The sequence below is a fragment of the Lutibacter sp. Hel_I_33_5 genome (genome assembly GCF_007827455.1).
In the GTDB taxonomy this organism is placed as follows: Bacteria; Bacteroidota; Bacteroidia; order Flavobacteriales; family Flavobacteriaceae; genus Polaribacter.
Window position 1 is genome coordinate 2,291,615 of sequence record NZ_VISM01000001.1, and the last position, 57,671, is coordinate 2,349,285.

The following is a 57,671-nucleotide window of genomic DNA, read 5'->3' on the forward strand; positions in this document are numbered from 1 at the left end:
AATGTAAATAAACCACCCTAAGGCAAAAGTTAAAGCAATCTTATTTCTTTGCAAAGAAATTTTAACTCCAATAAAAATGATAGCAAAGAAATAAATGCTCATTACAATCATAGTTATGGTTGATAGCCAAAAAGTTGGTAAGAAAAACAATGCAAAATTTAATAACAAAAAAGAAATGGATAAAAATTGTAGAATTTTATACCCTTTTACATAATTTTCTTTTGTTTCTAGTAAATCTCTTGTAAAAAGTAAAATATAAAAGGCAGCAAAAAACATAGATATATAAAACAGGTAATAACTAACATGTATTGAATTAGAAAAAAAATAATATTGAGGAAAGCCTATTAAGAATAAATGTGTAAAAAGAGTAAAAATACCTGCACCAATATAATTGAGATAAACATTATTTTTCTGCTTAATGTAAATAGAAATTGCACCAATTATAAAAACTATTAAAGCTCCAAAAATAATTCCTGCATTTAAACTTATGTTAATGAAAGAGTTTTCAGTTTGCTTTTTTGATAGTAATGATACAGAGATATCTAATGATACTCTACTCTTAATTTTAGCATAAATAGTATTGCTGTAATTATTGTTTAACGGTATTAAAGGTAAAATATGTAATTGTGGTTTTTTAACACCAGGAATTAACATGCCAGTTTGTAACTCTTTAAAAATGTTGTTTTCTTTTATATAAACTGTTATACTATCTGTTAGAGGGTTTCCAATTTTTAAAAAATAATTTTCCAATTTTTTTTCAGGCAATTTTATTTTTAAAAATAAAGCCTCCGTCCACAATCCATAATTTACTTCTAAACTTTTACTATTCTGATAAGGTAACAGCGGATTATTATTTTCTACAATAGTATCTTTTGTAGTTTTCCATATGCTAAGTTCAATTTTTTTATCTGAGATAGGTTTGTTGCAGCTTGTAAAAAATAAAATAAAAACTAAGAGACATAATAATTGTGTAAAAATTTTTAGGGAAGAAAAAGTTACTTTAATCATTATAATAAATCAATATTAGATAGATATCTACATTTTTTTTAAAAATACGAAAATAGTTTTAAGTCGATATTTAAGGCATAAGCCTCATTTCACAGCACATAAAGTATAGTTAATTTTGATAGTATATAACTAAACAAGTATAAACTAATTTAAATAAAAGAATCAATTCTTTATAATAGTCGGTTTATATAATAACTAAAAATATAAAATCTTTATTATGAAAAAAGCACTAACTATTACAGTATTACTTTTAATTAACTCATTTTTTATTGTACATGCAAACTCAACGTTAAAAAAGAGTTTCTCTTATCAAAAACCAAATAAAAAGCAAAATCGAAATACTTTAAAATCTGGAGAAAATTTACATCAAAATGAGTTTTTACAATCTAAAAATGGTTTGTATAAATTAATATTACATCAAGATGGAAATCTTGTAGTTCATTATTTTACAGGAAAACATATTTGGTCTAGCAACTCTAAAAATAAAGGAGGTGTAAGGCTTTTAATGAGAGATGATGGTATTTTAACAATTTATAAAAAAAACAAATCGCATGCATGGTCATCTAGCAAAAAGAAAAATAAGGGCAAGCCATTTTTAATAATGCAAAATGATGGAAATGCTGTAGTATATATTAATAAAAACTCTAAAAAGAAAGCAGTATGGTCTTCAGGTTCTTTTAAAGGTAGAAAAAAATATTCTCCACAATGGATGCAGAACAGTTTAGATATTATAGGTGATAAAAAAATTAGTGAAATTACTATTGTAGGTTCTCATGATTCTGGGGCAAATACAAGAAATGGCGGAACCTCTTTGTCTAATGATTGTAATACTAACACACAGTCTAAAAATATTTTTGATCAATTAAGTTTTGGTGCTAGATATTTTGATATAAGACCTGTAATTAGTAATGGGAAATTTTATACAGGGCATTACGGAAAATTAAACTTTAATGTTGGGGAAGAAATCACAAGTATTCAAAATAAAGCATTTAATACAATAAAAAAAGGAATTGAGTTTTCTTTTGATTTGATACCTGGGGGTAAAGACTGGGTTAAAAAAGAATTAAAAAATAAATTTAAATTTAAAACACCATCAACAAATTCATGGCAAGGTGCTAATGGTCAAAAAATTACAGAAATAGTAAAGGATATAAATAGATTTACAGAAGTAAATAGTGAACTTATAATTCTAAATTTATCTCACTCAGGAAATACTGATGTTGGTAATGCTGATTACAGAAAGTTTAATAAAGGTGAATGGGATAATTTATTTAAGGAACTTTCCAATATAAAACATTTATACATTGCAAGTAATAAATTTAAAGACATAAACTCTTTGATAATCAATGATTTAATAAGAGGGAAATCAACCGTAATTATTATTATGGATAAAGAGAATATGATCCCAAAAAAGTATTTAAACAAAGGCTTTTTTAATAAAAGTTCATTTAAAGTAATAGATAAATATTCTAATTCAAATAACTTGAATAATATGTTTAAAGATCAGAGAGAAAAAATGAACAAAAACATAGATGGTTATTTTTTGCTCTCATGGACATTAACACAAGATAAAAATCAAATTGTTAAATGTTTATTGGATAATAAAATTAGAATACCATACATAGATGTTAAAGAAGTTTATAAAAAGGTTAAAAAATCTACAGAAGAATTAATTAAGGAATTTGGAGCGAATATTGCTAATCTTGCAGAAGGGAAAAAATGGAAAAAAATTAAAACAGGGACGAAAAAAATTAAAAAACACAAAGATATAACTCTGTTTAAAAGAAAAAGCATCATAGATTTAGCAAACGAAGCAAATAAAAATCTAAATAAAATTGAAAATTATATTACTCAAAATATTAAACCAAATATTATTTATGTAGATAATATAACGGATAATAAAGCCGCTAAACTAGCTAATAAAATAAACCAATCTGTTAAATACTATACTAAAAAAGGTAGCTCTTTAAGTTCAAATAAAGAATTGAAAAAAGGAGAATTTATAGTTTCTCCTGATGGATCCTTTAAATTAATTATGCAAGATGATGGTAATTTAGTTATTTATAATATGTTTAAAAAAGCTACTTGGAGCTCCAAAACAAGTAGAAAGTCTGGAGTTAAACTTAGAATGAGAGATGATGGTATTTTAACTGTTTATAAAAAAGATAATTCGCATGCATGGTCTTCAGGTAAGAAAAAAGATGCAAAACCTAAAGGAAAATATGTGCTTAAAATGCAAGATGATGGAAATGCAGTTGTTTATGATAAAAAAAATAAGGCTATATGGTCTAGTAAAACAAATCTAAAATTTTAAAGATGAAAAATAAAATATTTAAAAATAGCATTAGAGTTAGTTTCTTATTAATATTTGCACATTTATTTTTGAACTGTGTTTCTAGTAAAAATTTACAGCATAATAATTTAGTACATGATAGAGAAGGTATAGATATTGCAGCAACTAGTCCAGACTCAAGATTGTCTTTTTTTATAAAAAAGACAGCAAATGAGGGTTATTGTTTAGCACCACCACCAGATGCTTTGCTTAACGCTAGTAATGATATTTCTGGTTCAATAAAAACACTAGATAATTCAGATAAGTTTAGTGATAGCAATAGTATTGGTGCTACATTGTTGTCAGGTAGAACACCTTCTGTTTTGATAATTAGAGAATTATTATACAGGGCATGTGAACTTAGTGTTAATCATAGCCTATCAAAGAGTGAGGTAACAAATATTTATAAAACCTTTTTAGAGATGGCAGAAAAAATAACTAAAAACATGCAAAAATCAAATATTTTGCCTACAGATGATAATACAAATAATGATTAACGGAATTATTAATTTAGGTGATTGAGCTATTTCTATTATCTAAATTTAATAATTTTTTTCTGTGTTAAAAGTTAAATTATAACTCATAAAAGGCATTTAAATTTTCCATTAAAAAAAAACTATATACTTTTGCAGGCTCAATACACTATAATATATATGGTGTAAAATTGATAACAGATATCATTTATGGCAAAGAATTTAGTAATAGTTGAATCACCCGCAAAAGCAAAAACAATAGAGAAATTTCTTGGAAAAGATTTTCAAGTAGAGTCTAGTTTTGGTCATATTGCAGATTTACCGTCTAAAGAATTAGGAATAGATGTGGATGGCGATTTTAGCGCAAAATATATTATTTCTGATGATAAAAAACCGGTAGTAAAGAAGTTAAAAGCGCTGGCTAAAAAAGCAGAAATTGTTTGGTTGGCAAGTGATGAGGATCGAGAAGGAGAAGCGATAGCTTGGCATTTAAAAGAACAATTAGGCTTAACGGATGAGAATACTAAACGAATTGTTTTTCATGAAATTACTAAAAACGCAATTTTAAAAGCTGTAGATAATCCAAGAGATATAGATTATAACATGGTAAACGCACAACAAGCACGTAGAGTTTTAGACAGGCTTGTTGGGTACGAATTATCGCCTGTATTATGGCGTAAAGTAAAAGGAGGTTTATCCGCAGGTAGAGTACAATCTGTTGCAGTCCGTTTAATTGTAGAGAAGGAAAGAAGTATTATAGGATTTAATGCAGAAACACATTATAAAGTAGTTGCAGAATTTTCTAATAGCGAAGGGAAAAAATTTAAAGCAACTATTCCAAAAAATTTCGATTCTAAAAAGTCTGCAGAAGATTTTTTAGAATCGTGCTCTAATGCTGATTTTTCAATTGCAGATTTAACAAAAAAACCAGCAAAAAAATCACCAGCTGCTCCGTTTACAACATCAACTTTACAACAAGAAGCATCAAGAAAATTAGGTTTCCCTGTAGGTAAAACTATGCAGGTGGCACAACGTTTATATGAAGCGGGTCTAATTACTTATATGAGAACAGATAGTGTTAATTTATCTGTGGATGCTAGGAATGCTGCCGAAGAAGAAATTACAAGTTATTACGGAGAAGAATATAGTAAACAACGTGTTTTTAAATCGAAGGCAAAAGGTGCTCAAGAAGCGCATGAAGCTATTAGGCCTACAAATATGAAAATGCATTCTATTTCATCTGAATATGATCAAAATAGATTGTACGACTTAATTTGGAAAAGAACATTGGCTTCTCAAATGAGTGATGCGCAATTAGAACGTACAAATGTAAAAATTGATAATTCTGAAAACGAAAAAATCTTCACCGCAAACGGAGAAATGATAAAGTTTGATGGTTTCTTAAAAGTGTATTTAGAAGGAAATGACAATGAAGATGAAGAGCAAGCAGGAATGTTGCCTAATTTAAAAATTGGTCAAAATTTAGATTATAATTTTATCAATGCAACGCAAAGATTTACAAGTCCACCGTATCGTTTTACAGAAGCTTCATTGGTAAAGCAATTAGAAGAGTTAGGTATTGGACGACCATCTACGTATGCACCAACAATTTCTACTGTACAAAGAAGAGGTTATGTAGAAAAAGGTACAAATGAAGGTTTAGAAAGAGAGTATCAACAAATGATATTATCAAATGGAACTGTTAAAAGTCAAATGTTGACAGAGAAAACAGGTTCAGATAAAAATAAATTAATTCCAACTGATATTGGAAATATTGTAAACGACTTTTTAGTTGCTAACTTTTCTAATATTTTGGATTTCGGATTTACTGCTAAAGTGGAAAATTCTTTTGATGATATTTCTGAAGGTAGTGAAGATTGGACAGAAATGATAAAAGGGTTTTATACTAATTTTCATAAAACTGTTGAAGATGTAAAAGAAAATGCAGAAAGAGAAAGTGGAGAGCGAATTTTAGGAAAACACCCAGAATCTGGAAAAACAGTTTTAGTAAGACTTGGTAAATTTGGGCCAATTGCACAAATTGGAGCGCCAGAAGATGAAGATAAGTCTTTTGCAAGTTTAAATAAAGACCAGAATTTAGGAACTATTACTATGAAAGAAGCCTTAGAGCTTTTCTTACTTCCTAAAACTTTAGGTGTTTATGAAGGTGAAGAAGTTATAGTATCTAATGGACGTTTTGGACCGTATATTCGTTTCGGAACCATGTTTGTTTCTCTTGATAGAGGTGAAAACCCTATGGAGGTAGATTTGCCAAGGGCAGAAGAATTAATTGTTGCAAAACAAAAGGCAGATGCACCAATTTATCACTACGAAGAATTACCAGTTCAAAAAGGAGTTGGGCGTTTTGGGCCTTTTATAAAATGGAATTCAATGTTTATCAACGTAAATAAAAAATACGATTTTGATAACCTTTCTGATGACGATATTATTGAATTAATTGAAGTAAAAAAGCAGAAAGAAATAGATAAGGTTATCCATAATTGGGAAGACGTTGGTATTCGTGTAGAAAAGGCACGTTGGGGACGTTTTAACGTTATCAAAGGAAAAATAAAAGTTGAGCTTCCTAAAACAACAAAAATTGAAAAAATGAAGAAAGAAGAAGCTGTGAAATTGATAGAAGCAAAAACACCAAAAAAGAAAACAACAAGAAAAAAAACAGTCAAAAAGAAATAGTTTACTATATTGCATTGTCTGATTTAATAAATTAATGGACTTCCAATTTTTAACCCCTATAAAAGATTCGGTTGTTGCACATTTAGTGCTGCATCCTTCTCATGCGCTTGGTAGTAGCATGAGTCTTCATACTTTACAAGACGGTTTTCCAGATTTAGATACTATTTCCATAGCCATTTTTGGGATAGAAGAAGATAGAAACGCAATCGATAATATGGGTTGTGGAGAAGATTTACATTTAATTCGTAAACAATTATATCAATTATTTCCTGGAAATTGGAAAACAAGCATAGCTGATTTAGGAAATATAGTTAAAGGAAATATGATTGAGGATACTTATTTTGCTGCTAAAAATGTAATTGAAGCACTTTTAAAGAAAAATATAATTCCTGTAATTATTGGAGGTGGGCAAGACTTTACCTATTCAAATTACAAGGCGTATGATGCGTTAGAGCAAACCGTAAATTTGGTTTGTGTAGATAGTCGTTTTGATTTAGGATCATTAGAGGATGAAGTTAATTCTAAATCCTATTTGAGTAAAATTATTATGCAACAGCCTAATAATTTATTTAACTATAGCAATATTGGATATCAAACCTATTTTAATTCTCAAGAAGAAATAGCGTTATTAGAAAATTTATATTTTGATAGCTTTCGATTAGGTGAGGCTAAAAACCTAGAAACAGTTGAGCCAATTTTAAGAGATGCAGACATTGTTAGTATTGATATTGGTGCAGTAAGACAAAGTGAAGCGCCAGCAAATAATAATGCTTCGCCAAACGGATTTTATGGTGAAGAGATTTGTGCTATTGCAAGATATGCTGGGATTAGTGATAAAGTAACATCATTTGGTATTTATGAATACAATGCCAAGCATGATAACAATTACCAAACAGCACATTTAATAGCGCAAATGATTTGGTACTTTATAGAGGGAGTAAATTATAGAGCAAAAGATTATCCTTTTAGTACCAAAGAAAACTATCAAAAATTTACGGTGGTTTTAGAAAATGACGACCCAATAAATTTTTATAAGAGCCATAAAACAGGAAGATGGTGGATAGAGATAAATTTACTAACGGATAATAAATATAAAAGACATGCGTTAATACCATGTACATATAAAGATTACAAAGATGCAGTTGAGCAAGTTATACCAGAAAGATGGTATAAAGGCATGAAAAAAATGATTTAAAACAAGGATTAAATTAGCGTTAAAAAGTGGAAAACTGATTGTTTTTTAATAAAAAAAATGATACGTTTACAGACTTTTTTAGGAAAGATTAGATAATAAATGAAGATAAGAATAATATTATTAGCACTTATTTTAGCAGGTTTTTACAGTTGTGGATCTAATGATAGAGGTGAACTTGTAGGGATAAAAACTAAAGCTAAATGGTTTAAAGAAAAACCATTAGGAATGGTATTAATTCCTGGAGGATCTTTTACAATGGGTAAGCAAGATGAAGATTTAATGGGAACATTAAGTTCTTCCGCTAGAACTGTAACTGTACGTCCTTTTTATATGGATGAAACAGAGATTACCAACAATGAGTATAAAATGTTTGTCCATTGGGTACGAGATTCTATAGTTAGAACAAAGTTAGCGTATCAAGCAGAATTTGCAGAATTAAGTGCTGATGTTGATCCAACAACAGGAGAACCAATTAATAATGGCGGAATACAAGATTACGCATTTTCAACAGCAAAAGATACTACAAGTGCTTACAATAAATATATGCTTGAGAACTATTACGGATTTGGTTCTGGATTAGATTCTTTAAAGCCTTTAGATTGGTCAAACGAAATTATTTGGGATAAACAAGACTATCCAGATGTAGATTATGTAGAGGTAATGGATTCTTTATATGTTAAAAAAGATGAAGCAACTGATGGTATTAGAGTTTTTGATCCTAAACACTTAAATTATAGATACTCTTGGTTTGATGGTAATGCAGCTGTTAAAAAAGGGGGTAATAGAAAAGATTTCTTAAAAGTAGAAATGGTTAATGTATATCCGGATACAACAGTTTGGGTAAAAGATTTTAACTATTCTTATAATGACCCAATGCATCAAGATTATTTTTACCATCAAGCTTATGGAGATTATCCTGTAGTAGGTATTGATTGGCATCAAGCAAAAGCATTTTGTAATTGGAGAACTAAGTATAAAAACGATAAAAATAGAGGTAAGAAAGGTTTTGTTGCTATACCTAAATTTAGATTACCTACAGAAGCAGAATGGGAATATGCTGCTCGTGGAGGTTTAAATTATGCAAAATACCCTTGGGGTGGACCTGGTACAACAAGTGATAGAGGTTGTTTCTTAGCTAACTTTAAACCCGTAAGAGGAGATTATGCTGCAGATGGTGCTTTATATACGGTAGAAAGTAAATCATTTAATGCAAATGACTATGGTTTGTATAATATGGCTGGTAATGTCTCTGAATGGACAAATACAGCATATAATATGGCTTCTTATTTAATGGGATCTACAATGAATCCAAATGTAGAAGATATTAATAATAAAAGAAAAATAATTAGAGGAGGCTCTTGGAAAGATGTTGCATATTTCTTGGAAGTGAGCTCTAGAGATTACGAATATTCAGATACAGCAAGAAGCTATATTGGCTTTAGAACTGTACAAAATTCATTAGGAAAATTTAATCAATAATAATCAAACCCCCAAAAAATTAAAAAATTATGGCACAATCACAAGGAAAAAAGAAAATGATGAATATGGTCTACGGACTAGGAGCAGCAATTGTAATTATTGGAGCTTTATTTAAAATTCAGCATATCTCTATAGGTCCTTTAACAGGAGGATTAATGTTAACAATAGGTTTATTAGTAGAAGCAGCTGTATTTGCTTTTTCAGCATTCGATACTCCAGAAGAAGATTTAGACTGGACAAAAGTATACCCAGAATTAGGAGATAGTAATGAAGAAGCTAGCGGTCCTTCTGGAATGTTATCAAAAAAATTAGATAACTTATTAAAAGAAGCAAATGTAGATAATGAGTTAATGTCTAATTTAGGTAAGAGTATTAATAATTTTACTACCGCAGCAGAAGGATTAAACGTAGCGTCAGAAACTATCTCTGTAACTAATAAGTATAATGATCAAGTTTCTTTAGCAGCTGTACAAATGGAATCTTTAAATGGATTGTATAAAGTACAAATGGAAAACGCAAATAAACAATCTGAATTAAATAGTTCTATGGTAGAGAATTCAGAAAAATTAAAAGAACAAATGGAATCGTTAGCTTCTAGCTTATCTTCTTTAAATGGAGTCTACGGTGGTATGCTTTCAGCAATGTCAAAAAATTAATTAGTTCAATAATAAATAATCTAAAAACTAATTAAATTATGGCATCAGGTAAAGAATCTGCTAGGCAGAAAATGATAAATCTAATGTATCTTGTTTTTATTGCAATGCTTGCAATGAATATGAGTAAGGAAGTACTTTCTGCATTTGGATTTATGAACGAAAGGTTGACAGAGAATAATGCGTCAACAACAGAGAAAAATAATTCAGCATACGATAATTTAGCAACAAAAGCTTCTGAACAAGCAGCTAAGTTTGGTCCTTTAAAAGAACAAGCGGACAAAATTAAAACGTATTCTGCTGACTTTTATTCGTATTTAGAAGACTTAAAAGCAAAAATGACTGCTAAAGTTGAAGATAAGACTGCATATGAATCTATGGATAAAACCGATTTTTTAGATGAATACTTCTTTAAAGGAGATGGTTTTACTCCAGAAGGATCAGAGTTTTTAAATAAAATAAATAGTTATAGAACAAATGTTTCTTCAGTATTAGGAGCAGATAATAAGTTTACACCAATCGTTGCAAAACGTTTTAATACAGATGATATTAATAGAGGAGGAAAGAAAACTCAGAAATGGTTAAAAGCTAGATATGAAGGATTTCCTTTAGTGGCTTCTTTAACTAATTTAACCCAAATGCAAGCAGATATCAAAAACACAGAGAGTGATATTGTTTCAGACTTGTTAGGAGGTAAATTAGAAGAAGCATTATCATTAAGTAACTATCAAGGTATTGTACAGTTAGATAAAACAGCTTATTTTTCTGGAGACAGAGTACAAGGTAAAGTTGTTTTAGGACGTTACGATGCAACTATGGTTCCAGATAAAGTAACGTTAAACGGAAGAAACTATACAAATATAAAAGCAGGTCAAGTAATTATTGATATGCCTGCAGGTAATGTTGGAAATAAAAAGATTAAAGGATCTATTACTTTTACCCAAAATGGTGAGCCAGTAGATGTGCCTTTTTCTAGTGATTTTTCTGTAATCTCACAGCCAGATGAAGCTGTAATTTCTGCAGATAAGATGAATGTGGTGTATAGAGGATTGGATAATCCAATTTCTGTATCACTTCCTGGTGTTGGAGATAAAGATCTAACAGTGTCAGCTTCTGGATTAAGAAAAGTTGGAGCTGGTAAATATATGATTAGACCAGGTGCGTCGAATCAAGTAAATATTAATGTTACTGGTAAATTAAATAGTGGAAAAACAGTTACTTCTAAAAAAGTATTTAGAGTAAAAGATATTCCGCCAGCAATGGGAATGGCGCGTGGAGAGTTTGGTATTGTAAAAATGCCGAAAGCGAGTTTAGGAAGAACTTCTATTGGTGCTGGATTACCAGACTTTGTATTCGATTTAAAATTACAAGTACAAGGGTTTACAGTAAAAGTACCTGGGCAATTAGCAATAAAAGTAGTAGGAAGTAAGTTAAATGCTAGAGCAAAAAGAACATTAGATAAAGCAAGAAGAGGAGATGTAATTACAATTTTTGATATTAAAGCAACAATTGTAGGAAACTCATCTTATCAATTAAAAAAGGTTTTACCTGTTAGTATAGAACTTACTAATTAACAGATTAAAAAAGAGTGAATTATGTATAGGAATCGTTTAATTATCGTTTTAACCGCATTATTAGCAACAAGCTATGTACATGCTCAAGTCAATTTTTTAAACGCAACATCAGTAGATCAAATAGGTAAAAAAACACAAGAGCAAGAAGCTGCAGATAATGATGGTCCACTAGCATATGGTTATGTAGATGATCGAGATATTTTATGGTCTAAAGTAGTTTGGGAATTTATAGATTTAAATCAAAAAATAAATTTACCTTACTATTTCCCTATAGATACTGCAAATATTTCTAACAACAGACGCTCTTTGTTTGATACGCTTTTAAAAGGAGTTAAAACAGGTAAGATTAAAGATGTATATGGCGATTCTTTCTTTAGTACAAAGGTTACTCAAGCAGAATTGGATGAAAAATTATTAGATATTAGAGGAGAGTATAAGGACACATTCCAAATTCAAACCAAAGATATTGAAGGCTATATGATAAAAGGAATGTGGTATTTTGATAAGCGTCAAGGTGAATTAAAATATAGATTAATAGCTTTAGCACCTATGGGTAAAGATGTTTTAACAATTGGAAGAGATGAAATAGAAGAAAAAGACGAATTATATGATTTGTTTTGGATTTTCTATCCATCAGCAAGACAAATTTTACACGAAGCAAGAGTTTTTAACCCTAAAAATTCATCACATCCAATATCATTTGATCACTTGCTAAATGCAAGGCGATTTAGCTCCGTCATCATACAAGAAGAGAATATTTTTGGTAATAGAAAAATATCTGATTACGTCCGCGGGAATTCTTTATTTCAGCTGTTAGAAGCCGATAAAATAAAAGAAGGTATTCGTAATCGAGAAATGGATATGTGGAATTACTAATATAACGGTTCATTTATATATTAAAGCGTTTGCAATTTGCAAACGCTTTTTATTTGGAATAGATTATTTTTGACGAGTGAAAAAAAAGGTAGATTATATAATTGTTGGTTTAGGATTGGCAGGATTAGCTTTTGCTGAAGAATTATCGGAAGCAAATAAGTCTTTTATTGTCTTTGAAGACGATTCTCAAACATCATCTTTAGTGGCAGGAGGTGTTTATAATCCAGTTATTTTAAAACGATTTACTCCAGTTTGGAATGCTAAAGAACAATTAGAAATCGCATTACCCTTTTATGAAAGGTTAGAAAGAAAATTCAATGCAAAGTTCGATGAGAAGTTTCAAATAAAAAAAGTTTTTAAATCTATTGAAGACCAAAATAATTGGTTTGAAGCATCAGATAAGCCATTGTTATCAAACTATCTTAATCCTATAATTGATCATCAGAAAATAGACGGAATTATCGCTGATTTTGGCTTTGGAAATGTAAAAGAAGCTGGAAGAATTGATACTAAAAAGCTAGTAGAAAGATATAGAGAATATTTGCAAAAGGAACATAAAATTATTTTTGAAAAGTTTGATTATGATTTAATTGAGATTGAAGAAAATCAAGTTAATTATAAAGATACCTGTGCAAATAGAATTGTTTTTTGTGAAGGTTTTGGTATCAAACAAAATCCTTTTTTTAATTATTTACCATTAAATGAAGCAAAAGGAGAATTACTAACAATTCATGCTCCAGATTTACAGATTGATTTTTTATTAAAATCGACCTTGTTTGTAATGCCTTTAGGTGATCATCTATATAAAGTAGGTGCCACTTTTAATTGGACAGATAAAACATCAAACCCATCTAAAGAAGGAAAAGAAGAGTTGGTGGAAAAACTAAAGAAGGTAATTACTGTTCCATATACAATTGTTTCACAATCAGCAGGAATTAGACCTACTGTAGCTGGTAGAAGACCTTTGATTGGAATTCATCCTGTTCATGGAAATTTAGTAGTATTAAACGGATTAGGAACTCGAGGAGTAATGATTGCTCCAACAATGGCAAAACAACTTTTTAATCACTTAGAAAAAGGAGGTACACTAGAAACAGAGGTAGATATTAAGCGGTTTGGCTAATTTTTTGTTTTTTATAATTTTTGTCAAAATTAACAAACATATTTATCCAAATTAATCTAGATAACCTTAATGTTATTGGTGTCAATAAAAATGATATGGTGAGAACGGTAATAAAACTATTTAATATAGATAGCTGTAGAATTACTTTAGAAATGATAAAAACCAATACAAAAAGAGCTACCGTAATTCCATAATTTACATACATTGCTCCATAATAAAAAGAAGGCTCTAGCATGTATTTTTGTCCACAGCAAGAACAATTATCATGTAACTTTATAACTTTTTTAGGATTGTAAGTATAACTATATTTAAAGAAAGAAGCGTTTTGGCAACGCGGACATTTGTTTTTTATAAGGCTGTATAATCTTGTTCCTTTTCTTATCATAGCTAGCTGCAAATTTAGTAATTTCGCACCTAAATTTAATAAATTTTATGTTAAACGTACATAATTTGTCAGTATCTTTTATGGGAACTGATCTTTTTAATGGTATTACTTTTAAATTAAATAAAGGTGATAGAATAGGATTGATAGGTAAAAATGGTGCTGGAAAATCTACCTTATTAAAGGTTATTTCTAAAGATATAGAAAGTAGCGGCGGTACTATGGCGTTTGACAAAGATATTAGAATTGGTTTTTTACGTCAGGATATAGATTTTGTACAAGGAAGAACAATTTCAGAAGAAGCATATCAGGCATTTGAGGAAATTAAAGAGATTGAATTAAAACTAGACGAAATTAATACTCAATTAGCTACAAGAACAGATTATGAGAGTGAGGGATACAGTCAGTTAATTGTTGATTTAACAGATTTAACAGAACGATATGAATTACTTGGTGGGTATAATTATCAAGGTGATACAGAAAAAATACTGCAAGGTTTAGGTTTTCAACGTGAAGATTTTGATAAACTTACCGATACTTTTTCTGGTGGTTGGCGTATGCGGATTGAATTGGCGAAATTACTATTGCAAAATAATGATATTTTGTTATTGGATGAACCAACAAATCACTTGGATATAGAGTCTATTATTTGGTTAGAAAATTTCTTAAAAAGTTATTCAGGTGCTATCGTTTTGGTATCACACGATAAAATGTTTTTAGATAATGTTACCAATAGAACTATTGAAATTTCTTTAGGTCAGATTTATGATTATAAAAAACCATACTCTCAATTCTTAGTTTTAAGAGGAGAAATTAAAGAAAAACAATTACAAGCACAAAAGAATCAAGAAAAAGAAATTAAGCAAAAACAACACTTAATTAATAAGTTTAAAGCAAAGGCTAGTAAAGCTTCCATGGCTCAATCTTTAATGAAACAACTTGATAAAGTTGAATTAATTGAAGTGGATCAAGATGATAATGCAACTATGAATGTACGTTTTGCAATTTCTAAAGAGCCAGGAAAAATTATTGTTGAAGCAGAAAATTTAGCTAAAAGTTATGGAGATAAACATGTATTAGAAAATGTTGATTTATTGATTGAACGAAATAGTAAAATTGCTTTTGTAGGTCAGAATGGACAAGGAAAATCAACCTTAGCAAAAATGATGGTTGGTGAGATTCCTTTTGAAGGAAAATTAAAGTTAGGGCATAATGTTGAAGTAGGCTATTTTGCACAAAATCAGTCAGAACATTTACCGCCAAATAAAACGGTTTTGGAGATTATGGAAGATGCTGCGACAGATTCTAACAGAATGCGAGTTAGGGATATGTTAGGGTCGTTTTTGTTTGGAGGTGATGCCGTAGATAAAAAAGCAAAAGTACTTTCTGGTGGTGAAAGAAATAGATTGGCGTTGTGTAAGTTATTATTGCAGCCATTTAACGTTCTTATTATGGATGAGCCAACAAATCACTTAGATATTGCGTCTAAAAACGTTTTAAAAGAAGCGTTAAAACAGTTTAACGGAACATTAATTTTAGTATCACACGATAGAGATTTTTTACAAGGATTAACATCAACTGTTTATGGATTTAAAGATAAAGTCATTAAAGAATATTTAGGTGATATCGATTATTTCTTAGAGCAACATAAAATTGAAAACCTTCGAGAAGCAGAAAAAAGAACGGTTGTTAAGGTTGAAAAAACTTCGGACAAAAAAGAAGCTTATCAATTGTCTAAAGAGCAAGAAAAACAGTTGAAAAAGCTTAAAAATAAATTATCTAATATAGAAACTGAAATAGCTGATTTAGAAGCAGAAATTGCCAAGATAGATTTAGAATTAGCCAATAATTATGATGAAGTTTCTTCGCAACCAGATTTCTTTTCTACTTATAAAGCAAAGAAAACTAAACTAGATACTCTTATGGAAAACTGGGAAAAAGTTGAAGGTGAAGTTTCAAGTTTTTAAGTAGGGTGTCACTTTTTGGCTATTATAAAAATAGATTTAGCAAACAATCTAAATTAACTTTCAGTACTTTTGTGATATAAAATATTTTTAATTGACAGATTCTATTAGCTCTTTTTTTGATCAGGATTTTAAATCCAAAAACCAACAGGTATTTCTTCCAATTTTAGAAGAAAAAAAAGTTGAATTTTTTATAAAAAGAGAAGACGAAATTCATCCTTTTGTTTCTGGTAATAAGTTTAGAAAACTTAAATACAATTTAAAAGAAGCAAAAAAACTTAAAAAAAACACCCTTCTTACTTTTGGAGGCGCATATTCTAATCATATTGTTGCAACAGCAGTTGCCGGAAAATTATCGGGGTTTAAAACCATTGGGATAATTAGAGGAGAAGAATTAGATATTAATCTAAGCAATACATTAGCAACTAATTCAACGCTAAATGAGGCACATAAAAACGGGATGAAATTCTTGTTTGTTCCTAGAGAAGAATACCGCAGAAAAAACACATTTGGTTATATAGAAAAATTAAAAAATAGATTTGGTGATTTTTACCTAATTCCAGAAGGCGGAACAAATTGTTTAGCCGTAGATGGTTGCGAAGAAATTTTAGAAAAAGAAGATAAAAACTTCGATTATGTTTGTAGTGCAGTTGGAACTGGTGGAACAATTTCAGGAATCATTAATTCATCAAAAAAGAAACAAAAAATTCTAGGTTTTCCTGCATTAAAAGGAGGTTTTTTAAGAGATGATATTAATCAATTTGTAAGAGTAAGTGATAATTGGAAACTGATAAAAGACTATCATTTTGAAGGATACGCAAAATATAATGATGAGTTGATACGTTTTATCAATGAATTTAAACAAGAAACCAGTATTCCGTTAGATCCAATTTATACAGGTAAAATGCTTTTCGGAATATTAGATTTAATTAAGAAAGATCATTTTCCAGAGAATAGTAAAATACTTGTAATTCATACTGGAGGTTTGCAAGGAATTACTGGATTTAATGAAAAGTTGAAAAGTAAAAATGAAACATTAATACATATTTAATGAGATTAAAATTAGTGTTTTTTTATGTTTTGTTATCATTTATATTAGTTGGTTGCGGAGCTTCTAAAAAAATAACTAAACCTAAAAAAACTGTTGTTTCTGTAGAACCAAAACCAGTAAAATTACCTTCAGTAAAGCAGCAGAAGCATATTAAAAAGCTTACCAATAAAAACCCTAGACTTAATAAAAACACACTAAATTATATTAAAAAGTATGCATCGTTAGCTGTACATGAAATGCATCTATATAAAATTCCAGCAAGTATTACTTTGGCGCAAGGAGTTTTAGAATCAGGTAGTGGAAGAGGGCAGTTAGCCTCAAAGTCTAACAATCATTTTGGGATAAAATGTCATACTACTTGGCAAGGTGCAAGAGTGTATTATGATGATGATGCAAAAGGCGAATGTTTTAGGAAGTACCAGTATGTAGCTACTTCTTATAGAGATCATTCTAAGTTTTTAAGTGCTAGAAAACGTTATGCTTTTTTATTCAATTTCAGTAGAAAAGATTATAAATCTTGGGCTAGAGGATTAAAAAAAGCGGGATATGCAACCGATAAAAAATATCCTAAAAAACTAATAAAAATTATTAAGGATTATAAGTTATACGAATTTGATAAAATTTCTAAAAGAGATTTTAAGAAATTTACAAAGGAGTCTCCAACATCTGAAGAAAAAAAATCAAATAAAAAATACTACACCATTAAAAAAGGTGATACACTTTATTCTTTAGCTAGAAAGTTTAATTTAACAGTTGCAAAATTAAAATCAATGAATGGTTTAAGAAATAATAGCTTAAGTATTGGTCAGGAATTAAAAGTTAAATAAAAAAGTTCGAAAAACAGAAGTTTTCCGAACTTTAATTTGGTAACCTACGCTTACTGTTACCAAGAATAATTTTTCAGCTTAGCTTGTCTTTTTATCGCCTTAATCATTAAGTTATCAATGTTTTTTACATCTTTATTTTTCTGATTCTCGGCAATGTATTTTCTTCTTTTTTTATTTAATTCTTGTATTTTTTGTTGAATTTCTTTTCGCTTTTTAGCTTGTTCTTTCACATAGGCTTTTATTTCTTTTGAACTTTTATTTTTTAGGTGTTTTGGTAATTGCTCTTTTTTAATGTTTGTATAATCAATTTCCTTTTCTTCCTCAGCATCCACTAAATCCCAACTGGAGTTTTTATACAATCGAGAACTTTTAGATACCGCTCTTTTTACAGCAACAACTTCATCTAAAGCTTCTGCATTATTATCTTGTGCAAATTGATTTGCAAATTTTGAATGCCCTTTACTACCATAATAAATATATGTTTTGTTTAATTTTTTGTTGCAGATTATAATTTCATCATCAAATGGTGTAACAATATGTACTATTCTTTTGTTATGGTTAATAGTCATATAATCTCCTCCTCCAGAATTTGCACCGTCTTGCCATTTTCCAGCAACTCCATTTTGAAATCGGCCACAAAAAATAGTGTTGATTATGATATCTTTTTCTTTTGCATCAGAAATAGCTTCTTTATAATTAATTTTTCCCTGGGTAAAAGGTTCATTACCTGCAATAAAAATTAATCGTAAATCTTTTTTGTTTCTTCCCCATTCTAATTCTTTTAATGAGGTTTTAATTACTTGTCCGCAAAACTCACTTCCACCATTTGTGGTTAAAGAAAAAAGTTTTTCAGAGATTTCATCCAAATCACTGCTAAAGTGTAAAACTCTTCTTATAAATCCATTTCTAGCTGCTAATTTATCATTCCCGTATTCATATAAAGCAATTTCTAAATTAGGTTTGTTAATTCCGTATTTAGCATAGGATAATTCGTTTACAATTTCCCATAATTTTGTTTTTGCTTGATTGATTAACCCATCCATACTATTACTAGTATCTAATAATAGTGCCACTTTAATAGTTTGTTTTTTTGTGTTTTCTTTTTCTGTTTTGTTTGTTGCAAAGCTCAAACTTGATAGTAAGAGTAAACAGATTGTTGCTGCTTTTAATTTCATAATAAATTGTTTTTAATGATTTCTTTAATTAAAAGAATGGTAAGTTTTAGGTGATTATTTAATTGAAAATTTTGCATAAATTGAAGACGTGATTTTTATTTTTTGAAACTGAATAGTTTCATTTTTAATCCCTCTTATTTTTGACATTGCATAATTATTATTCATGTTATTTGCCATTACATAATTTTGATGATTATTATTATTATTATTATTTAATTCATTAATTTTAATAGGCTTTCCTGTTTTCTGACCTATTGAAGTAAGTAAATAATCTGCTTTTTCTTTTGCAGCCTTAATGGCAGCAATTCTATTTTCTTTTTTTATAGTCTCTATGTTAGAATGTGTAGCTTTAGTAATATTTACTTCAGAAATTTTTAGTTTGTCAAACTGATTAAATAATTTTTTTAATTTGTCTACATCATTTACTTTTAAAGTGTAATTTGCTGTAGAAAGTACTTCTTCTTTCCACCATCCTGTTTTTGCTAAAAAAGCATTTACATCAGAAATTGAGAGGTTACTTTCTGGGATTTTAATTTTTTTTAACTCGTTTTTTAATTGATTCTCTAAAATATCAATTGTTTGCTTTTTGCCTCTAACAATTCTTTCTCTAATAAGAATATCAATATAGATCTCATCAGGTATTATTTCTTTTTCAGATTTTCCAACAACTTCAATAAAAGGGTTTTCAATAATTGAGTTAGATTGACTAAAAATTACACTTGTAAAAAGTAATAGGATGATTAATTTATAATATTTCATTTTGTTATATTTTATTGTTTTATAATGTAAATCTATGAGCAACTTTTTTCTAAAAAAAACTAGAATGAGTAAACGAACCTTTTGAGTGAGTGAACAAGAAATAGGAATGAGTGAATAATGATTTATAGCCTTTTATTTAGCAAGAACTCTAAGTTTTGCATTTTTTTGGTTGCCTTTTTGTGTGTATGTTTACATTATGCTTAAGAAATCACATATAGTATTAATCTTTTTATTTTGTGGAATACAGGCGTTATTTTCTCAAGAAAATATTAGTTCTAAAAGAGGAATTGAGTTTTCTTTAAAAGTTGCTGTAGTTGATAAAAACACTAATGAAGCTATTAAAAACGCTGAGGTTTATGTAAATGGAGTTTCTTATAGATTTTCTATTATCAAGGATAAATATATAGTAAAAGCAAGGGTAGATGACGAACTAAGTGTTACACATCCAGATTTTGAAACTGTTTATTACACAATTAATTCTAATGAGGAAATTAAGATATTAGTAGAAGGTTTTGCTGATCAAAAAAGATCTAAATATGGTTCTAAAAAAGCTGTATTAAAAAGTAATGCACATTATCAAAATTTAGATTCAGCAAAATATTTTAAAAAGAAAGATATTGATAAGAGTATTTCTTTTATAGAAAAAAACCTAAAAACAAAGCAATCTAGAAAACGTAACGCAGCAACATATAAAACACTTGCCGATATTTATTTGTACTGGAATCAATATGATTTAGCGAGTAATAATTATAAATTATCACTTCAAATAAATGATAATGCTAGTACAAAAATAGATTTAGCAAATGCTCTGTTTTTGCAAAAAAAATATGCTGAAAGCGAAAAAATAAACCAATCAATAATTGATGAAAAATTAAGTAATTTCGAAAAAATTAAAGCTTTCGAAGGCTTAGGTGATGTGCAATTTGCTTTAAAAAAATATAATGGTGCAAAAATTAATTATAACGAGGCGCTAAAAATTGCAAAAAAAAACTTGGTAACTCCAAAAATCACCGATATCAATTCTAAAATTGCAGAAGTTTATGCTGCAGAAGGTAATATTCTTAAAGCCAATTTACAGTTTCAAAATTCATTAGATTTAGCAGCTAAAGAAAACGTAAAAAGATCTTTAATTGAAGAAGAAAAAGTTGCAGACTTTTTAAATGAATCTAATTTATATGATGATGAAATTAAATTAAGAAAAGAAAGTTTAAAGAAAGCAACGGCAGAAAATATTGAGAAGAAAGATAAAGGTGTAGAAGTAATTACCTCACAAAAAATTAACTATAAAATTGGTAATGCCTATGCGCAAAAAGAGGATTATGATGAAGCAATTCCGTTTTTAGAGAAAAGTATTAAAGACGCAAATGACAATAAAGATATTATTATTCAAAAAGATGCTACTCGAAAATTATCAGAAGTTTATGCTTCTGTAGGTGATTACAATAAAGCCTTAAAAAGTTATCAAGATTATGTAGAGTTGGTAGATAAATCATATATAAAAAAAGAGCAAGAAATTAATCAAGCAAAACATTTTTCTAAGAAAATTGCAGATAACCAGAATCGAATTTCTAGTTTAGAAAAAGATAAGGAATTAGCGCAAAGTAAAATTAGTTTAGCAATAATAGATCAAAAATTATCCGAAGAAAGTAATAAAAGACAACGTCAAATAATTTATTTTTTAATTGCTGGAATTCTACTTTTAACACTGCTAGCATATTTTATGTTCAGGAATAATAAACAACAAAAAATCGCGAATAATTTATTGGCACTAAAATCTATGCGTTCACAAATGAATCCGCATTTTATTTTTAATGCATTAAATTCTGTTAATAGTTTTATTGCAGTAAATGATGAACGAAATGCGAATAGATATTTGTCTGAATTTTCTGTATTAATGCGTTCTGTTTTAGAAAATTCTGATGAAGATTTTATTCCGCTTTCAAAAGAAATTGAATTGTTAGAATTGTATGTAAAATTAGAGCATAATCGTTTTAAGGATAAGTTTGAATATTCAATTTCTGTTAATGAAGATATTGATTTAGATCAGTTTTCTATTCCTCCAATGTTATTACAGCCTTATATAGAAAATGCTATTTGGCATGGGTTGCGATATAAAGAAGAAAAAGGAAACCTAGAGATTTCAATCAATCAACAAGATGAAGAATTACTTTCTATTGAGGTAATTGATAACGGAATTGGAAGAAAAAAATCTCAAGAATTAAAAACTAAAAATCAGTTAAAACAGAAATCTAAAGGAATGAGTACAATTAAGAATAGAATTAATATTCTAAATGATATGTATAAAGATAGGGTGACGGTTACTATTTCTGATGTTTTTGATAATGGAGAAGGAACAAAAGTAGCATTGTTATTAAAGAAAAAGTAAAATGAAATTAAAAGCAATCATTGTAGAAGACGAACAAATTGGTAGAGAAATTCTACAAAATTATATAGGTAAATATTGTCCAAATGTTCAATTATTAGGAGAGGCAAGTAATATTGAAGAGGCGTATAAATTAATTGAAAAATACGAATTAGATTTAGTGTTTTTAGATGTTGAAATGCCGTTTGGAAATGCCTTTGATTTACTTGAAAAAGTTGAAAATAGAACTTTTGAAACTGTTTTTGTTACTGCATACGATCATTATGCAATAGAAGCATTAAACAACCATGCAAGTTATTATTTGTTAAAACCTATTTCTATTGACGAATTAATTAAAGCTGTAAATATAGTTACAGAAATAAAAGAAAGAGAGAACGACTTAGAACATAAAATTTTAGCGCCAAAAGTAAATTTTGTAGTTGGTAAAATTACAATTCCGCAACAAGATGGATTTGAAGTTTTAGATGTAAATGATATTGTTTTTTGTAAAGCAGATGATAATTATACAGAAATTCATTTTGCAAATTCTAAGAAATTAGTGAGTAAAACATTAAAACATTTTGAAGATGCTTTAAAAGAATATTCATTTGTAAGAATTCACAAATCGTATTTGGTAAATATTAATGCAGTAACTAAATATAAAAAAGGAAAAGGGGGAAGCGTGCTTGTTTCTAACGGAAAAGAAATTTTAGTTTCGTCATCAAAAAAAGCTAATTTATTATCATATTTTAAATAAAATTTATGCCAATTATTAAACCCGTAAAAGGAAAACATCCACAAATTCCAGAAGATTGTTATGTAGCAGAAAATGCTACAATTGTAGGCGAAGTTTCTTTAGGAAAAGAATGTTCAGTCTGGTTTAACGCAGTTATTCGAGGTGATGTTCATTTTATTAAAATTGGTAATAAAGTTAATATTCAAGATGGAGCAGTTATTCATGCAACGTATCAAAAATCACCAACAACAATTGGTAATAATGTTTCTATTGGGCATAATGCAATTGTACACGGGTGTACTATAAAAGACAATGTTTTGGTAGGTATGGGAAGTATTATTATGGATGATTGTATTGTGGAATCTAATTCTATTATTGCCGCTGGAGCTGTAGTAACAAAAAACACCTTTGTAGAAAGTGGAAGTATTTATGCAGGTGTACCAGCTAAAAAAGTAAAAGACATTTCTAAAGAACTAATTTCTGGAGAGATTGACAGGATTGCAAATAACTATGTAAAATATTCAGGTTGGTTTAAAGATTAGAAAATTAAAAACCCCAATATCAAATAATTATGATACCGGGGTTTTACTCAAAACTAACCAAACTCTAATTATTATTATCTTTATTTCGTTTTTCACCTTTTCTTTTCTTCATTTTTTTCCCTTTCATCATTTTGCGCTTTTTCTTTCCAAGTTTCCTCTTCATTTTCTTAAACTTCTTATACTGTTCTTCGTTTAAGACTTTTTTCATATTTCTTTTAAAAGCAAGTTCTTTGTCTAAGCGTTCATTTTGAAATTTATATCTCTCATCTTTAGAAAGTTTTTTACCGCTATCTTTTAAACGTTTTCTTTCTTCTTTTCCTGCTTTTTTATCAGCAATTTGTTCTGCTATATAAGGTTTAACTTTTCTTTGTTGTGCATCTGTTAAATCTAATGCTAAAGCCATTTTTTTCACAAACAATGTGGTTTGCTGTTCTGTATCTAATGGTTCAAGATTTTTTCTTTTTTGCTGTGCAGTACTACTAAGTGTAAAAATTAATGCTACTACTAAAATGTGATATATTTTCTTCATGCTGTTAAATTTCTGTTTTCAAATATTATTTTCAGTTCTTTGACACCAAAAGTTTAAAAAGGTTTAAATTTGAGTTCGTATTTAACTGATTTTTAACATTTGTCTTGATGAAGAAAAAGCTGCTATTAGTACTATTATTCCCTTTATTATTAAATGCTCAAGAGAGTACTAAAGTAGATTTAAGTAATCCACATGCTACTCTTTATACACACTTGTATTTTTTACAAGATGATTCTTATCAGCCAGAAAATTCAGCTAAAACTATTTTTGGATTAGAAGAGTCAGTAGCGATTGAAAAAGCAATAAAACTTAAAAAAATTTTAGATGGTAAAGGATTGTATGTCGATTTTAATAAGGTTCCAACTAATCGAAACTTTAACGATACAATTGGGTATTCATCATATTATAAATATGTGTTGTTTCCAGAAAGGATGCCGCAAATATTTTTAGAAAAGAAAGATGAAAGTTGGTATTATTCAACAGAAACTGTTGCAAATGTAGATAAATTGTATAACGATGTTTTTCCTAGTTATGTTTCAGGAATTCAAGAATTAATTCCAAATTTCGGACATAAAAAAATTCTAGGATTTGAAATTTGGCAGTTTATTTTATTATTCATTTTTATCATATTAACATTTCTTATTTTTAAAATAGTAAAAAGAATTGCTTTTTATATCCTTAAGAAAATTCAGTATAAAATTACACATTCTAAAAATTTAGGGATAGATATCGTACTTAAAAAGTTAGCACACCCGTTAAGTTTATTGGTTGGAATGTTTTTTTTAGATAAAATTTTTCCTTCATTACAATTTGGATTAGATGTAAATACCTGGTTTTTCTTAATTATAAATATTGCTTCCACTGTTTTTTGGATTTATGTTTTCTTAAAACTAGTTGAAGTAATTATTAAAATTTATGTTGAATTTACTGAGAGAACACATAATCGATTAGATGATCAATTAGTTCCGATTTTGCATAATTTTTTAACCTTTATCGTAATCTTTTTAGGAGGATTAAAGCTACTTACGTTATTTGGAGTAAATACAACTACATTAATTGCTGGAGTTTCAATAGGTGGTTTGGCATTGGCATTAGCATCTCAAGATACCGTTAAGAATTTGATAGGAACCTTAATGATTTTTCTTGATAAACCTTTTCATATTGATGATTGGATAGAGGCTGGAGAAGTTGTTGGAACTGTAGAAGAAGTTGGATTTAGATCCACAAGAGTTAGAGCAGCAGACACGTCAATTTACCAAATACCAAATAGTAAATTGGCTGAAATTGTTATTAATAATAAAGGGTTACGACTATATAGAAGGTATAGCACAAAGTTAGGATTGCGATATGATACGCCACCAGAACTCATTGAAGCTTTTGTTGTAGGAGTTAGAAAATTGATTATTGCGCATCCAGAGACAAGATCAGAATCATATAATGTGGAATTTACAGGTTTTGGAGATTCAGCTTTGTTGATTTTGGTAAATGTATATTTTAAAAGTTTAGTTTGGGGTAAAGAACAATCATCAAAACATAAATTACATATTGCTATCGTTAAATTAGCGTCAGAATTAGGAGTAGATTTTGCTTTTCCATCTACTACGGTTACAATAGAGCAGTTTCCCGAAAAGAAATCCATTGCTCTAAAATATGATACTGAAAAAGAGCGAATTGATTCGGTGATAGAAAATGTTGTTGCCAATTTTACTAATGAAAATTCTATATCATGAAAAAAGTTTTAAAATTTATTTTTCGTTTATTAGTGCTATTCATTGTAGCATTTGTGATATTTTTCTTTTGGGCTTCCTCTTCAAATTTAGAAGAATCAGAATATGAGAGATTGATTGTAAATCAGTTTGAAAGCACCGTAACAAACGATTCTATTTATAGTGTTGTTACCTATAATATTGGGTATTTAAGTGGTATGACGAACAATAGAGCAGTTGATAAACCTAAAGAGTTGTACGATGGAAATTTGAATAAAGTTATTTCAGAAATTAAAAAGGAAAATCCAGATATTATTGCTTTTCAAGAGATAGATTATAATGCATCTCGATCGTATAATGTAAATCAGCAAAACGAAATTGCTAAGCTCGGATATAACTATGTAGCAGAAGGAGTAAACTTTGACGAAAAATATCTGCCATATCCATATTGGCCACCAAAATATCATTTTGGAAAAGTAATTTCAGGTCAATCTATTTTAAGTAAATACGCGTTAAAAGACTATAAAAGAATTGTTTTACAACGAGTAGCGGATGCGCCTTTTTATAGAGATGCATTGTATTTAGAACGATTAGCGCAAATAACAAAAGTTGAGATAGAAGGGAAAAAAGTTGTGTTAATAAATGTTCATTTAGAAGCGTTTGATAAGATAACAAGAGTGAAGCAGTTTGAAGAAGTAATGGGGTTATTTAATCAGTATAAAGATAAATATCCTACTATTTTATTAGGGGACTTTAATTCAGAAGCAAGAGATGAGGATGCAATTATTCAGAAACTATTTGTTGAAGAAGGAGTCGGGAATGCTGCATTCAATGCTAAAAATCCAATAAATACGTTTGATTCTAAAAAGCCTTATAAACGAATAGATTATATCTTTTATACTGAAAACTCTATTGAATATGTTGACGGAAAAGTACTAACTCAGTTTGGAGAAGCTTCTGATCATTTACCTGTTCAGATGAGGTTTAAACTTAAATATTCAACCAATAAGTAAACTTTAAATTTAAAGTTCTAAACCTAGGTGAGAATATATCTGTGTAATAATTATCATTATAAACAATATATAAATCAGAAAGTGGAGCAAAACGCCATTGTAATCGTGTATTTACACTAAAATTATTCCGTTGATTGCTATATTGTATAAAAGTAGACCAGAATAAACTTTTATTGAATGTTAAATCTATTTTTGGACCAATAAGCCAAATTGAAGCACTAGGGTATGGTTTTGGTAAATTTATTTCATCATAATTTATTTGCAATGAACCTGTAAATTTTGGTCTAATTCTATAAGTTAGATTTGCGTTTAAAGAATACTTTTCTCCATTAAAAAAACTACCAAAAGATGGTCTTAAGCTATAGGAGAAAGCTTTTCTTCCATCAGATCTATATCTAGCTTCAAAAGAAGTATAATGATAATCTGTGTTAGCTGGTAAAGGAACAGCATTGGAAGTTCCAGTTGGGTCAAAACTATCATATAAATGTGTAAACCTGTTTCGCATTTCTACACTTAATTGAGCATTGTTTTTATAACTAGCTTCCCATCGACTTATAATTAAATGGTCTGAGTTTTCGAAATTTAGTTCAGGTCTCCAAATAAAAATTGGAGTAACAGAGAAACTATGTTTTTGTAGTTTCTTACTATTAGTTGGCCAAAAAGTCCGTTCAATTTTTGGGGAAATTTTAAAAATATCGGTTCTTCTTATAAAGCCTAAATCTGACCTAAAATTATCAGCAACAAAAACGCCACTCATTCTAATATTATAATTACGAGTGTTATACTCAGTAGTTGCTCCAGCAGAATAATCATTCGTAGTAACATTTGGAGAAAACGACTTATTAAAAAAGTATTTTCCACTCCAGGTATTGTCTTTAGAAGCTAATCTATAATCAATTCCAAGCACTCTATTGAATTTGTCTTCATTTTTTAAAAATCCATACTCTTTAGTGGCTTGTTTATTGATGAAAAGTAAACTTAAACTAGACCTGCTAAATACTTTTTGTTGAATGGAAATTACCGAATTATTTACTGTCGGAATTTCATTTGCAACATCTTCATCTGTTTGCATGTTAAGAACGCCAATTCTTAAATTGTTACTGATTTTTCCGCTAAGTCTAACTCCAGCAAGAATGTTATTTTCTATACTATTTCCGTTAATATCTTTTGCAATTCCAATACGTCTAGAAAAGAAAGGATTTGCATCTCTATCATTTCCAAAATCACCAAATAAATCACTATTTTCAATAAAAAACTGCCTTCTTTCTGGTAAACCAACTTCAAAACGAGTTAGGTTGGTGACTTGCTGATCTACTTCTACCTGCGAGAAATCAGGATTTATAGTAACATCTAAATTCATGCTATTTCCTATCGTCATTTTAGCGTCTCCGCCAAATTTAAAATCAGAAAGAGTTGTGTTATTTTCGTAATCTTTTCCAACAATTCCGTTCACATATGGAATAATAGAAATTGGTGATTTTGATTTACCCAAAGGCTTCTCAAAAATCATGTCACCCATATATGCAAGACTAAAAATAAATTGATTTTGCGGGATATTTACCCATGTATTTCTTTCGTTATCTTGAGTGTCAAAATGATAACTATTAAAGCGCCATTTAGTTTCACCTTCTCTATATTTAAAAGCAGATAAAGGTATTTTCCATTCTAAAATATAGTAGTTTTCATGAATCTTAGATTCGCCAACCCACTTAGTATCCCAAGCGCCATTAAAACCTCTTAACTCGCTTCCACCACCAGATAGTAACATTTCTCTTTTTACGCCATGTGGATTTGATCCAAAAATGATTGCATTTGAACCATCATTAAAAGTATCAAAAAGTAAAGTGATATTATCACTTCCACCCGCTCTAAAATCTCTTCTTAAAGAAGGTGTGATAAAATCATTAGATTTCGCATGCACTTTTATGCCGACATATAAGTTCTTATCATCAAACATCATTTTAATTTCTGTCTGACGTAAAGCTTGCACTGTATCTGAAGGAAAATAATTAAAAAAGTTAGTGGCAGGTTGTGCTTTAGACCAAGATGCTTCATTAAGAATTGCATCCACAGTTATTTCTTCGTCGATATAATTTACATAAACGGTTTTATCTTTATTTTGTGAACTTACACCTAAGTAAATCCATAAAAAAAATAAGGAAAGTAGATTCTTCATTAAACGTTAATAGACTTCATTCAAAAATAACATAAAAAAAGGAACCAATTTAAGTTAGTCCCTTTTTTGAATTATTTTAATTTAAATTTTTTATCCTAAAAAAGGATATTTATAATCTTGAGGTGTTACAAATGTTTCTTTTATCAACCTAACTGATGTCCATCTTAATAAGTTTTGAGCAGAACCCGCTTTGTCATTTGTTCCAGAAGCTCTTGCTCCTCCAAATGGTTGTTGCCCAACTACAGCTCCTGTAGGTTTATCATTAATGTAGAAATTACCAGCAGCATTTTCTAACGCTTTAGAAGCTTTTTCTACAATATATCTATCTGTAGAAAAGATTGCTCCAGTCAATGCATATTCTGTAGATTCATCAACTAATTTAAGTGAAGCTTCCCATTCAGCATCTTCATATACATAAATGGTCATTACAGGACCAAATAATTCTGTACACATGGTTGCGTATTTTGGAGAATTACTAACAATCACTGTAGGTTCAATAAAATATCCTACAGATTTATCATGACCTCCACCAATAATAATTTCTGCATCAAAATCATTTTTTGCTGCATCTATATAACTGGCTATCTTATCAAAAGAACCTTCATGAATTACTGCATTCACAAAGTTATTTGGATCTTCTGGAGATCCCATTTTTAACTCACTTGCTTGAGCAATTAAGTGTTTTTTTACATCATTCCAAATTGATTTTGGAATATAAGAACGTGAAGCAGCAGAACATTTCTGACCTTGATATTCAAATGCTCCTCTTGTAATTGCTGTTGCAACTTGTAAAGGATTAGATGAGTTGTGCGCCCAAATAAAATCTTTTCCACCCGTTTCTCCAACAATTCTTGGATATGTTTTATATGTATGAATATTGTTTCCTATTTGTTTCCAAAGATTTTTAAATACATGAGTTGATCCAGTAAAATGTAATCCAGAGAAATCAGGAGAAGATAAACAAGCATCACTAATCATAACAGGATCTCCATAAACCACATTTATGATACCGTCTGGTAAACCAGCCTCTTTAAATAAATCTACAATTACTTGTGCAGAATATGCTTGATGATCTGATGGTTTCCAAACAACAACATTACCCATTAATGCTGCTGCTGCTGGTAAATTTGCAGCAATAGATGTAAAGTTAAAAGGAGAAATTGCATATACAAAACCTTCTAAAGGTCTGTATTCAACTCGGTTCCAAATTCCAGGTGCAGATGCTGGCTGATCTTTAAAAATATCAGTCATGTATTGTACATTAAACCTGAAGAAATCTATCATTTCACACGCAGCATCAATTTCTGCCTGATGTACATTTTTAGATTGTGCTATCATAGTTGAAGCATTCATCTTAGCTCTGTATGGGCCTGCTAATAATTCAGCAGCCTTTAAAAAGATAGAAGCGCGTTCCATCCAAGAAACAGATGACCAAGCTTCTCTTGCTGCTAAAGCTGTTGAAATTGCTTCATCTACATGAGATTTATCTGCGGTATGATATTGACCTACCACATGTTTGTGATCATGTGGTGGTGTAATATTTTTAGTATTTCCTGTTCTAACTTCTTTTCCATTAATATGCATCGGCACATCAATGTTGCTGTTAAACATTGCTTTATAAGTAGCTAATAATTCTTCTCTTTCTGGAGATCCAGGTGCATATCCTTTTACAGGTTCGTTTACTGCGGTAGGAACATTAAAAAATCCTCTTGTCATTTTGTATGTTTTTACGATTGAATCGACTAATTTTGAAGCGCAAAGTTACAATTTTTAATCAAACGATTTCGTAACTTTTAATGCCTTATTTTATTAGAATTGTAAATGTGTACTTTAACCTATATTCCGTTAGGAAATAACGATTTTATTTTAACGTCTAATAGAGATGAAACTCCGTTAAGAAAAACGTTTCCGCCAAAAACTTATGAAGAGAATGGTGTGAAGTTAATCTATCCAAAAGATGAATTAGCTGGCGGAACTTGGATTGGTTTAAGTGATAAAAAAAGATTGGTTTGCTTGTTAAACGGTGGTTTTGAAAAACATCAAAGAAAACCGTTCTATAAAATGAGTCGAGGTTTAATTGTTAAACAATTATTAACTGCTAAAAACGGTGTCGATTTTATTAATGATTTCAATTTTAGTGATATTGAACCTTTTACGTTAATTTTAATTGATTGGAATACTACTTTAGAAACTTATGAATTAGTTTGGGATGGAACTCAAAAATATTTCAAAAAACTGAAACAAGAACCTAGTATTTGGTCTTCATCAACTTTGTATACAGATGAAATGAAAGGCTTAAGAAAAGATTGGTTTGCTGATTGGTTAGTTAAAGATAAAGAATTTAATCAAGAAAAAACACTAGATTTTCATCAAAATGAAGACTTAGGACATAAAGAGGTTTCTTTAAAAATGAAGCGTTCCTTTGTTGAAACAGTTAGTGTAACATCAATCAAAAAATCAAATAATACTGTAGCTATAACTTATTTAGATTTGTTGGAAGATAAGATTAAAAAAGTGCAAATGATATAAGGAATACAAGTGCAACTCCGAAAATTCCTACAATACAATAACTAAAATTTAATAAAAGAAATTTTATGAAAGTTTTAAAATATCCCTGCTGATAAAACTTTTTTAAAGCTAAATATAAATACAATAAAAAGAGTAGTATAAAAATCCATAATTCTGGATTTACACCAAATATTTTTAAAACATAGAAAATTGAAAACAGCATAAAGAAAACTGTTTGTAAATGAAATACAAAAATTAAATGGTCAACATAGGTATACTTTCTTCTGATATAATAGAATTTTAAAAAGAGTGTAAAAAAAGGTAATAATATAAAAAGGGAGACAGAGCCATAAGACAACATTTCACTAAAATATTGCTCTCTACTTTCTTTACTTTCAGAAAATGAGTTAACTGTTTTTGCTCTTGTATATAAAAATCTATTCGTAAAATTTTTATCATATCCTAAAGTATCTAAAGCAGTATCTATATTAGAATCTGGATGTTTCTTTTGATATTTTACAAAATCGTCTAATCTAGAACTACCCCCAAAATTAATATTTATTTTGTCTTTATTTACTTTAGTGGTATCTCTGGCATTTTTATCTACTTCATCTAAAATTTGTTTCCTCGCTTTTTCTGGAATAGGAATAAATGATTTTTTCATTTCATCATCCAATTCATTTTTTATAGAATCAATTTTTTCATCAGTTAATTCTTCTTTAAACTTTGTAGATTCTTTTTTTATTACATCAACAATATCTGCTTTACTTTCTTTTGTTAATGATTCATATTTGCTTATAGTTAATGATAATCCAACCAATAAAAAGAAGATAATAGAAACTGTTAAATAAAATCGAAAAGGATTTGTGTAGCGTTGTCTTTTTCCTTCTATATAATCTCTAGAAACTTTCCCTGGACTAATTAATAAAGGGATTATTGTTGTCCAAAATTTAGCGTCAAAAGAAATAAAACCGTTAAAAACTTCTAGAAGAAAGTTTCCAAATGTGATTCGTTTTTCTTTATTTTTTTGGCCACAACCAGGACAAAATTGTTCACTTCCAGTAAATGGGTGACCGCAATTTAAACATTCTGAAGCTACAATTTTTGGGAGCTTTTTTTTGTGCTTGATTAGTTTGATGATACGTTAGCTATTAGTTGAAAGGTTGGTATGGCTACTTTAAAATTTTCTTGAGTGTCTAAGTTTGTCATGGTGTAAAAACCTGACATGGCACCCATGGTAGATTTTAAATAACTACCCGATTTATAGGTGTAAGAATCTAACGGTTTTAAAATTGGTTGTTGTCCAATAACACCTTCACCTTCTACAATTTCTATATGATTTAATGAGTCTAAAATTTTCCAAAATCGATCTGTAAGTTGAACGGTGTTTTCAGAAGTATTTAAAATGGTAACAAAATAACTAAATGCATGATATAGGATTTGGTTTCTTTCAACCGAACCTTCAAATTTAGTTTTAACGGAAATTTTTATTCCTTTTGTAATTTGTTGAACCATGAACTAAATGTATAACTTTTAGCGGTAAAAACAAAAACAATTTATCGCTCTCCTTCAAAGAAGTTATTGCCAACCCCAATAACTCTATCAAAAAGACCACCAAATGCTCTGTAGTATACTAAAACGGTATATTGATTTTCTGTTGATGAAAAATCTCCTCGTATATCGCTGTTTTCAATGTTGCCATCTTCATTTTTAGTGACAAATGTATAGTTGTAAAACCCTTGTTTTAGTGAGAAATTAGTGTTGTAAGTGTAATTTTTTTCATCGTAAACCATTCGGTTTTCTTCTATGAGCTTAAAATTATTGAATGCTCCGTAAACGTAAACTTCTTTGTTATTAAAAGGTTCTAAAACTTCTAAAGAAAAATGCATGTTAGCATAATCTGCTTCTGTTTCATTGTTTGAGGCTTCAATAGTTCTAACAATAAATTGTCCGTTTATATCAGGATTGTACGTGTATTTTTTTACTTCTTTATTTTCAAATGGATATAAATAATTATTGAATATATCTCCTTTTTCTACAAATCGAATATTTAAACTCGGATTTCTAACCACTTTGGTGTCAAAAAATAAATATTCATTTCCTCCCCAAAAATTTAATTTATCGGTGTAGTTGTAAATTAGTTGGTTCTGTTTAAAAAATTGTGGTTGAATATCAGTTTTTACTGTTTGCCAAATTTCATTTTGCAATACAGCTACTTTTATTTCTTGTTGCGGATTATTAATTTGTAATTCTGGGTAATTGATTCGAAATGAAACTGTTTGTTGTTGATTTAATGTTTTGGCATTTCTACTTCTATTTACAACAACACCAACTGTTGCTTTGTTTTCATAAAGTGTAAATCTACGTGTAAAAACAATATCATCATATTCATCTAAAACAGATAAAAGATAGTTACCGCTTTTTGTAATTATCGTATTTTGATTCGGAATTCTAACTGAATAATGTGTGTAATTCTGAAGTGTATTAAAAGAATTGTTTACGTTTAAAATTTCATTTTGCTGAAACCCATTTAAATATTGATTAGATAGTAAAGAGCTTGGTTTCCAGTCGTAAGTCATATGCTCAATTTTATACTGATAATTTTTACTATCTGCCTCTAAATCATCAAAAGATAATTCTAACGTTGTACCCAAAGGAACGATAGAAGAAAAGTTATTTTCTTGCAAAGGTCTTAGCTGAATAGTTTTAATATTTTGACTTTGAACCAAAACGGAAACTACTAAAAAACAAACACTAAAAAGTTTTTTCATGATTAAACAAAGGTATCAATACTGTAACTAACTTAACAAAGATTAAGCCAAAAAATATGTCTCAAAAATATATTATTTAGAATAGATATAAATAATGATTTACATTAAAGATAAAGTTCGATTAGCATTCTAATGAGGTGCAAAATTTTTAAATTTGCATGTTTTTAAAAGATAAATAAAGTCATACTTACTATGTCAAAAGACATCCGTATTAAAAAAGGCTTAGACATTAAGCTAATTGGCGATGCAGAACAAAGCACTACCGAGCTTCCAATTGGTAATGTTTATGCAATAAAGCCAGAAGATTTTCACGGAGTTATTCCTAAACTTATCGCAAAAGAAGGTACAGAAGTAAAAGCAGGAGAAGCACTTTTTCATGATAAAAGTGATGAACGTATTTTATTTCCTAGCCCCGTAAGCGGTAAAGTTTCTGAGGTAATTCGAGGAGCAAGAAGAAAAGTTTTAACCATCAAAATAACTGCTGATGGTAAACAAGAGTATAAAGATTTTGGATCTCAAGATGTTGATAAAATGTCGGGCGAAGAAGTTAAGAAATTTTTGTTTATTTCAGGTTGTTGGCCATTTGTAAAACAACGCCCATATGATGTTATAGCAAATCCAAATCAAGCACCAAAAGCAATTTATGTTTCTGGGTACGCAAGTGCTCCTTTAGCTGCAGATTATGATTATGTTTTAGAAGGTAAAGATGCTGAATTACAAGCTGCGATTACTGGATTAACAAAATTAACTGAAGGCAAAGTTCATGTTTCTGTTGGGGGTAATGCTAATTCGCCATTAAGTAAATTAAATGGAGTAGAACTTCATAAGGTTTCTGGACCGCATCCTGTAGGAAATGTAAGTACGCAAATTGCTCAAATTGATCCTATCAATAAAGGAGAAGTTGTTTGGGTTGTTACTCCGCAAGATTTAGTAATTATCGGAGAAGTGTTGTTAATAGGTAAGTTTAATGCTTCAAGAATAATTGCTTTAACAGGGTCTAAATTTAAGAATCCTCAATATGTTTCTGCAATTGTAGGAGCTAGTATTGGAGATTTAGTGAAAAATAATTTAGATACAGATAATTCACGTGTTATTAGTGGAAACGTATTAAGCGGATTACAAGTTGAAGATGATGGTTTCTTAGGATATTACGACAATCAAATTACTGCTATTCCAGAAGGTGACGATTATGAGTTATTCGGATGGAATAAACCTGTTTTTGATAAAGTTTCTACATCTAGGGCTTTGACTTTTTCATGGTTAACACCAAAGAAAAAATACGATTTAAATACAAATACCAACGGAGAACACAGAGCATTTGTTGTTACAGGTTCTTATGAAGAAGTTTTTCCGTTAGATATTTTTCCAATGCAATTATTAAAGGCTTGTAAGTACAAAGACCTTGATGAAATGGAAGGTTTAGGAGCTTATGAAGTTGCGCCAGAAGATTTTGCGTTAACAGAATTTATTTGTGTCTCTAAACAACCACATCAGAAAATAATTAGAGAAGGGTTGGATTTAATGAAAGAAGAAATCGGATAATTATTCATTATTATGGGATTAAAAAAGAATTTACATAACTTAAAAGAAAAGTATAAAGGAACCAAAATGGCACCGCTATTTAATGGTTTTCATACTTTCTTATATCTGCCAAATGAGACAACTCACGGAGGAACTCACATTAAGGCAGCAGACGATTTAAAACGCACCATGAATATTGTAATTATGGCAATGGTGCCATGTTTATTATTCGGGATGTTTAATGCTGGTTTTCAACACAATGTTGCTGTTAATGGTAATTTTGTTTCAGGCATGTCTTTCTTTAGTGGAGATTTCTGGAACTTAGACAACTTATTTATTGGCGCTTTAAAGATTTTACCACTAGTATTGGTTTCTTATGTGGTTGGATTAGCAGTAGAATTTATTTTCTGTATCATTAAAGGACACGAAATTGAAGAAGGTTATTTAGTAACTGGAATGCTAGTTCCTTTAATTGTTCCTATTGATATTCCTTTATGGATGTTAGCAGTAGCAGTTATTTTTGGTGTCGTAATTGGTAAAGAAGTTTTTGGAGGAACGGGAATGAATATTCTAAATCCTGCCTTAACCATTAGAGCATTTTTATTCTTTGCATATCCAACATGGATGTCGGGAGATAAAGTTTGGGTAACGGGAGCTGTTGAAAAAACAGGAGCAGTAGATGCAATCTCTGGAGAAACTCTCTTAGGAAGTTTAGCGCAAGGAAGAGAGGTGATAAGAGAAGGAGTATATTCTGCTTGGGATATGTTCTTTGGATTTATTCCAGGTTCTGTTGGAGAAACATCAACCTTACTAATTTTAATAGGAGCCTTATTTTTAATCTTCACAAAAATTGGAAGTTGGCGTATTATGTTAAGTGCCTCTTTAGGAGCATTAGCAATGGGACTAATTTTCAACGGTGTCGTAGATCAAGGTTGGATTGGTGAAGGAAGTAAATTTTATTCGTTAATGAGTACATCATTCTGGCATCACTTATTAATTGGTGGTTTTGCTTTTGGTGCTGTCTATATGGCAACTGACCCAGTAACAGCTTCACAAACAAATAAAGGAAAATGGATTTATGGTTTCTTAATTGGTTTTATATCAATTATGATTCGTGTATTTAATCCAGCATACCCAGAAGGAGTTATGTTAGCTATTTTATTAATGAATGTTTTTGCACCAACAATTGATCATTATGTGGTTCAAGGAAATGTAAAAAGAAGAAAGAAACGTTTAAAAGCTAAAACTGTTTAATTATGTCTAAAAAAACAGATAGTAATTCATATACAATACTTTTTGCCATAGGAATGGTATTAGTAGTAGGTACGTTGTTAGCATTTTTTGCATCGTCTTTAAAGCCAACAATCGATGAGAACAAACGTATAGAAAAGCAACAAAATATTTTATACGCAATGGGCGTAAATGATAACGATGAAAGCAGCGCTATTTTTGTGTCAAAACAGAAAGTTGCAGAAGAGTTTTCTAAATATATTAAAAAGCAAATTGTTATTCAAGGAGGTAAAGTTTCTGATGATAATAAAGCCTATTTAATTGATGTTAAAAAAGAACAGACGTTAGCTAAAGAAGGAAAACAAAGAAGATTTCCATTATTTATTGGAGAAAAAGAAGGTCAAACTTTTTACATCGCTCCAATTAGAGGAAAAGGACTTTGGGATGCTATTTGGGGATATGTAGCCATGAATAAAGATATGGTTGTTCAAGGAGCATATTTTGATCATAAAGGAGAAACGGCAGGTTTAGGAGCAAATATTAAACTACGTTTTTTTATGGATGATTTTATTGGTGAAAACTTGAAGAAAGATGGAGTATTTAAAGGAATCACTATTTCAAAATCAAATAACGATCCAACAAATCTAGATAAAACAGATAATGAGGTAGATGCTATCGCAGGAGCAACTATTACTGGTGACGGTGTATCAGCAATGATAAAGTCAGAGTTAAGAAACTATGTACCTTATTTTAAAACATTAAAGTAAAAAAGTAATAAGTGTCTAAAGTGTACTTAAGTTCTTAAAAATATGACGAATAAAGAATTTGCTAAAAATTTAGAAAAAAGAACACTAGATTTTGGGATTCAAATAATAAATTTGTCAGCAAGTTTACCTAGTAAGCCAGAAGCACTTGTTATTAGAAATCAAATATCAAAATCAGGAACAAGTGTAGGGGCAAATTATAGAGAAGCAAATCGTTCAAGAAGTAAAAAAGATTTTAAAAATAAGATTAAAATAAGTTTAGCAGAAGCAAGTGAAACCGATTATTGGTTAGAAATGATAGAAGCATTAGCTTATAAACCGAAAAATGAATTAATAATTATAAGAAAAAAAGCCAAAGAACTATTAGCTATTTTTACATCAATTGCTAATAAACTTTAGGCACTTTAAATACTTAAAAATTTAGAACTAAAAAAATTATGGGACTTTTATCAAAAAAAGACGCACAATTAATAACAGATCCATTTGCAGATAACAATCCAATTACTATACAAGTATTGGGTATTTGTTCTGCATTAGCAATTACAGCAGAATTAAAGGCCTCTATTGTAATGGCAGTTTCTGTACTATTTGTAATGGGGTTAGGAAATGTAGTAATCTCTTTAATGAGAAACATCATTCCATCAAAAATTAGAATTATCGTACAGTTAGTTGTTGTAGCTACCTTGGTAATTATTGTAGATCAAGTACTAAAAGCATTTGCTTATGATTTAAGTAAAACCTTGGGAGCTTTTATAGGATTGATTATTACCAACTGTATTATTATGGGTCGTTTTGAAGCTTTTGCTTTGGCTAACGGACCTTGGAGATCATTCTTAGACGGAATAGGAAATGCAGTAGGATATGGAGTTATCTTAATTGTTGTAGGATTCTTTAGAGAATTATTAGGATCTGGAACATTATTCGGATTTAAAGTTTTAGGAGATCCAATAGAAAAAACAGGATTATATGCTTTTGGATATGAGAATAATGGATTTATGTTATTAGCACCGATGGCGTTAATAGTAGTAGGAATTATTATTTGGATTCAACGAAGTAAAAATCCAGCATTAATAGAAGATTAAAAATTAGTAATTAGTTTCAAGTGATTAGGAATTATCACTAAAAACTAACTACTAAAAACTAAAATATATGGAACATTTAGAATTATTTTTTAAATCAATTTTTATAGATAACATGGTATTTGCTACGTTCTTAGGAATGTGTTCTTACCTTGCCGTATCTAAAAAAGTAGCAACAGCTGTAGGTTTAGGAGCTGCGGTAATATTTGTATTAGCGGTAACAGTACCTTTAAACTGGTTGTTAGATCAATATATCTTAAAAGAAGGCGCATTAGTTTGGCTAGGACCAGAATATGCAGAATACGATTTAAGCTTTTTATCATTTATCTTATTTATTGCTACCATTGCAACCATGGTACAATTGGTAGAAATTATTGTTGAGAAATTTTCACCTTCATTATATAATTCATTAGGTATTTTCTTACCATTAATTGCAGTAAACTGTGCCATTTTAGGAGGAAGTTTATTTATGCAATCACGTGAAATTCCAAGCTTAGGTTTAGCATTAACGTATGGTGTTGGATCTGGAATTGGATGGTTTTTAGCCATTTTAGCTATTGCGGCAATTCGTGAAAAAATTAGATATTCAAGCATTCCAGCTCCATTAAGAGGATTAGGAATTACCTTTATTGTAACTGGTTTAATGGCGATTGGATTTATGAGTTTTGGTGGAATGTTAACTGGTGGAGAAGATGCAGAACAAGAGGAAGTTCCAGCAATTGTACAAACTGTAGAGACGAAAAAAGAAACGCTAGAAAAGGAAAAAGAAGAGGCTAAAGAAATTGTAGCAGAAAACATAAAAGTAAACGAATAGTAGAATGATATTAGCAGCAAGCACAACAGGAACCATTATTGCTACAGTAGTCGCTTTTTTAGCGCTTACTTTGATTTTAGTGGCTTTGTTATTATTTGTAAAACAAAAACTATCACCTTCAGGTCCCGTTAAAATTACCATTAACGGAGAAAGAACAGTAGAGGTAGCTTCAGGTGGAACTTTATTATCAACCTTAGGAGAAGAAAAAATATTCTTACCGTCTGCTTGTGGTGGAGGTGGAACTTGTATACAATGTGAATGTCATGTAAATTCTGGTGGAGGTGAAGCTTTACCTACAGAAACACCACATTTTACACGTAAAGAATTAGCACACGGTGCACGTTTATCTTGTCAAGTAAAAGTAAAACAAGACATGGATATTTCTATTCCAGAAGAAATTTTTGGAATTAAGAAATGGGATGCAACCGTTGTTAGAAATTATAATGTAGCTTCATTTATTAAGGAATTTGTAGTAGAAATTCCTGAAGATATGGGTTATAAAGCTGGTGGATATATTCAGATTGAAATTCCAGAATGTGAAGTAAAGTTTTCTGAAATGGATATTACAGCACATCCAGAAGAGCATGATACACCAGATAAATTTCAGGCAGAATGGGATAAGTTTGGCTTATGGCCATTAGTAATGAAAAATAATGAGACAGTAGAAAGAGCATATTCTATGGCTTCTTATCCAGCAGAAGGAAGAGAAATCATGTTAAATGTACGTATTGCTACGCCACCTTGGGATAGAGCTAAAAATGGCTGGATGGATGTAAATCCAGGTGTGGCTTCTTCGTATATCTTTAATTTAAAGAAAGGCGATAAATGTATTATTTCTGGGCCTTATGGAGAATTCTTTATTAATGAGTCTGAAGCAGAAATGTTATATGTAGGTGGAGGAGCTGGTATGGCGCCAATGAGATCTCATTTATATCATTTATTCAGAACCTTAAAAACTGGTAGAAAAGTTACCTATTGGTATGGTGGTCGTTCTAAACGTGAATTATTTTACTTAGAGCATTTTGAAGCTTTACAAAGAGACTTTCCTAACTTTAAATTTTACTTAGCATTATCTGAACCAATGGAAGAAGATAATTGGAAAATAAAAGAAGGTATTGACGGTGAAGGAGATGGTTTTGTTGGGTTTATTCATAATTGTGTAATCGATAATTACTTAAATCATCATGAATCTCCAGAAGATATTGAACTATATTTCTGTGGACCACCATTAATGAATAAAGCTGTTCAGAAAATGGGTGAAGATTATGGTATTCCAGATGAACATATACGTTTTGATGATTTTGGAGGATAAAATTATTAAAAAATAATATTTAAAAAGGCGAAACAATTATGTTTCGCCTTTTTTAGTTAACTAAAAAACTGTTTATCTTAAGCCTACTTTCATTCAACCAGTTTTATAAGCAATTCGTCATTTTTTATTGAAGATAATAATAATTTGATTGTAAATTTAACTTATAAATCACTAATGAAGTCTATTTCCCAATTTAAGAAATAAACTATAATATTATGAAAGCTTGTCCTAATTGTCGCAGAAAAAACAAACAAAATTCTTTGTTAGATTTAATAATTCCAACACTAAGTTTTATTAAATGTTTTAATTGCAGGAAGAAGTTTACAACGTTAAACTTTCTGTCTAGAAGATTTATTTTAATGAATAAATCACTTTTAAATTAATTGTAAATTACATCAAATTTATAGACAGGGTTTTCCTCTTCATATTCAAAAATCTTAGAAATTTCGAATACATTCGGAATATTGTCTAGTTTGCATAAAAGCCTTACAACTTTGCTCAAACCATTAAATAAAAGTTCTTTGTCAGTTGGATTTATCGGTTTTGGATTGTAATGATTTAAAGGAGTTTTAAAGCCACAAGCTTCTAAAAAAGTAGCTTCTATTAATAATAATTCTTTGGGTGTGTAGCCATTAAATTTTCTACCTAAACGTTGATGAACAGTCCCTATATAATTTAGCTCCAGAGAACCATGCTCATTAGATAAATGCTTCCAACTATCTACATTGTCTAAGATATTACCAACAGCACAAGCCGTGCAACATTCTGGATTCAATTCATGATTATGAAATGCGTTGTATAGTTTAATTAATGCGTTTTCTAGTCTTGTCGGTATTTTCATCGCTTGTAAAAATAGATAAAACTAAATATACTAAATTTTTAATAATGGGTATTAATCCTCATTTTTTATGTAAGCTTTAATATCATTAGAAATTGTAATAAAAATTTCTTTTGTTTGTTTTAATGTAAAAATATAATTATCGATCATTCTCATTCTTAAAGCTAAAATGTTTGCATAATCATTTTTTTATTCTCTTAAAGTTCTATTAATCTGTTCGAGATTTTCTTTAGATCGCTGTTGAAAAGCTTTAAAATACTGTATTGTTTCTTTTTTCTTTCTAATATCTAGTTTTAAAATATTTCTTGCTCGTGGATTGTTTAATAATTTTATGATTCTTTGTTTTCTAAGTTCTGATGTTTGTTTTGACGTATTTTTGTTGTTTTGATAATTGAATTCATAACTATTTTGTTGAAACCTCCAATAATCATCTGCTTTATCTACGGCAGAATTATGCTGTATTAATACATCTTTTAATTCTGCATAATTCCAAGCATAATACACTTGCATTTTATTGACGATGGAGTCATATTTACCAAAATCTGTTATTTGAGAATTCTTAAATCTTTCATGAACAAAATTTTCTGTGTCAAAATTTACATAGAAAGTTTCAATCATATTTTCTAACGTATCAACTTGAATTGAATCGAAATTATTTGTTTGTAACGTTTTTATGTTTTGCTTGATAAAGTTTTCTGCTTTCGCTATTTCAAAATCAAAATGCTTGATGTTATACTCTAATTCGTATTTATAAGCAAGTATATAAGATTCTAGATTTGATTGATTTTTGCGATATTCATTCCAATTATTAATCTGTAAAGCAATTAAAATACCAATAACAACCAGTACAATTTCTCCAATGGCGTATTTAAAATACTTAGATGTTTTATTTTGTTCTAGTAAAGATTTTCGAATATGTCTAAAGAATTTAATCATTTTCTAATTTTTTATCTATTAATGAAATTATTTCTTCTCCTTTTGATTTAAATTCTACTAAATCTGGAATGTATTTTCCATATAATATATAGTGAATCATAGTTGCATAATTTCTATATCTAACATCTGTTAAAGCATATTCTATAAATTCATCTGACATTAAACCTTTACCTAAATTTGCAAACCACGGTTGTGAATCTGCTATAGGAATTAAAAATTGTTGTGTGTCTTTTTTTAATTCTTCTAAATCTACATGAATATCATTTACTAAATCATTATATAAAGAATAAATAACTAAGGTTAAAGAATCTTTAGTAGTGTTGTTAATTTTATTATAATCTAGAAGTAAATTGATACCATTTTGCCTTATTTTTAAATCTGCATACCCCATATTTACAGCCCAACATGTGCTACAATTTTTTAAATCTCTTTTTTTCCATGTTTGATTAATTATTGCTAAATAATCTTTTTCTAAAGGAATGCTTACTTCAATTACATTATCTATATTCTTAATATCTTCTTGTAAATCAGATTTAATTGATTTATAAATATTTTGTAGTGTATTTTGTTGGTTTCTTTTTTCATTCAAATTATTAATCTGTAAGGCAATAAGAATTCCAATAACAACCAATACAATTTCTCCAATAGCATATTTTAAGTATTGAGTAGTTTTACCTTTGATTAAAAGGTTCTTACGAATTTTTCTAAAGAATTTAATCATCTTTTAAATGTTTTTCAATATCTCTTGTTAGATCATTTAAATATTTAATCCAACTTTTAAATTGGTGTTCATTTCTTGTATTTACTACTTGTAATGTAAAAAGAATATTATTGAATTTATTATTATTTACAAAAGCTTTTTTAGACGAATTTGTGCTAATCTTAGGAATTTTTAAAAAACTTAAGGAGTCTGTTATCTTGGTTGTATTTGCATGTTTAATTAAATAAGGAAAAAGATGTGAGTCTGTGTTTTTACGATATTCTGCAGCCAACTGTTTATATCCTTCATACACAAATTTTATCTCTAAAATTCTTTTCTTTAACTCCTCATTTTTTAACGACTTTAAAGAACCAGAATTTATTAAATCGTCTATGGTAGATTGTGTTGGATTGTAAGTTAAAATATTACCAAGACCCTGTATCATATTTGTTATTGATGAATCTTTTACTTTTTCAGTATTTTTTTGATTGAAATATGTTAAATAATAATTAGAAATTTTCATATCTTTTTGAGTCTGAAAAAGTGATGCACGTAACAATTGAGTGTTACTAACTAGCTCAGAAACTAAAGATTCTAAATATATTTTATTTATATTTTTTTCAGTATTTTTTTCATTCCAATTATTTATTTGTAATGCAATTAAAATACCTATAACTACCAGAACAATTTCGCCAAATGCATATAAAAAATAATTAGAAAACTTGTTTTCAGTCAACAGACGTCGTCTTATTTTTCGGAGGAATGTTAGCATATGTAGTTTGGTTGGTTATACTATAAGTAGTTAAAATATTAAAATGTTACAAAAAATGGGTAGGTTAAAGTTACATATTTTATTATTAATTAAATTTTGGTAGCTTAGTGGAAACTAAATAAATATATGAGTTGGACTTTTTATTTAATTATTTTTATTGCTTTAGTAGTAGTTATTAGTATTGTTGTTTACTTTTTTCAGGAACAATTTTTATTCCATCCAGAAAAATTACCTCAAGATTTTCAGTTTCAATATCAAAATCAGAAAGTAAAAGAATATAATTTAGAAATTAAAAAAGGAGTAAATATTAACGGACTTCTATTTAAATCTAAAGGAAAACCAAAAGGATTGGTTTATTATTTAAAAGGCAATTCTAAAAGTATTAAAGGTTGGGGAAAATTTGCAGTAGATTTTACATTGCATAACTATAATGTTTTAATGATCGATTATCGAGGTTTTGGAAAAAGTACTGGTAAAAAGAGTCAACAAGCCATGAAAGATGATGCATTGTTAGTTTATGATAAAATAAAAGAGGTAGTTAAAGAAGAAGATATTATTGTGTACGGACGTTCTTTAGGTACTGGTTTGGCTACAAAAGTTGCCTCCATGAACAATCCAAAAATGTTAATATTAGCGTGTCCATATTTTAGTATGAGAAAGAATGTAAAACGATATCTACCATTTATTCCTTTAGGCTTGGTAATGCGCTATTCTATGCCAACGTATAAATGGATAAAATATGTAAAATGTCCAATCAAAATTATTCATGGAACGGATGATAAAGTGATTAAATTTAAATCTAGTTTACGTTTGGCAAAGATGAAACCCAAACAATCTAGATTGTATCCAATTATTGATGGTGGACATAAAAATTTGCATAATTTTGAAAGCTATCATACTGCGTTAGAAGAAATATTAAACTCAGAAGGAAAATCAGAAATTGATAGGGAACATACCAGTATAGATTTTGTGAGAACCAAGCAAAAAAAGAAATGATAAAAAAAGCGTTTCGTTTTTTAGTACTAATAATTTTATTGTTAATGATATTATCTTACGGATTTCAAGAGAAACTTATTTTTTTAAATGAAAAACTGCCACAAGATTTTCAATATAGTTTTGTGGGTGATTTTGAGGAAGTCAATTTAAAAACGGAGGATAATAATACAATTAATGCGCTTCATTTTAAGGTTGAAAATCCAAAAGGAATCATTTTATATTTTCATGGAAACAAAGGGAGTTTAGAACGTTGGGGAAACATCGTTCAACCATATACAAATTATGGATATGATGTTTTTGTAATGGATTATAGAAGCTACGGTAAAAGTACAGGAGCTTTTAATGAAGCAAAAATGTATGATGATGCTATGTTGTGCTATCATCATGTAAAAAAACAATATTCTGAAGATAAGATTGTTCTTTACGGTCGTTCTTTAGGAACTACGTTTGCAACTTTTGTGGGTTCAAAAAACAATCCAAAACATATAATTTTAGAAGCTCCATTTTACAATTTACATGCAGCAGCAAACTATCAATTTAAAGTAGTTCCGAAATTTTTGTTTAAATATAAATTGCCTACAGATAAATTAATTAGAAATATAAAAAGTCCAATTACATTTTTTCATGGAACTAATGATAAAGTAACTTCACCAGAAGATTCTAAGAGGTTGATGAAATTGGTGCCGCACCAAGAAAATGAATTGGTGATTATCGAAAGTGCTGTACATGGAAACATTGGCGACTTCCAAATCTATAAAGATGTCTTAACTTCTATTTTAGAAAGATAAACATCTAAGAAAACGTATCTTTGCAAAAATATTTTTAAGCATGTCAACTTTCCAAGAATTAGATTTATCTAACCAGCTTCAATATGCTATTGATGACTTGGGTTTTGTAAATCCTACACCGATACAGCAAGAATCTTTTTCTATTGTTAGGTCTGGGAAAGATGTTGTTGGAATTGCACAAACTGGAACTGGTAAAACATTTGCTTATATGTTGCCAATTCTTAGAGATTTAAAATTTTTAAAAACGCAACATCCAAGAGTCTTGATTTTAGTACCAACACGTGAGTTGGTTTTACAAGTAGTTGATGAAATTGAAAAGCTTGCAAAATATATTAATGTACGTGTATTAGGTGTTTATGGAGGAACAAATATCAATACTCAAAAACAAGCCATTGCACAAGGACAAGATATTATTGTAGCTACACCAGGTAGATTATACGATTTAGCATTGAGTAATGTTTTAAAGCTAAAAACCATCCAGAAGTTAGTGATTGATGAGGTAGATGTTATGCTAGATTTAGGATTCCGTTTTCAATTATTAAATATTTTTGATTTATTGCCAGCTAGAAGGCAAAATATTATGTTTTCTGCAACCATGACTTCAGATGTAAGTGATATGATTACAGACTTCTTTAAAAACCCTAAAAAAGTCTCTATTGCTGTAAGTGGAACACCATTAGATAATATTGTACAAGAAAGTTATGATGTGCCTAACTTTTTTACAAAAGTGAATCTATTACATCATTTATTAAAGGATAAAGAAACGTATAGTAAAGTATTGATTTTTGTTGCTTATAAGCGTACTGCAGATTTATTATTTAGTCAGATAGAAGAGGTTTTTGGTGATGAAGCTTGTGTAATTCATTCTAATAAAACACAGAATTATAGAATCCGTTCTATTCGTCAGTTTGATGAAGGAAAAAACAGAGTTTTAGTTGCTACAGATGTGATGGCTCGTGGTTTAGATTTTGATAATGTTTCGCATGTTGTTAATTTTGATACGCCAGATTTTCCAGAAAATTACATGCACAGAATTGGTAGAACTGGTAGAGCAGAAAAAGAAGGGAAGTCGATCTTATTTTCAACAAAAAAAGAATTAGCTTTTAAAAGTGAATTAGAGGTGTTAATGGATTATAAAATTCCGTTATTAGAACTTCCTGAAGAGGTCGAGATTTCTACGCAGCTTACAGAAGATGAACGACCAAAAGAAGATAGAGAGCAATCTAGAAATAGAACAGGTTTAGAATATGTTCCTGGCGCAGCATTTCATGAAAAGAGTGAGAAAAACAGTAAAACCAACCAAGGAGGTTCTTACCGAAGAGAAATTGCTAAGAAATATAAAAAGCCAAAAACTAGAGGCGATAAAAATTACAACAAACGTAATAAGAAGAAATAATGCAGGTTTTAACAGCTCAAGAGTTGCATAATTTAGCCATGAATATTGTTGGGAAGAAACTACAAAAAATGGGTTATGAGTTTCAAGCAATCAATAGTCAGTTAAAAAGACATCCTCAGTTTGTATTATTTAAAAAAGGCGAACCTACTATTTTTGTTTTAGTCAAAGCAACTAATAATATTCAGAACCCAGAAGAATACGATGTCTTATGGATGGAAACTTTTAAAGAACATGCCAAGAAACAAAACGCTAAAGTTTGGTTTGCTGGCGTTGGAATTGCCAATGCAGAGAGTGTAGAGTCTCCCGTTTTTAAAGACCAACCTTATTATATTGCTTTTGAAGATTTTTTGAAGGTGTTGGAATAAAATTAAATATTTTAATAAAAATAAATGAACATAGAAAACGCGCAACAACAAGTAGATGATTGGATTAAAACTCATGGAGTTCGTTATTTTAATGAGCTAACCAATATGGCACAATTAACAGAAGAAGTTGGTGAAGTTGCCCGTATTATTGCTCGGAGATATGGCGAGCAAAGTGAGAAGGAATCAGATAAGAATAAAGATTTAGGTGAAGAATTAGCAGATGTACTATTTGTAGTTTTATGTTTAGCAAATCAGACAGGAGTTGACTTACAAGATGCTTTTGAAAATAAACTTGATATAAAAACTAAGCGTGACCATGACCGTCATCATAACAATGAAAAATTAAAATAAATGAGTTTTTTAGAGAAAGTAAAGAATCCACAATTTTGGACTAATTTTACAAAAGTTACACTTCCTTTTTTTATAATTCTGAGTGTATTGATGTTGTTCTGGAAAAACTGGAGTGAGATTTTTTCAGGTGATTTTGAAACCATTTCAAAAATGAATTTTGAAAATGGTAAATGGAAACCTTTTTTTGGAATTAAAATCGTTTCCAGTGTTTTGTATGGATTATACACTACTAATAAAAATATGAAGTAAAGAACTTTAATAAATAGTTATGTCATTTCGAGCGAAGTCGAGAAATCTAAATGTAAAAACTAAGATATTTCGACTGCGCTCAATGTGACAAAAAAATATACTAAAGATTTAATCCAATTGAATTAAATCAATAGTACTGTCTTTCACTTTCTGATTTAATTCTTTTACATCGTTTTTAAATAGCGAATTCAATTTTAGTAATTCATCATCAATTTGTTTTGTGATTTCGTTTTTAAAATCGATTGCTTGTTGTGTAGGCGCGTAATTTCCAATTCATGTTAACGAATTTAAATGCCCTAATTTGTTGTTTAAACGTATTGGAAAATTTAAAGGATCTTGATTACTCTTACTTTTTGTTTGATATAAAGTTTCTTCAATTTTTGTCATATCTTTTACCAAAGCACTTGCGAAGTCTAATAAAGTCTTGTGTTTTTCTTTGTCTTTAATCGATTTTTTTAATGCAGAAACTTGGGTTCTAACTTTCTTTACATTTTTAAGTGCTTTATGAATTTCGGTCATTTTTGTATTGATATCATTAATAAAATCAAACTGAGTTTTCATATCACTTTCTGAAACTTCAGAAACAGGATTTCTAAGAATATTAAAGCGTTGAGATGTTTTTTCACCATTAAAAGATAATTCAACTTTATAATTTCCTGGCAATGCTTTTGGACCATTTAAAGAAGCCCACCATAAAATCATACCTTTCACTTTTTCGGCTCCAGGATACATCATGTTCCAATTAAAAATATTATTTCCGTCTTCTACTTTTAATTTTTCTTCCTTTTTTTCTTTATCGTGTTCTGTGCTAAATTTTTTAATTAAATTATTTTTTTTATCAAAAAAGGAAAGTGAAATTGTATCTTTTTCTGTAGTTTTTTTAAGATAATAATTAATAGCAACTCCTCCAGAATGATTTGTACCTAAAGTTTTTGATGTTCTACCATTTCCACCATTTAGATTATACGCATCTTTTGGTTTGTATAACACCATTTCTTTTTTTGTGGTTGATGATGTAAGTTGATGCAGTGGAGTTAGATCATCAATAATCCAAAGAGAACGTCCTTGAGTAGCGGCAATTAAATTATCACTTTTTATGGCTAAATCAGTTATCGGAACAATAGGTAAGTTTTGTTGAAAAGCTTGCCAGTTTTTACCATCATCAAAAGAAATATACATACCTTTTTCTGTTCCAGCATACAATAATCCTTTTCTTTTAGGATCTGCTCTTAAAGCTCTAGTAAATGCTTCGTTGCCAATTCCGTTTGTAATCTGTTTCCAAGTTTTACCGTAATTTTCAGTTTTATAGATGTAAGGTTTATAATCTCCAGACTTATATTTTGTACCCACTAAATACGCGCCACCTTTTGTAAAAGGATCAACTTCTATACAATTTATCATCATCCATTCTGGCATTTTTTTAGGTGTGATATTATTCCAAGTTTCACCATTATTTTTTGATATGTGAACCAATCCATCGTCTGAACCAGTATAAATTAAACCTGATTCATAAGGAGATTCAACTGCTGCGAAAATAGTTCCGTAATATTCAACACCTGTATTATCTTGTGTAATTGGGCCTCCTGAAGACTTTAATGTTTCTGGATCATTTCTTGTTAAATCTGGACTAATTACTTTCCAAGATTGACCTTCATTTTCTGTAATATGTAAATGATTTGAAGCTGCATATAATTTCTTTTTATTATTCGGAGAAAAGAAGATTGGAAAATTCCATTGAAAACGATATTTAAAATCCTCAGCTCCGTGTCCCATCGGATCGTCTGGCCAAACATTTATAGCACGAGTTTCATTGGTTTTATGATTTTTTCTTGTCAATAATCCACCATAACTACCACCATAAACAATATCATTATTTAAAGGATCAACAGCAATATGGGCACTTTCTCCACCTGCGGTAGATTCCCAATCAGATTCGGTAATATATCTTCCAGAAGTTCTGTGAGATATTCTTACAGTAGAATTGTCTTGTTGTGCTGCATAAATTCGATACGGAAAATGATTATCAGTAGTTACTCTATAAAATTGTGATGTGGGTTGATTCATATAGGTTGTCCAATTTTCTCCTGCATCAAAAGAAACTTGTGCACCACCGTCATCTCCAATAATCATTCTTTGATTGTCTTCTGGAGCAATCCATAAATCGTGATGATCTCCATGTGGCGCATTAAACGTTTTGTAAGTTTTTCCGCCATCGGTAGATTTATGATAACGTACATTTAAAACATATAAAATATCTTCATCCTGTGTATCTGCATACAAACGTGTGTAATACCAAGCTCTCTGACGAAGTTTACGTTCAGAATTTATTAGTTTCCATGTTTTTCCTGCATCAAAAGATTTATAAATACCGCCTTTTTCATTTTCAATTAAAGCCCAAACAATGTCAGAATTTACAGGCGAAACTGTCACTCCACTTATTCCCCACAACCCTTTTGGCAAGCCTTTGTTTTTTGATATATCATTCCATGTTTCACCACCATCGGTACTTTTATACATTGAAGAACCTTTTCCTCCAGAAGACAAACTATAAGGTGTTCTTCTTACATCCCAAGTTGTTGCGTATAGAATTCTAGGATTATTTGGGTCGATTATTAAATCGATGGCACCAGAATTTTCATCAGAATACAAAACTCGTTTCCAAGTCTCACCTCCATTAACAGATTTATAAACGCCTCTTTCTTGCGTTGGTTTGTATAAATCGCCTAACACAGCTGCAAAAACAATATCTGCATTTTTAGGATGAATTCTCATTCTAGGAATATGTCTTGAGTTTTTTAAACCGATATGTCTCCATGTTTTCCCAGCATTTTCAGACTTCCAAATTCCATCACCAGAAGAAACATTTCCACGTACGGTTTTTTCTCCCATTCCAACATACATCACATTATTATCAGATTCAGAAACAGCAACAGAACCAACAGAACCACCAAAAAAACCGTCAGAAATATTCTGCCAAGTATTCCCAGCGTCAATAGTTTTCCATATTCCACCACCTGTGGAGCCCATATAAAATAAATTTGCTTTGCCAGAAACACCTGTTACAGCAGCAGATCTACCGCCTCTAAATGGACCAATATTTCTCCATTTTACAGCACTAAAATATTCCTCAGAAACTTTGGTAGATTTTTTTTGTGCGTTAACTTTGTTGCTTGTTAAAAAAAACGAGCAAGCAATTAGTAGTAATATTTTTTTCATTTGAAAAGTATTGTGATTAGTGGCTTCTAATTTAAGAATTTTTATTGATTATTTAGGCTATGGATTTACTACTAGAACATTTAAAAAATAATAAAATAAATTCAGAGATCACTATTTCTGGTTCTAAAAGTGAATCAAATAGATTGTTGATTTTACAGAAGTTGTTTTCAGAATTCACTATAGAAAATTTGTCTAATTCAGATGATGCTGTTCATATGCAACATGCACTTTCTACCAAAGAAGAATTGGTGGATATTGGACATGCAGGTACAGCAATGCGTTTTTTAACATCTTATTTTGCAGTAAATGAAGGAAGAGAGACTGTGTTAACAGGTTCCGAAAGAATGCAAGATAGACCGATAGAAGTTTTGGTTAACGCCTTAAAAGATTTAGGTGCAGATATTTCTTATGAAGCTAAAGTTGGATATCCACCTATTAGAATTAAAGGAACAAAACTCACAAAAGGTAGCGTTAAGATTAACGGAAATGTAAGTAGTCAATATATTTCTTCTTTGTTATTAATAGCTTCAAAGTTAGAAAACGGATTAGAAATAGAGTTGATTGGTAAGATAACTTCTGTCCCTTATATAAAGATGACGTTAAGTTTATTGAATCAGCTAGGGATCTCTACTAGTTTTGAGGGAAATATTATTAACGTTTTACCTTTAAAAAATATTCAAAAACAAACGGTTATTGTTGAATCTGATTGGAGCTCAGCTTCTTATTTTTACGGAATTATTGCTTTGTGCGAGCTTGGTTCGGAAGTGCAATTAACTGCTTACAAAAAAGATAGTTTACAAGGTGATTCTTGTTTAGCTGAAATTTATCAGCATTTCGGAATTGAAACTACTTTTGGTGATAATTCAATCACAATTAAGAAGGTAAAAGAGACCAACAAGGATACCTTAGAAATCAATTTGAAAAATGCCCCAGATATTGCACAAACAATAGCAGTTACTTGTTTTGCTCTAGGAGTTGCTTGCGATTTAACAGGGTTGCATACTTTAAAAATTAAAGAAACAGATCGATTAGAAGCTCTTAAAGAAGAACTAACAAAGTTTGGCGCAAAAATTTCTGTTACTAATGAGAGTTTGCATTTAAAAATATCGGATAAAATTTTATCGGGTGTGTCTGTAAAAACCTATAACGATCATAGAATGGCAATGGCTTTTGTGCCTTTAGCATTAAAAACTTCATTAACTATTTTAAATGCAGAGGTGGTAACAAAATCATACACAGATTTTTGGTCAGATATGCATAAAATAGGCATCACTACTCAAGAAGTGTAAAATAACTGGCAAAACACTTGACAACGCCTATTCTCAAATCGTATATTTGCCGCCATTAATAAAAACTATTTCATGAAATTATCAAATTTTCATTTTGAATTGCCAGAAGAATTAATGGCAGAATATCCAGCAGAACACAGAGACGAATCTAGGTTAATGGTTTTGCATAGAGATACTCAAAAAATTGAACATAAACTGTTTAAAGATGTGATCAATTATTTTAATGAAGGTGATGTGATGATACTAAATAATACAAAGGTTTTTCCTGCACGTATGTTTGGTAACAAAGAGAAAACTGGAGCAAGAATTGAAGTGTTTTTATTACGTGAATTAAATGCTGAAAATAGATTGTGGGACGTATTAGTAGATCCTGCAAGAAAAATAAGAATTGGAAATAAATTATTTTTTGGAGAAGATGATAGTTTAGTTGCTGAAGTTATTGATAACACTACTTCAAGAGGAAGAACCTTACGTTTTCTTTATGACGGGCCTTATGATGAGTTTCGTAAAAAGTTACTAGAATTAGGAGAAACTCCTCTACCCAAATTAATTAAGAGAGACGTTGAAGCTTCAGACGAAGAACGTTACCAAACAATATTTGCAAAACATGAAGGAGCAGTTGCTGCACCTACAGCAGGGTTACACTTTTCTAAGCATTTGTTAAAGCGTTTAGAGATTAAAGGAATTGATTTTGCAGAAACAACATTACATGTTGGATTAGGTACGTTCAGTCCAGTGGAGGTTGAAGATTTATCGAAGCATAAAATGGATTCTGAACAAATTAGGATTCCAGAAACAAGTGCAGATATGATAAATAATGCGATAGAAACTAAAAAAAGAATTTGTGCTGTAGGTACTACTGTTATGCGTACTGTAGAATCTTGTGTTTCTGCTAGTCAGCGTTTAAATTCTTTTGAAGGATGGACCAATAAATTTATTTTTCCTCCTTTTGAGTTTAGTATTGCAAATAGTATGATTACTAATTTCCATACGCCTAAATCTACCTTATTAATGCAAGCAGCAGCTTTTGGAGGTTATGATTTTGTAATGGAAGCTTATCAAGTAGCAATAAAAGAAAAATATAAATTTCATACGTATGGAGATGCGATGTTAATTATATAAATTTCAAAAATTATATAAATTCCCAAAACCTCATGAGATTTTCTTGTGAGGTTTTGTTTATTTTTACCAAATATGAAACCTCAAAAAAAAGACATTCGCGCATTAACTAAAGACCAATTACGTGATTTTTTTGTAGATAATGGCGATAAAGCTTTTCGTGGAAATCAAGTATATGAATGGCTTTGGAGTAAGTCTTTACATACATTTGAAGAAATGACTAATATTTCTAAAGAGACAAGAGAAATGTTAGAAAACAACTTTGTGATTAATCATATTGAGGTAGATTCCATGCAGAAAAGTAAGGATGGAACTATAAAAAACGGAATTAGATTACACGACGGTTTAATTGTAGAATCGGTGTTAATTCCTACAGAAAAAAGAACAACAGCATGTGTTTCTAGTCAAGTTGGTTGTAGTTTAGATTGTAAATTTTGTGCTACGGCACGATTAAAAAGAATGCGTAATCTAAACCCAGATGAAATTTACGATCAAGTGGTTGCAATTGATAAACAGAGTAGGTTATATCACAATCATAAATTAACAAATATTGTTTTTATGGGAATGGGAGAACCATTAATGAACTACAATAATGTTTTAAAATCAATTGAAAAAATAACCTCTCCAGAAGGTTTAGGGATGTCTCCAAAAAGAATTACAGTATCAACATCTGGCGTTCCAAAAATGATTAAGAAAATGGCAGATGAAGAAGTACGATTCAATTTAGCAGTTTCTTTACATTCTGCAATTGAAGAAGTACGAACTTCAATTATGCCTTTTAATACGAATTTCCCGTTAAAAGATTTAAAAGAATCCTTAGTCTATTGGTATGAAAAAACTAAGCGAGCAATTACTTATGAGTATGTTGTTTGGAATGGAATTAATGATCGAAAAGAAGACATAAAAGCGCTAGTCGATTTTTGTAAATATGTACCTTGTAAAGTCAATTTGATTGAATATAACCCGATTGATGATGGTCAGTTTCAGCAAGCAAGTTCGTCGGCAATTAATAATTATATTTCTAATTTAGAAATGCACGATATTACAGTAAATGTTAGAAGAAGTAGAGGAAAAGACATAGATGCCGCATGTGGTCAATTAGCAAATAAGTCGTAAATGAATATTAAAAAGACCTTATTCTTTCAAATCTTTAAAACATTAGGTTTACTGGAACTTTTTATTGCTGCTGGCTTATTTTTAGATAGTAAATATTTTATTCCGCAGTATGCAAACGGTCAAAATATTGCTACAATAATATTGACTTCAGTATTAGTGTATTTGTATTGGAAAGCGACTAAAAGAACAAGAGAACAAATAATTTATGCTGTTTTAATAGCCATTATTGGCGAATACCTTTTTTGTCTTGGATTTGGAATGTACACCTATAGATTAGAAAATGTTCCACATTATGTTCCACCAGGACATGCCATTATGTATTTGGGTGTGTTTTATTTTGTAAGACAACCAAAGGTCATTATCAATCGAAAGAATTTAGAACTCGCGTTATATAGCATTAACGGATTATTTGCCACTTATTTTTTACTTTTTAAAAATGATGTATTAGGTTTTTCGCTTACGGTTATCATATTTTATATTGTTTATAAGAAGCCCAGAGAGCGTCTTTTTTACTTAGGAATGTATCTAGCAATAGCCATTTTAGAATTAATTGGGACTAGCTATGGATGTTGGTGGTGGCCAACAACTTGGTTTGGAAAAGTTAGTTTTATTCCAAGTGGAAATCCGCCTTCGGGAATTAGTTTTTTCTATTTTGGTTTAGATTTAGGATGTCTATATTTCTATAAATTAAGACATAAAGTTGCGTGGAGTAGAATGAAAAATATTCGAAAAATACGTCAAGAAAAAGAGTTGATTACTTCGTAAAAAGTTAGTACAATGATTAAAAAGTTTGATGTAATTATTGTTGGTGGCGGTCCTTCTGGCGGTCAGTGTGCAAGAATATTATCAAAAAAAGGACATAAAGTGTTACTTGTAGAAAAGCACAATAGTTTTGAGGATAATAATTTTTCTAGTGCTGGAATGACTTTAGCCCCATTAAAAGAATTTGACTTGCCAGATACTGTTGTAGGTTCTTATTGGAAAGGGATAGATATTCAATGTTCTAAAAAGAATTATGCATGGAAAAGCAATAAAAGAGAAGGGGTAGTACTCGATTTTGGTAGACTTAGGCAGTTTTTAGCAGATGAAGCAGTAAACAATGGTGCAGAATTATTATTAGGATATAAATATTATAAAAAAGAGTATGATGGAGATGCTGTAATTGCTCATTTTCAGAATTCTAAAACCAAAGAAAAAATATCTTTTAAAGCAAAATTATTGATAGATGGTACTGGACCTGTAAGAAAAGTAATCTATGATGATAAAAATGAAGAACCAGAACTTTCAATTGGAACTGGAATTGAATATTTAATTAAGGTTGATGATAAAACCTATAATAGTTGTGCAGATAAACTAGTATTTTTTCTTGGACATAAATGGGCGAAAAACGGTTATGGTTGGATTTTTCCTATGGAATCTAATATCTTGAAAGTTGGTGCGGGAAAAATATTTGTTGAAGATGAAAATCAGGCGAATATTAGCATAAAAGAAGATACGTTAAGAGTAATTGAAGAGTTCTTAGAATTAAAAGAATATGAATTATTAGATATTCATGGTGGGATTATTAGATATAGTCCAGGTATAAATGACACTTTTTATAAAAACAAAGTTGTAGCAATCGGTGATGCAATTTCTGCAATTAACCCGAAAGGAGGAGAAGGAATTCGTTATGCCATGAGAAGTGCTACAGTAGCTTCAAAGTATATTGATACTTATTTATCTGAAGGAAAAGATGAATTTGATAAGTACAAAAAGAAATGGCGTTCTAAACACAGAATCTCTTGGAGATTAAGTGAGCTTTCTGCAAGAAAATTATACCTAAAATATTCAGACTCAAAAATTGAAGAAAGAATCGGAATGTACCATTCAATCACTAATATGCAGGTATTAATAGATTCTTTATTTGAGTTTAAACCTGGAAAAATATTTCATAAAATAGTATTGTTATACATGATGACTGCGAAGTTGAAATTAAAGAAACTTTTTTCAAAGTCCTAAGTAAGTATATACAAGCTAGTAAGAAAATAAATTTTTCTACTTTTGATTTATAAATGAAAGCAGTAGAGCAAATAAAATTTCCAATCAAAAATGAAATGGAACTCTTTGAACAAAAGTTCAAAGATTCAATGCTTTCTAAAGTTCCACTTTTAAATAGAATCACGTATTATATCGTTAGAAGAAAAGGAAAACAAATGCGACCGATGTTTGTTTTTTTAGTCGCAAAGATGGTTTCTGATGGTGGTTTTGATGAACGAACATATCGTGGAGCTTCTATTGTAGAATTAATTCATACAGCAACCTTAGTACATGATGATGTTGTTGATGAAAGTAATAGACGTAGAGGTTTTTTCTCCATAAATGCGTTATGGAAAAACAAAATTGCGGTTTTAGTAGGTGATTTTTTATTGTCTAAAGGTTTATTATTATCCATAGATAATGAAGATTTTGATTTATTAAAACTGATTTCTATTGCAGTACGTGAAATGAGTGAAGGCGAGTTATTGCAAATAGAAAAAGCTAGAAAATTAGACATAACAGAAGATATTTATTTTGATATTATTCGTCAGAAAACCGCCACTTTAATTGCAGCATGTTGTGGTATTGGAGCGGCTTCTGTTGGTGCAAATCAAGATGTAATTCAACAAATGAGAAAATTTGGAGAATATATTGGCATCGCTTTTCAAATTAAAGATGATTTATTCGATTATTCGGACGAAAAAATTGGAAAACCTACAGGAATAGATATTAAAGAACAAAAAATGACGTTGCCTTTAATCTATACCTTAAACAATGTTACTCGAAAAGAAAAAGCATGGCTCATTAACTCTATTAAGAAATATAATAAAGATAAAAAACGTGTTAAAGAAGTCATTGAATTTGTTAAAGAAAGTGGCGGTATAGAATACACCACA

At 29.7% G+C, this 57,671-nt stretch carries 51 protein-coding genes and 2 pseudogenes (2 of these 53 running past the window's edge); 37 read left to right on the forward strand and 16 right to left on the reverse strand.

Features of this window, described 5'->3' with window-relative positions; genetic code table 11:
* Positions 1–1,008 carry the 5' portion of a 7TM diverse intracellular signaling domain-containing protein gene (locus tag OD91_RS10110; protein ID WP_144896268.1) on the reverse strand. 414 nt of this gene lie to the left of the window's left edge, so only the first 1,008 of its 1,422 coding nucleotides appear in the window; it begins with the start codon at positions 1,006–1,008; its stop codon lies off the left edge, out of view.
* Positions 1,009–1,225: 217 nt separating this feature from the next.
* Here OD91_RS10110 and OD91_RS10115 point away from each other — a divergent pair, with 217 nt between their 5' ends.
* From OD91_RS10115 to OD91_RS10155, 9 genes are all read left to right on the forward strand, one after another.
* Positions 1,226–3,322, forward strand: a complete 2,097-nt coding sequence (locus tag OD91_RS10115; RefSeq protein ID WP_144896269.1) for a hypothetical protein — start codon at positions 1,226–1,228, stop codon at positions 3,320–3,322.
* Between the two features lie 2 nt (positions 3,323–3,324).
* Positions 3,325–3,837: a hypothetical protein gene (locus OD91_RS10120; RefSeq protein WP_144896270.1), complete on the forward strand. Its 513-nt coding sequence runs from the start codon at positions 3,325–3,327 to the stop codon at positions 3,835–3,837.
* A gap of 186 nt (positions 3,838–4,023) precedes the next feature.
* The gene (gene topA, locus OD91_RS10125) at positions 4,024–6,507 is read left to right on the forward strand and encodes a type I DNA topoisomerase (protein ID WP_144896271.1); all 2,484 of its coding nucleotides are present in this window, start codon (positions 4,024–4,026) and stop codon (positions 6,505–6,507) included.
* A gap of 34 nt (positions 6,508–6,541) precedes the next feature.
* Positions 6,542–7,702: a formimidoylglutamase gene (locus tag OD91_RS10130; protein ID WP_144896272.1), complete on the forward strand. Its 1,161-nt coding sequence runs from the start codon at positions 6,542–6,544 to the stop codon at positions 7,700–7,702.
* Between the two features lie 99 nt (positions 7,703–7,801).
* Positions 7,802–9,181, forward strand: a complete 1,380-nt coding sequence (gene gldK / locus OD91_RS10135) for a gliding motility lipoprotein GldK (RefSeq protein ID WP_144896273.1) — start codon at positions 7,802–7,804, stop codon at positions 9,179–9,181.
* Positions 9,182–9,210: 29 nt separating this feature from the next.
* Positions 9,211–9,837: a gliding motility protein GldL gene (gene gldL, locus OD91_RS10140; protein ID WP_144896274.1), complete on the forward strand. Its 627-nt coding sequence runs from the start codon at positions 9,211–9,213 to the stop codon at positions 9,835–9,837.
* Positions 9,838–9,875: 38 nt separating this feature from the next.
* A complete protein-coding gene (gene gldM, locus OD91_RS10145) occupies positions 9,876–11,408 on the forward strand; it encodes a gliding motility protein GldM (RefSeq protein WP_144896275.1) in 1,533 nt (510 codons plus the stop codon).
* A gap of 21 nt (positions 11,409–11,429) precedes the next feature.
* Positions 11,430–12,284, forward strand: a complete 855-nt coding sequence (gene gldN / locus OD91_RS10150; RefSeq protein ID WP_144896276.1) for a gliding motility protein GldN — start codon at positions 11,430–11,432, stop codon at positions 12,282–12,284.
* A 76-nt stretch (positions 12,285–12,360) separates the two neighbouring features.
* The gene (locus OD91_RS10155; RefSeq protein WP_144896277.1) at positions 12,361–13,407 is read left to right on the forward strand and encodes an FAD-binding oxidoreductase; all 1,047 of its coding nucleotides are present in this window, start codon (positions 12,361–12,363) and stop codon (positions 13,405–13,407) included.
* Here the strand turns inward: OD91_RS10155 and OD91_RS10160 are convergent.
* Positions 13,391–13,792 (reverse strand): DUF983 domain-containing protein, encoded by a 402-nt coding sequence (locus tag OD91_RS10160; RefSeq protein ID WP_144896278.1) that lies wholly within the window; start codon positions 13,790–13,792, stop codon positions 13,391–13,393. The genes OD91_RS10155 and OD91_RS10160 overlap by 17 nt on opposite strands.
* Before the next feature lie 47 nt (positions 13,793–13,839).
* On the opposite strand from OD91_RS10160, the gene OD91_RS10165 reads away from it, so the two are divergent.
* The 3 genes from OD91_RS10165 (at position 13,840) to OD91_RS10175 (ending at position 17,631) form a co-directional block, all read left to right on the forward strand.
* Positions 13,840–15,756, forward strand: a complete 1,917-nt coding sequence (locus OD91_RS10165) for an ABC-F family ATP-binding cassette domain-containing protein (RefSeq protein ID WP_144896279.1) — start codon at positions 13,840–13,842, stop codon at positions 15,754–15,756.
* A 91-nt stretch (positions 15,757–15,847) separates the two neighbouring features.
* Positions 15,848–16,804, forward strand: coding sequence for a 1-aminocyclopropane-1-carboxylate deaminase/D-cysteine desulfhydrase (locus tag OD91_RS10170; RefSeq protein ID WP_370511746.1), 957 nt, complete (start codon positions 15,848–15,850; stop codon positions 16,802–16,804).
* A complete protein-coding gene (locus OD91_RS10175) occupies positions 16,804–17,631 on the forward strand; it encodes a glucosaminidase domain-containing protein (RefSeq protein WP_144896280.1) in 828 nt (275 codons plus the stop codon). Before OD91_RS10170 ends, OD91_RS10175 begins: the two co-directional genes overlap by 1 nt.
* 56 nt (positions 17,632–17,687) lie before the next feature.
* On the opposite strand, the gene OD91_RS10180 is transcribed toward OD91_RS10175, so the two are convergent.
* Together OD91_RS10180 and OD91_RS10185 are read right to left on the reverse strand one after the other, a co-directional pair.
* Complete coding sequence (locus tag OD91_RS10180; RefSeq protein WP_144896281.1) at positions 17,688–18,806, reverse strand: vWA domain-containing protein; 1,119 nt, start codon at positions 18,804–18,806, stop codon at positions 17,688–17,690.
* 54 nt (positions 18,807–18,860) lie between these two features.
* A complete protein-coding gene (locus tag OD91_RS10185; RefSeq protein WP_144896282.1) occupies positions 18,861–19,565 on the reverse strand; it encodes an SIMPL domain-containing protein in 705 nt (234 codons plus the stop codon).
* A 196-nt stretch (positions 19,566–19,761) separates the two neighbouring features.
* Here OD91_RS10185 and OD91_RS10190 point away from each other — a divergent pair, with 196 nt between their 5' ends.
* Genes OD91_RS10190 through OD91_RS10200 form a run of 3 tightly spaced genes read left to right on the forward strand, consistent with a single transcriptional unit; the run spans position 19,762 to position 23,205 of the window.
* Positions 19,762–21,951: a histidine kinase gene (locus OD91_RS10190; protein WP_144896283.1), complete on the forward strand. Its 2,190-nt coding sequence runs from the start codon at positions 19,762–19,764 to the stop codon at positions 21,949–21,951.
* A 1-nt stretch (position 21,952) separates the two neighbouring features.
* Entirely contained in the window at positions 21,953–22,684 is a 732-nt protein-coding gene (locus tag OD91_RS10195) for a LytTR family DNA-binding domain-containing protein (RefSeq protein ID WP_144896284.1), read from the forward strand.
* Between the two features lie 5 nt (positions 22,685–22,689).
* The gene (locus tag OD91_RS10200) at positions 22,690–23,205 is read left to right on the forward strand and encodes a gamma carbonic anhydrase family protein (RefSeq protein ID WP_144896285.1); all 516 of its coding nucleotides are present in this window, start codon (positions 22,690–22,692) and stop codon (positions 23,203–23,205) included.
* A gap of 64 nt (positions 23,206–23,269) precedes the next feature.
* Here OD91_RS10200 and OD91_RS10205 read toward each other — a convergent pair whose 3' ends face one another.
* Positions 23,270–23,734 (reverse strand): hypothetical protein, encoded by a 465-nt coding sequence (locus tag OD91_RS10205; RefSeq protein WP_144896286.1) that lies wholly within the window; start codon positions 23,732–23,734, stop codon positions 23,270–23,272.
* Positions 23,735–23,841: 107 nt separating this feature from the next.
* On the opposite strand from OD91_RS10205, the gene OD91_RS10210 reads away from it, so the two are divergent.
* Positions 23,842–25,464 (forward strand): mechanosensitive ion channel family protein, encoded by a 1,623-nt coding sequence (locus OD91_RS10210; RefSeq protein ID WP_144896287.1) that lies wholly within the window; start codon positions 23,842–23,844, stop codon positions 25,462–25,464.
* A complete protein-coding gene (locus OD91_RS10215; protein WP_144896288.1) occupies positions 25,461–26,453 on the forward strand; it encodes an endonuclease/exonuclease/phosphatase family protein in 993 nt (330 codons plus the stop codon). Before OD91_RS10210 ends, OD91_RS10215 begins: the two co-directional genes overlap by 4 nt.
* Here the strand turns inward: OD91_RS10215 and OD91_RS10220 are convergent.
* On the reverse strand, positions 26,431–28,629 hold the full coding sequence (locus OD91_RS10220) for a DUF5916 domain-containing protein (protein WP_144896289.1): 2,199 nt from the start codon (positions 28,627–28,629) through the stop codon (positions 26,431–26,433). The two genes, OD91_RS10215 and OD91_RS10220, sit on opposite strands and share 23 nt — an antisense overlap.
* 90 nt (positions 28,630–28,719) lie before the next feature.
* Positions 28,720–30,345, reverse strand: coding sequence for an L-glutamate gamma-semialdehyde dehydrogenase (gene pruA / locus OD91_RS10225; protein WP_144896290.1), 1,626 nt, complete (start codon positions 30,343–30,345; stop codon positions 28,720–28,722).
* Between the two features lie 105 nt (positions 30,346–30,450).
* On the opposite strand from pruA, the gene OD91_RS10230 reads away from it, so the two are divergent.
* Positions 30,451–31,158: an NRDE family protein gene (locus OD91_RS10230; RefSeq protein ID WP_144896291.1), complete on the forward strand. Its 708-nt coding sequence runs from the start codon at positions 30,451–30,453 to the stop codon at positions 31,156–31,158.
* Here OD91_RS10230 and OD91_RS10235 read toward each other — a convergent pair.
* The 4 genes and pseudogenes from OD91_RS10235 to OD91_RS10245 all read right to left on the reverse strand — a co-directional run bounded on the left by OD91_RS10235 (position 31,136) and on the right by OD91_RS10245 (position 33,908).
* Positions 31,136–31,957 (reverse strand): hypothetical protein, encoded by an 822-nt coding sequence (locus OD91_RS10235; RefSeq protein WP_255513237.1) that lies wholly within the window; start codon positions 31,955–31,957, stop codon positions 31,136–31,138. The genes OD91_RS10230 and OD91_RS10235 overlap by 23 nt on opposite strands.
* Before the next feature lie 15 nt (positions 31,958–31,972).
* Positions 31,973–32,278: pseudogene (locus OD91_RS13735) on the reverse strand (DUF3667 domain-containing protein); the annotation flags it as partial.
* The gene (apaG, locus tag OD91_RS10240; protein WP_144896292.1) at positions 32,266–32,652 is read right to left on the reverse strand and encodes a Co2+/Mg2+ efflux protein ApaG; all 387 of its coding nucleotides are present in this window, start codon (positions 32,650–32,652) and stop codon (positions 32,266–32,268) included. The gene apaG and the pseudogene OD91_RS13735, both read right to left, overlap by 13 nt.
* A gap of 41 nt (positions 32,653–32,693) precedes the next feature.
* Positions 32,694–33,908, reverse strand: coding sequence for a DUF5103 domain-containing protein (locus OD91_RS10245; RefSeq protein WP_144896293.1), 1,215 nt, complete (start codon positions 33,906–33,908; stop codon positions 32,694–32,696).
* A 192-nt stretch (positions 33,909–34,100) separates the two neighbouring features.
* Between OD91_RS10245 and OD91_RS10250 the strand changes: the two genes are divergently transcribed.
* The 7 genes from OD91_RS10250 to nqrF all read left to right on the forward strand — a co-directional run bounded on the left by OD91_RS10250 (position 34,101) and on the right by nqrF (position 40,628).
* Positions 34,101–35,450 (forward strand): Na(+)-translocating NADH-quinone reductase subunit A, encoded by a 1,350-nt coding sequence (locus OD91_RS10250; protein ID WP_144896294.1) that lies wholly within the window; start codon positions 34,101–34,103, stop codon positions 35,448–35,450.
* Positions 35,451–35,462: 12 nt separating this feature from the next.
* Entirely contained in the window at positions 35,463–36,683 is a 1,221-nt protein-coding gene (locus tag OD91_RS10255) for an NADH:ubiquinone reductase (Na(+)-transporting) subunit B (protein ID WP_144896295.1), read from the forward strand.
* A gap of 2 nt (positions 36,684–36,685) precedes the next feature.
* Positions 36,686–37,426 carry a Na(+)-translocating NADH-quinone reductase subunit C gene (locus OD91_RS10260; RefSeq protein WP_144896296.1) on the forward strand — a complete coding sequence of 247 codons (741 nt, stop codon included), beginning with the start codon at positions 36,686–36,688 and terminating at the stop codon, positions 37,424–37,426.
* Positions 37,427–37,468: 42 nt separating this feature from the next.
* The gene (locus tag OD91_RS10265) at positions 37,469–37,822 is read left to right on the forward strand and encodes a four helix bundle protein (protein WP_144896297.1); all 354 of its coding nucleotides are present in this window, start codon (positions 37,469–37,471) and stop codon (positions 37,820–37,822) included.
* A gap of 38 nt (positions 37,823–37,860) precedes the next feature.
* Positions 37,861–38,505 (forward strand): NADH:ubiquinone reductase (Na(+)-transporting) subunit D, encoded by a 645-nt coding sequence (locus tag OD91_RS10270; RefSeq protein WP_144896298.1) that lies wholly within the window; start codon positions 37,861–37,863, stop codon positions 38,503–38,505.
* A 67-nt stretch (positions 38,506–38,572) separates the two neighbouring features.
* A complete protein-coding gene (gene nqrE, locus OD91_RS10275) occupies positions 38,573–39,316 on the forward strand; it encodes an NADH:ubiquinone reductase (Na(+)-transporting) subunit E (protein WP_144896299.1) in 744 nt (247 codons plus the stop codon).
* A 4-nt stretch (positions 39,317–39,320) separates the two neighbouring features.
* A complete protein-coding gene (gene nqrF, locus OD91_RS10280; RefSeq protein ID WP_144896300.1) occupies positions 39,321–40,628 on the forward strand; it encodes an NADH:ubiquinone reductase (Na(+)-transporting) subunit F in 1,308 nt (435 codons plus the stop codon).
* Between the two features lie 379 nt (positions 40,629–41,007).
* Here nqrF and OD91_RS10285 read toward each other — a convergent pair whose 3' ends face one another.
* The 4 genes from OD91_RS10285 to OD91_RS10300 all read right to left on the reverse strand — a co-directional run bounded on the left by OD91_RS10285 (position 41,008) and on the right by OD91_RS10300 (position 43,838).
* Positions 41,008–41,469, reverse strand: coding sequence for a Na(+)-translocating NADH-quinone reductase subunit F (locus OD91_RS10285; RefSeq protein ID WP_144896301.1), 462 nt, complete (start codon positions 41,467–41,469; stop codon positions 41,008–41,010).
* Between the two features lie 186 nt (positions 41,470–41,655).
* Positions 41,656–42,402: a DUF6090 family protein gene (locus OD91_RS10290; RefSeq protein ID WP_144896302.1), complete on the reverse strand. Its 747-nt coding sequence runs from the start codon at positions 42,400–42,402 to the stop codon at positions 41,656–41,658.
* Positions 42,395–43,123: a DUF6090 family protein gene (locus OD91_RS10295; RefSeq protein ID WP_144896303.1), complete on the reverse strand. Its 729-nt coding sequence runs from the start codon at positions 43,121–43,123 to the stop codon at positions 42,395–42,397. The genes OD91_RS10290 and OD91_RS10295 overlap by 8 nt, the downstream gene beginning before the upstream one ends.
* A complete protein-coding gene (locus OD91_RS10300) occupies positions 43,116–43,838 on the reverse strand; it encodes a DUF6090 family protein (RefSeq protein ID WP_144896304.1) in 723 nt (240 codons plus the stop codon). Before OD91_RS10300 ends, OD91_RS10295 begins: the two co-directional genes overlap by 8 nt.
* Positions 43,839–44,000: 162 nt before the next feature.
* Here OD91_RS10300 and OD91_RS10305 point away from each other — a divergent pair, with 162 nt between their 5' ends.
* Genes OD91_RS10305 through OD91_RS10330 form a run of 6 tightly spaced genes read left to right on the forward strand, consistent with a single transcriptional unit; the run spans position 44,001 to position 48,019 of the window.
* On the forward strand, positions 44,001–44,870 hold the full coding sequence (locus OD91_RS10305) for an alpha/beta hydrolase (RefSeq protein ID WP_144896305.1): 870 nt from the start codon (positions 44,001–44,003) through the stop codon (positions 44,868–44,870).
* Between the two features lie 44 nt (positions 44,871–44,914).
* Entirely contained in the window at positions 44,915–45,658 is a 744-nt protein-coding gene (locus OD91_RS10310) for an alpha/beta hydrolase (RefSeq protein ID WP_186434435.1), read from the forward strand.
* A 40-nt stretch (positions 45,659–45,698) separates the two neighbouring features.
* On the forward strand, positions 45,699–47,054 hold the full coding sequence (locus OD91_RS10315; RefSeq protein WP_144896307.1) for a DEAD/DEAH box helicase: 1,356 nt from the start codon (positions 45,699–45,701) through the stop codon (positions 47,052–47,054).
* Positions 47,054–47,419 carry a Na(+)-translocating NADH-quinone reductase subunit F gene (locus tag OD91_RS10320; RefSeq protein ID WP_144896308.1) on the forward strand — a complete coding sequence of 122 codons (366 nt, stop codon included), beginning with the start codon at positions 47,054–47,056 and terminating at the stop codon, positions 47,417–47,419. Before OD91_RS10315 ends, OD91_RS10320 begins: the two co-directional genes overlap by 1 nt.
* A gap of 24 nt (positions 47,420–47,443) precedes the next feature.
* Positions 47,444–47,770, forward strand: coding sequence for a nucleotide pyrophosphohydrolase (locus tag OD91_RS10325; protein WP_144896309.1), 327 nt, complete (start codon positions 47,444–47,446; stop codon positions 47,768–47,770).
* A complete protein-coding gene (locus OD91_RS10330; RefSeq protein ID WP_144896310.1) occupies positions 47,771–48,019 on the forward strand; it encodes a hypothetical protein in 249 nt (82 codons plus the stop codon).
* 108 nt (positions 48,020–48,127) lie between these two features.
* On the opposite strand, the pseudogene OD91_RS10335 reads toward OD91_RS10330, so the two are convergent.
* Positions 48,128–51,235, reverse strand: a pseudogene (locus OD91_RS10335) (WD40/YVTN/BNR-like repeat-containing protein).
* 59 nt (positions 51,236–51,294) lie between these two features.
* Here OD91_RS10335 and OD91_RS10340 point away from each other — a divergent pair.
* The 6 genes from OD91_RS10340 to OD91_RS10365 all read left to right on the forward strand — a co-directional run.
* A complete protein-coding gene (locus OD91_RS10340) occupies positions 51,295–52,524 on the forward strand; it encodes a 3-phosphoshikimate 1-carboxyvinyltransferase (protein WP_144896311.1) in 1,230 nt (409 codons plus the stop codon).
* A 72-nt stretch (positions 52,525–52,596) separates the two neighbouring features.
* On the forward strand, positions 52,597–53,646 hold the full coding sequence (gene queA / locus OD91_RS10345) for a tRNA preQ1(34) S-adenosylmethionine ribosyltransferase-isomerase QueA (protein ID WP_144896312.1): 1,050 nt from the start codon (positions 52,597–52,599) through the stop codon (positions 53,644–53,646).
* Positions 53,647–53,718: 72 nt separating this feature from the next.
* On the forward strand, positions 53,719–54,759 hold the full coding sequence (rlmN, locus tag OD91_RS10350) for a 23S rRNA (adenine(2503)-C(2))-methyltransferase RlmN (protein ID WP_144896313.1): 1,041 nt from the start codon (positions 53,719–53,721) through the stop codon (positions 54,757–54,759).
* A complete protein-coding gene (locus tag OD91_RS10355) occupies positions 54,760–55,524 on the forward strand; it encodes a hypothetical protein (RefSeq protein WP_144896314.1) in 765 nt (254 codons plus the stop codon).
* Positions 55,525–55,536: 12 nt separating this feature from the next.
* Positions 55,537–56,757 (forward strand): NAD(P)/FAD-dependent oxidoreductase, encoded by a 1,221-nt coding sequence (locus OD91_RS10360; protein ID WP_144896315.1) that lies wholly within the window; start codon positions 55,537–55,539, stop codon positions 56,755–56,757.
* 53 nt (positions 56,758–56,810) lie between these two features.
* Positions 56,811–57,671: the 5' portion of a polyprenyl synthetase family protein gene (locus OD91_RS10365; RefSeq protein WP_144896316.1), read on the forward strand. 117 nt of this gene lie beyond the right edge of the window; 861 of the gene's 978 nt are visible here — the first part of the coding sequence; the start codon lies at positions 56,811–56,813; its stop codon lies beyond the right edge, outside the window.

What these genes read in the sequence shown, in the direction of transcription:
- OD91_RS10115 (WP_144896269.1), top strand. Translation starts at nt 1,226, where the DNA reads ATGAAAAAAGCACTAACTATTACAGTATTACTTTTAATTAACTCATTT.
- OD91_RS10120 (WP_144896270.1), top strand. Translation starts at nt 3,325, where the DNA reads ATGAAAAATAAAATATTTAAAAATAGCATTAGAGTTAGTTTCTTATTA.
- topA (WP_144896271.1), top strand. Translation starts at nt 4,024, where the DNA reads ATGGCAAAGAATTTAGTAATAGTTGAATCACCCGCAAAAGCAAAAACA.
- OD91_RS10130 (WP_144896272.1), top strand. Translation starts at nt 6,542, where the DNA reads ATGGACTTCCAATTTTTAACCCCTATAAAAGATTCGGTTGTTGCACAT.
- gldK (WP_144896273.1), top strand. Translation starts at nt 7,802, where the DNA reads ATGAAGATAAGAATAATATTATTAGCACTTATTTTAGCAGGTTTTTAC.
- gldL (WP_144896274.1), top strand. Translation starts at nt 9,211, where the DNA reads ATGGCACAATCACAAGGAAAAAAGAAAATGATGAATATGGTCTACGGA.
- gldM (WP_144896275.1), top strand. Translation starts at nt 9,876, where the DNA reads ATGGCATCAGGTAAAGAATCTGCTAGGCAGAAAATGATAAATCTAATG.
- gldN (WP_144896276.1), top strand. Translation starts at nt 11,430, where the DNA reads ATGTATAGGAATCGTTTAATTATCGTTTTAACCGCATTATTAGCAACA.
- OD91_RS10160 (WP_144896278.1), bottom strand. Translation starts at nt 13,792, where the DNA reads ATGATAAGAAAAGGAACAAGATTATACAGCCTTATAAAAAACAAATGT.
- OD91_RS10165 (WP_144896279.1), top strand. Translation starts at nt 13,840, where the DNA reads ATGTTAAACGTACATAATTTGTCAGTATCTTTTATGGGAACTGATCTT.
- OD91_RS10175 (WP_144896280.1), top strand. Translation starts at nt 16,804, where the DNA reads ATGAGATTAAAATTAGTGTTTTTTTATGTTTTGTTATCATTTATATTA.
- OD91_RS10180 (WP_144896281.1), bottom strand. Translation starts at nt 18,806, where the DNA reads ATGAAATTAAAAGCAGCAACAATCTGTTTACTCTTACTATCAAGTTTG.
- OD91_RS10185 (WP_144896282.1), bottom strand. Translation starts at nt 19,565, where the DNA reads ATGAAATATTATAAATTAATCATCCTATTACTTTTTACAAGTGTAATT.
- OD91_RS10190 (WP_144896283.1), top strand. Translation starts at nt 19,762, where the DNA reads ATGCTTAAGAAATCACATATAGTATTAATCTTTTTATTTTGTGGAATA.
- OD91_RS10195 (WP_144896284.1), top strand. Translation starts at nt 21,953, where the DNA reads ATGAAATTAAAAGCAATCATTGTAGAAGACGAACAAATTGGTAGAGAA.
- OD91_RS10200 (WP_144896285.1), top strand. Translation starts at nt 22,690, where the DNA reads ATGCCAATTATTAAACCCGTAAAAGGAAAACATCCACAAATTCCAGAA.
- OD91_RS10205 (WP_144896286.1), bottom strand. Translation starts at nt 23,734, where the DNA reads ATGAAGAAAATATATCACATTTTAGTAGTAGCATTAATTTTTACACTT.
- OD91_RS10210 (WP_144896287.1), top strand. Translation starts at nt 23,842, where the DNA reads ATGAAGAAAAAGCTGCTATTAGTACTATTATTCCCTTTATTATTAAAT.
- OD91_RS10215 (WP_144896288.1), top strand. Translation starts at nt 25,461, where the DNA reads ATGAAAAAAGTTTTAAAATTTATTTTTCGTTTATTAGTGCTATTCATT.
- OD91_RS10220 (WP_144896289.1), bottom strand. Translation starts at nt 28,629, where the DNA reads ATGAAGAATCTACTTTCCTTATTTTTTTTATGGATTTACTTAGGTGTA.
- pruA (WP_144896290.1), bottom strand. Translation starts at nt 30,345, where the DNA reads ATGACAAGAGGATTTTTTAATGTTCCTACCGCAGTAAACGAACCTGTA.
- OD91_RS10230 (WP_144896291.1), top strand. Translation starts at nt 30,451, where the DNA reads ATGTGTACTTTAACCTATATTCCGTTAGGAAATAACGATTTTATTTTA.
- apaG (WP_144896292.1), bottom strand. Translation starts at nt 32,652, where the DNA reads ATGGTTCAACAAATTACAAAAGGAATAAAAATTTCCGTTAAAACTAAA.
- OD91_RS10245 (WP_144896293.1), bottom strand. Translation starts at nt 33,908, where the DNA reads ATGAAAAAACTTTTTAGTGTTTGTTTTTTAGTAGTTTCCGTTTTGGTT.
- OD91_RS10250 (WP_144896294.1), top strand. Translation starts at nt 34,101, where the DNA reads ATGTCAAAAGACATCCGTATTAAAAAAGGCTTAGACATTAAGCTAATT.
- OD91_RS10255 (WP_144896295.1), top strand. Translation starts at nt 35,463, where the DNA reads ATGGGATTAAAAAAGAATTTACATAACTTAAAAGAAAAGTATAAAGGA.
- OD91_RS10260 (WP_144896296.1), top strand. Translation starts at nt 36,686, where the DNA reads ATGTCTAAAAAAACAGATAGTAATTCATATACAATACTTTTTGCCATA.
- OD91_RS10265 (WP_144896297.1), top strand. Translation starts at nt 37,469, where the DNA reads ATGACGAATAAAGAATTTGCTAAAAATTTAGAAAAAAGAACACTAGAT.
- OD91_RS10270 (WP_144896298.1), top strand. Translation starts at nt 37,861, where the DNA reads ATGGGACTTTTATCAAAAAAAGACGCACAATTAATAACAGATCCATTT.
- nqrE (WP_144896299.1), top strand. Translation starts at nt 38,573, where the DNA reads ATGGAACATTTAGAATTATTTTTTAAATCAATTTTTATAGATAACATG.
- nqrF (WP_144896300.1), top strand. Translation starts at nt 39,321, where the DNA reads ATGATATTAGCAGCAAGCACAACAGGAACCATTATTGCTACAGTAGTC.
- OD91_RS10285 (WP_144896301.1), bottom strand. Translation starts at nt 41,469, where the DNA reads ATGAAAATACCGACAAGACTAGAAAACGCATTAATTAAACTATACAAC.
- OD91_RS10290 (WP_144896302.1), bottom strand. Translation starts at nt 42,402, where the DNA reads ATGATTAAATTCTTTAGACATATTCGAAAATCTTTACTAGAACAAAAT.
- OD91_RS10295 (WP_144896303.1), bottom strand. Translation starts at nt 43,123, where the DNA reads ATGATTAAATTCTTTAGAAAAATTCGTAAGAACCTTTTAATCAAAGGT.
- OD91_RS10305 (WP_144896305.1), top strand. Translation starts at nt 44,001, where the DNA reads ATGAGTTGGACTTTTTATTTAATTATTTTTATTGCTTTAGTAGTAGTT.
- OD91_RS10310 (WP_186434435.1), top strand. Translation starts at nt 44,915, where the DNA reads ATGATATTATCTTACGGATTTCAAGAGAAACTTATTTTTTTAAATGAA.
- OD91_RS10315 (WP_144896307.1), top strand. Translation starts at nt 45,699, where the DNA reads ATGTCAACTTTCCAAGAATTAGATTTATCTAACCAGCTTCAATATGCT.
- OD91_RS10320 (WP_144896308.1), top strand. Translation starts at nt 47,054, where the DNA reads ATGCAGGTTTTAACAGCTCAAGAGTTGCATAATTTAGCCATGAATATT.
- OD91_RS10325 (WP_144896309.1), top strand. Translation starts at nt 47,444, where the DNA reads ATGAACATAGAAAACGCGCAACAACAAGTAGATGATTGGATTAAAACT.
- OD91_RS10330 (WP_144896310.1), top strand. Translation starts at nt 47,771, where the DNA reads ATGAGTTTTTTAGAGAAAGTAAAGAATCCACAATTTTGGACTAATTTT.
- OD91_RS10340 (WP_144896311.1), top strand. Translation starts at nt 51,295, where the DNA reads ATGGATTTACTACTAGAACATTTAAAAAATAATAAAATAAATTCAGAG.
- queA (WP_144896312.1), top strand. Translation starts at nt 52,597, where the DNA reads ATGAAATTATCAAATTTTCATTTTGAATTGCCAGAAGAATTAATGGCA.
- rlmN (WP_144896313.1), top strand. Translation starts at nt 53,719, where the DNA reads ATGAAACCTCAAAAAAAAGACATTCGCGCATTAACTAAAGACCAATTA.
- OD91_RS10355 (WP_144896314.1), top strand. Translation starts at nt 54,760, where the DNA reads ATGAATATTAAAAAGACCTTATTCTTTCAAATCTTTAAAACATTAGGT.
- OD91_RS10360 (WP_144896315.1), top strand. Translation starts at nt 55,537, where the DNA reads ATGATTAAAAAGTTTGATGTAATTATTGTTGGTGGCGGTCCTTCTGGC.